The organism is Streptomyces sp. NPDC087440 (genome assembly GCF_044744005.1).
Classification (GTDB): Bacteria; Actinomycetota; Actinomycetes; order Streptomycetales; family Streptomycetaceae; genus Streptomyces.
In genome coordinates, this window is the sequence record NZ_JBIUXN010000013.1 from 172567 (window position 1) to 216605 (window position 44039).

Consider the following 44039-nt stretch of genomic DNA (forward strand, 5'->3'; position numbering starts at 1 on the left):
ACGACTTGTCGCTCAGCCCCGTCCCGAACAGCCGCTCGGTGAGGGTGCGGGGGGCGTCGAGCAGCGCGTCCCACACCGTGGCACGGCCGGTGAGACTGGTGAGGTACTCCTGCGACTGCCCCCGCAGGAACCACGCCTGCAACGCGGAGGCGAACGCCACCGCCGCCACCGTTCCGCACAGCACCGCCCAGGTGAAGAACCGGCGGGCCGCCGCACTGGTCAGCAGCAGCGAACCGATCGCCAGCACCAGGGCGACCAGCATGCCGACCGTGGCCGTCCGGGTGTGGCTCAGCAGCAGCAGCGCCAGCGACGGCACGACCACCACCATCGCACCGCCCCAACTGGTCCGCCGCCCCAGCGCGAGCAGCACCGCCAGCCCGCTGATCACCGCCGCGTACTGGCCGATCTGCGGCGGCGTCAGCGGCCACAGCGCACCGACCAGCCGCCCCCCGTACAGCTCGGGCATCGCCGCGCCCGGCGAGATCGCCAGGCCCGCCACCACCGACATCAGCACCGCGAAGTACATCCGGATGTGGGTGCGCACGAAGGTGAGCCCGTCGCTCCACCACCGGCTCAGCAGCCACAACGTGCCCACGAACAACGACAGTCGGGCACACCGGAACAGCGCCCCGAACCCGGCCTCCAGACTCACGCTGGAGATCACGCTCGGCACCAGCAGCAGCGTCAGCAGGAACAGGAAGGAGCTGGTGCGGATGCGCAGCCGCAGATTGACCGCGAGCGCCAGCGTGAACGCGGCGACCAGCGCCCCCATGGTCACCATCTGGATCAGCGAGCGGGGGATCGGGAAGATGGTCTGCGCCCCCGCCGAACCCAGCACGTTCAGCCCCAGCAGCACCCAGGCCGCCCGCGCGGCCTTCGGCGACCCCGTCGGGCGGGGTGCGGCGGCCCGGCTCTCCACCATCAGGTCCGCAGCCATCTCACCCACCCGCCTGCTGCTCGAAGACGCTGCCGACGTCCTGCCGGTACGGGGCTTCCTGCCACTGCGCGGCGTCGATGCGCACGGCCGGGTCGTCGGCGACGAAGTTCCACGGCCCGAGGTAGTCGTTGTCGCGCCAGCGGTTGTCCTGTTTGTGGATCAGCGCGTCGGACACCTTCTTGGCCTTGTACGGCGACCAGGCGGGCCAGGTGCCGTAGTTGGACAGCACCGCACTGCGCGCACACTCCTCGGTGCAGCCGAGGGCCGCGCTGTCCACCACGAACCGGTTGTCGTGGACGAAGACCCGCTGCGTCTTCCACCGGCAGTCGTCGTAGAGCGGCTTCTTGGCGATCGCGGGCTGCGCACAGCTCTTGGTGTCCTTCACCAGCAGGGTGCAGTACCCGGTCGAGGTGTTCGCGGGGCTGTTGCAGAACCGGTTGGAGTTCTCCCAGAGGGTGATTCCGTTCCAGTTGTTCTCCAGCAGGTTCCGGTAGATCTCGATCCTGCTGGTACGGGCCTTGATGCGCGGCTCGCCGCCCGCCTCCGAGACGTAGATCGTCGCGTACGGGAAGGTGTCGCCCCGGTCGGCCAGCCTGCGGCCCTCGACGACGTTGTTCCGCCGGAAGGTGTTGTTGCGGATGATCGTGTTGTAGCTGGTCTCGTACATCAGGCCCGCGCCGTCGTTGGCCTCGATGACGTTGTTCTCGAAGAGGAAGTCGTTGTTGTTGTTGTCCGCCCACAGGCCCGCGCCCCGGTTGTCGTGCACCCAATTGCCGCGCACGTCGGCCCCGTTGACCGCCCAGAACTTGATTCCGGCGGTGCAGCCGCAGCCCGGGCGCTTGCGCTCCCAGTCGTCGGTGTTGTTGCCGGTGACCTCGTTGCCCTCGACGACCAGACCCCGGATGGAGTCGCCGTCCTTGTAGGAGTTCACCCCGTACTGCCCGTTGTCGCGCAGGCAGTTGGCGCGGATCTGCTGCCGGGCGCCGACCATCATCCCGCCGCCCGCGTTCTTCTGGATGGTGTTGTGCTCGATCACCCAGCCGTCGGCGGAACTGTTGTTGACCACGCCCTCGTCCTGCGGCGGGATGAACCCCTGCACGGTGAGGTTGCGGATCGTGACGTCGGGGGCGGGCCCGCCGAACGCGTACTGGTTCACCCTGCGCCCGTCCAGCACCGCACCCGGCGCGCCCAGATAGGTGTTCCCCTTCTTGGGCAGCACCTGCGCGTACTGCTTGGGCACCAGCCGGTGCGTGCCGGGGCGCAGCCAGAACGTGGTGTGCGCGGGGCTGCTCTCCGTCTTGGCGGCCAGGTCGCCCACCACCGCAGGATCGACCGTCACCGCCCCCGGCGGCGCCTGCGCGGGCCCCGGCTCGGGCTTGGCGCAGACCCGGGCCACGACGGTGGCGGGCGCACCGGTCGCGGTGGGCGAGGCGCTCGGCCTCGGCCCGTCGTCCGGTGTACCCGTACAGCCCGCCACCGCGAGCACCAGCAGTGCCCCCGGCAACACCCGGAGCCGCCCCGTCCTTCGCACGTGTCCCCCTACTCGCCGAACCCGAGCACGGTGACGAAACCCGGCCCGTCGTCCGTGAACCCGGTACCGACCAGCGTGGTGGCGGGCTCCTTGCGCCCGAAGCCCGGGGAGTACCAGCCGAGCGGCGGAGCGCTCTCGCCCCGGTGCGCCCGCCACTCCAGGGACTGGGGCAGGTCGAGCACCGCCGAGCGGTCCTCGCCGTCCCGCGTCCAGCGCAGCCGGGCCTGCCCGCCCGTCAGGTCCGCGGTGACCTCCGGGCCGAGGTGGAACGCCAGCCGCACCGCCCGGCGCGGCCCGCCCACCTCGTCCACGATCCGCACCTCCCGTGCCGCGTCGTCCAGTTCGACACTCCTGCGGTGCACCGGCTCCCCGTACCCGTCGTGCTCGGCACTCCAGCGCGACGCCCCCGCCTCCCGCACCCGGGTGCGCGCGTGCCGAATCCACAGGAACGGCCCGCCCGACACCGACTGGTCGACGCCGTCCAGCTCCAGGGTGTTGTGGCCGAGCGTCGAGCGGAAGTACGACCGCCACTGCGGCTGCCCGTGGTAGCAGTACGTTCCCGGGTCGGCCAGCACGTCGACCCCGTCCTGCCGCACCTCCACGGACAGCGCGTCCGCGTGTGCGTGCGCGGCGATGGACAGGAACCCGTGCGGCCCCCCGTCGCACCGCACCCAGACCCCGCCCGGCCCGCGCAGCAGGGTCATTCCGGCGTCGGCGAAGTGATCGGGGCGCGTGGCCGGCCGGGTCACGCCGTCCTTCCCATGCGGTCGCACCAGCGCGGCCAGCAGCGGGGTGCGCACGTCCGCGACCGCGACCGGCGGCCACCAGTCCAGACGGCCGAACACGGCGTCCCCGGTGCTCAGCAGCGAGCCCCACCGGTCGGTGCCCGGACCGTCCACGACCAGGCCGTGCCCGTCGTCCGCGTCGCCCTGGCGCGGCGGCCGCAGCCGGTCGTCCACGATCGCGGCCAGGGCGTCGGTCATCCGCAGCAGCACGAGGCGCACCGTCGCCGGAACCGGCACGTCGGCGGCGTCCGCCTCCGCGAGCGCGGCCAGCCCGAGTTCCAGCACCAGGCCGTGGTACTCGGTGGCCAGCTCCCGGTTGAGCCCCGACAGGAAGGTGTTGGCGCGCAACTGCCGGTCCAGCGTGTGCAGCGACTCCTGCCGCCACTGCCCGGAGGCGGGGAACCAGTCGAACGCGCAGGCCGCCGCGAACTGCCCGGCCGCCTCGGCGATCACATGGTTGTTCGCGGAGGAACCCCGGCTGGGGAAGGCGGCCAGCCAGCGCTGGTGGTGCCAGATCTGGTTGCGCGCCACCGGATTGCCCTCGAACAGGGCGGCCGCGCCCGGCCAGCCGTCGAGCAGCCGCCGCACCCACACCCAGGAGACGAGCCGGACGCCCAGCTCGATGCCGCTGATCCAGTGCACCCCGCGCAGCGGCGCGTTCGCCGCCCACCACGACCGCAGGTGCGCCGCCACCCGCTCGGCGTACCGGTCGTCGCCGGTCACCGCGTAGGCGGCGGCCAGCACGGTCAGGTACTGGTGCCGGGACAGCTCCCAGATCTGCTTGATGTCCCCCGACAGCTCCTCGTCCCGGTAGGGCAGCCCGAAGGCGTACCCCCACGGGGCGTGCCGCCCGGTCCTGGGGTCGTACCACCAGTCCGGTTCGACCAGGTCGTCGCGCTCCACCCCGAAGTACGTGACGTGCCCGGCCATCAGCCGGTCCGCCTCCGCCACCAGCCGCGCCACGGCCTGCGGCGGCACCGCCTTGAGCGCGCCCGGGGGCAGCACGGAGGTGAAGCGGGCACCGGACACGGGCGGGCAGTGCGGCGGCCCCGACCGCCACCGCCGTCTGCGCACCGCGTCCAGGGTGCGCCCGCCGACCTCCTGCGGCCCCATCCGGGACAGCCGCCGCAGGTACCAGGCGGGGCTCAGGGGGCTCATCGGGTCCTCGCCAGCGTCACCGGCGCACCACTGGCCAGCGAGGTCCGTACCGCGAGGGTGGCCGCCGTGGTGGCGGCCAGCGACTCCAGCGGCACCGGCATCGGCCCGCCGGACCGCACCGCCCGTACGAACGCGGCCAGTTCGGCGTTCTGCCCCTTGTCGCGGGCCTTGGGCAGCCGGGAGCTGACCCACCGCTTCTGCCCGTACACCGACGCCCGTACGAAGTCGTCCAGCCGCAGCACCTTGCCGTCCGCGACCAGGTCCAGGGTCTCCTTGGGGAAGCTGGACGCGCCGGTGGTGACATAGCTGAGGGTGGCCGTGGAGGCGTCCGGGTAGCGCAGCACGACCTGGAGGTCCTCGCCGCCGGGCGAGGCGACGGCGTACACCGAGACGGGGTCGGCATCGAGCAGCCAGCTCGCCGTGTCGATGAAGTGCCCGCCCTCACCGGCGAACCGGGAGCCCTCGGTGTCCTGCCGCAGATACCAACTGCCCTGCTGGAGCGAGCCCGCGTTGACCAGGTAGCGCAGGCTCGCCGGGCCCGTGCGCTGACCGAACCGCTGCTTGGCCTCCTGGAGCAGGGGTGCGAACCGGCGGTTGAAGCCCACCTGGAGCCGGTCGTTGCCGGACTCCTCCACCGTCGCCAGGACGTCCGCGAGTTCGCCCTCGGTGAGCGCGAGGGGCTTCTCCACGAACACCGCCTTGCCCGCCAGGAGCGCCCTGCGGGTCAGGTCGGCGTGCGAACTGTGCCGGGTGACCACGAACACCGCGTCGATCGCGTCGTCGCCGAGCACCGCGTCCAGGTCGGTGGTGGCGGAGGCGAAGCCGAACTTCCGCTCGGCGTTGGCGGCGGACAGCGCCGTCGTGGTGACCACCGTCGACAGCTCGACGCCGTCGCGGCCCGTCAGGTGCGGCAGCAGCATCGACGTCGCGTAGTTCCCCGCGCCGACGAACGCCAGCCGCACGGAGGCCTTTGGGGGCCGGGACCCGGCGGGGGAGGCGCGCCGCACGTCCGGCACCTCCACCGAAGGCACCTCCACCGAAGGCGCCTCCACCACCCCGGTGCCCTGCGGATACCGGAACAGCACCGCCACGGCCTTCAACGCGCCGTCCGTCAGGCTCCGATACGTCTCCACCGCGTCCGCGAAGTCCGCGACGTGCGAGACCAGCGGCTCCACGTCCACCCGGCCGCGCGCCGTCAGGTCCAGGAAACACGCCAGGTTGCGGCGCTCCGTCCAGCGCACATAGCCGATCGGGTAGTCGCGGCCCTCCAGCTCGTACGACGGGTCGTAGCGCCCGGGACCGTACGACCGCGAGAAGCGGACGTCGAGCTCCTTCTCGTAGTACGCGTTCCACGGCAGGTCCAGGCGGCACTTGCCGATGTCGACCACCCGGCCCCGGTCCCGGCTCAGGCGCGCCGCCAGCTCCACCGGCTGGTTGGAGCCGCCTCCCGCCGCCAGGTACACCTGGTCCACACCGTGCCCGCCGGTGAGTTCGGCCACCGCGCTCTCCACGGCCGCGGACGTTGGATCGCCGCAGGCCACCGCGCCCAGGCGTTCGGCGAGTTCGCAGCGCCCCCGGTCGGGGTCGACGCCCACGACCCGTACCCCCGCAGCGGTCAGCAACTGCGCCACCAACTGCCCGATCAGCCCCAGCCCGATGACGAGGGCCACCTCGCCGAGCTGCGGCTCGCCCTGGCGCACCCCCTGCAACGCGATCGACCCGACCGTGCCGAACGCCGCGTGCTGCGGGGCGAGACCGTCCGGCACCGGGGTGTAGAGGTTCTTGGGCACCCAGTTCAGCTCGGCGTGCAGCGCGTGCTCGTTGCCCGCGCACGCCACCAGGTCCCCGGCCTTCACGTCGTCGACCCCGGCGCCGACCTGCTCGACCACCCCGCACAGCGAATAGCCCAGCGGTGTGTACGAGTCCAGCTTGCCCATCACCTTGCGGTACGTGGCGGGCACCCCGTTGGTGGCCACGCTCTGCATGACCTTGGCCACCTGGTCCGGGCGGGAGCGGGCCTTGCCGACCATCGACATGCCCGCCTCGGACACTTTCATGAGCTCCGTACCGGTGGATATCAGCGAGTAGACGGTGCGCACCAGCACCCCGCCCGGCTTGCATCCCGGCTCCGGCACGTCGAGCACCGCCAGCTCGCCGCTCTTGTAGTTCTGTACGACCTGCTTCACCACGAACTCCTCAGATTTCCTCGGCCGTTGTCCGAGCGCCCCGGCCCGAGGTCGCGTCCCGATACCAGTACTCCAGGGTCAGTACGTGCCACAGGTGCTTGGAGAAGTCCCGCTGCCCCGCGGCGTCCTCGGCGACCATCCGCGCCAGCGCGTCGCGCCGCAGGAAACCGGACCGCACCAGCACCCCGTCGTTGACCACCTCGCGCACCAACGGCGCCAGGTCCCGGCTCATCCAGGCCCGCAGCGGGGCACTGAACAGACCCTTGGGCCGGTACACGATCTCCTGGGGCAGGATCGAGGCGGCCGCCTCCTTGAGGACCGCCTTGCCCTGCCGGCCGGCGATCTTCCGGCTGCCGGGGAAGGCGAACGCGGCCTTCACCACCTCGACGTCCACGTACGGCACCCGCACCTCTGTCGATGCGGCCATGCTGGAGCGGTCCGTGTACGCGAGGTTGAGGCCCGGCAGGAACATCCGGGCGTCGCCCAGGCACATCCGGTTCACGAAGTCGTCGAGGTCGTTGTCCTCGTACACGTCCCGGTGCTCGCCCAGCACGTCGTCGACCGTCCCCGCCAGATCCGGGTTGATCAGCGCGAGCAGCTCCTGCTGGTCGTACATCGTGTAACTGCGCCGGAACGCGGTCTCCTCCGGCAGGTCGGCGAACGACAGGAACCGCTTCGCGAACCGTACCGACCGGTACCCGCGCCGGGCCGTGGCCACCGGCAGCCGGTCCACCACGCTGCCGACTCCCCGCCGCAGCGGGCGCGGAACGCGCTGGTAGCGCACGGCGATCAGGTTGGCCAGGTGCTTGCGGTACCCGGCGAACAGCTCGTCCGCGCCCATCCCCGACAGCATCACCTTCACCCCGGCCTCCCGGGCCGCCCGGCAGATCAGGTACGTGTTGATCGCCGCCGGGTCGCCGATCGGCTCGTCCAGGCTGTACGTCATCTGCGGCAGCAGGTCCAGGACGTTCGGGGCGATCTCGATCTCGTGCAGGTCCACGCCGAACTGCCGCGCCACCTGCCGGGCGTAGCGCAGGTCGTCGGGCATCGCCTCGAACTTGGCGTCCTCGGCCCGGAAGCCGATCGTGTACGCCGATATCCCGGGCCGGTCCCGGGCGGCCAGCGCGGTCAGATAACTGGAGTCCAGGCCGCCGGACAGGAACGTCGCCACGGGTACGTCGGAGAGGAGATGGCGCCGGGTCGACTCGGCCACCACGGCGGCCAGGTCCGGCAGGTCACCGGCGCGCGCCCGGGCCTGGCCCTCGGCGGCGACGTCCTTCAGATTCCAGTACCGGCCGCGCCGCACCTGCCCGTCGGCCCGCACCCGCAGCCAGCTCCCCGGCGGCAGCTTCTCCGCACCGCGCAGCGCGCACCGGGAGTCCGGCACCCAGTAGTAGAGGAGCGAGGCCACCAGCGCCGCATGGTCCACCTCCATGGACCCGCCCGTCGCGGCGGCCAGCGCCTTCAGCTCGGAGGCGAACACCAGGCCCTCGCCGCGCCGCATCAGGAACAGCGGCTTGATGCCCAACTGGTCGCGGACCAGCACCAGTTCACCCGTACGCTCGTCGAAGATGCCGAACGCGAACATGCCCCGCAGCCTCGGCAGGCAGTCCGTGCCCCAGCGCCGCCACGCCTCAAGCAGCACCTCGGAGTCCGACGTGCCCCGAAAGCGCACCCCGGCGGCCTCCAGCTCGGCGCGCAGCTCCGGCGCGTTGTACAGCTCCCCGTTGTAGGTGAGGGCCAGACCGTCGGAGACCATCGGCTGGGCGCCGGTCTCCGACAGGTCGATGATGGCGAGCCTGCGGTGCCCCAGGTGCACCGTCCCGTCACCCGCCGGATGGTCGTAGCGGCCCGCCCCGTCCGGGCCGCGATGGGCCAGGACGTCGGTCAGCCGGTCGGTGACCGCCTTCCCGTCCGGCCACCGGTACGCCCCTGCGATGCCACACATGATCTACCGCACCTCCGTCTCGTCGTCCGGAACCCGTGCCGCCCACAGCGGCAGCCGCTCCGTACGCGGTTGCCGCGACCCGTTCTGGTGGGCCTGCGGTTCGTTCCGGTCGGCCAGGCCGCGCAGCGCGGTGTGCACCACGTCCCACAGCGTCCCGTCCGTACGGTCGCGCGGATCGGCGTCGACGAGGACCACGCCGATCACCGGAATGTGCTGGTCGGCGAGTTGCCGCGCCACCGTGTGCAGCCAGGCGGTGCTGCCGTGCCCGGCCCGCACCACGAGCACGGTGCGGGTGCCGAGGTACTGGAGGTCGGTCCACGCGGTGCCCGGCGCCACCGAGCCCACCCCGATCAGCCGCTCCTCCGCGGGCACCGACCCGGCCCGCTCGCCGCCGACCACGTCCGGGTCGCCGGGCCGGGGGCGGCGCTTGACCAGCCGCTCGCCCGGCAGGCCGTCCACGACCACCACCGGGCCGTCCTGCGCCAGCGCCCGGGCAAGGTCCAGGGCGACCGTGCCCGCCGTGCGGGCGCAGCCCAGCTCCAGCAGCGACAGCGGCTCCGCCGAACCCCGCACCGTACGGGCGAGGGACGTGGTGAGCCTCGCCCGGGCGGCCCGGGTCCTGCGACGACGCCACACCCGGCCCGGCCGCCCCGGCAGCTCCGCGACCACGGAGGCGCCCAGGTGCTCCGCGATGTCCCGGCGCAGCACGGGCCGGTCGCCCACCACCGAACCGACGGCGGCCAGCGCGACGCCCAGGACCAGGCCCAGGGCGAACCCGATGCCGCCCTTGGTGACCAGCCCCTTGAGCAGGGAGTGCCGCAGCGCGCGCGGGGCGTCCACGATCTGCGTGCCGGAGACCAGCCGGGGTGTCCCGGTGCCCGCCTCGGCGGCCCGCTGGTCGAAGTCGGCGATCCGCGAGTTGAGTTCCGCCCGGCGGGCGTACAGCGTCTCGGTGCCGGCCGCGCCCTTCGGGTCGGTCGTCGGGGGCTGCTTGCCGATCGACTCGTTGACCTGGGCCAGCTCGACGCGCATCCGGTCGCGCTGGTCCAGCAGGGCCTTGGCCTCCGCCTTCGCGGTCTCCCGCATCCGGCGCACGTGGTCGGCGACGAACGCGTTCGCCAGCGCCCCGGCGCGGGCCACCGCCTGGGCGTCGCTGTCGGCCTTCACCTCGATCTGGAGCAGGTTGTTGGTCAGTCCGAGCCCCGTGTAGTCCTTCAGGAAGTCCTCCGCCTTCTCGGGGGAGTCCAGGGAGCGCAGGGCCGCGTCGGCGATCCGGGTGGTGCCCAGGAGCGCCACGTCGGTACGGATCAGGGTCCCGGTGTCGTTGGGCTGGTCCTCCCGGTGCGCCACCAGGACCTTGGTCACCGCGGTCGGCGGGGGCGGCAGCAGGACCGCCAGCGCCGCACCGGCCACCAGGCCGAGCAGCGCCAGCGCGGACCACAGGCGGCGGCGTCTGCGCACCGCGGCCACCAGGGCGTGCAGGTCGATGAGTGCGGCGGTGGCGTCCGGCTCCGCAGCCGGGTGCGCCGTCGTGTGCGGCGTGGGGTGCGTGGTCACTTCGCGGCTCCCGTCGTGCTGCCGCTCACCTTGGCGGGCTGCGGCGTGCTGCCGCTGTCGTCGCCGCCCACCGGGAGCGGGGCGGGGCCGCCGCCGTCCGGGGGAGCGGCGGCGGAGGTCCGTGCCGGGCGGCTGCGGACCGTACCGGCGACGACGACGCCGACCAGGTCGTGGCCGCTGTCCGCGCAGGCCTCGGCGATCTGGGCGAGGTCCTCGGCGGTCCAGTTGCCCGCGCTCAGGACGACCAGCGCGCCGGACTCGGCGTCGCGGTCGGGCACCGTCGGGCGGCCCACCGCGATCTCCACCACCCGCAGCACGGGCGCCGGGTCGCCCGCCGCCTCCGCGACGAGCTGCCCGGCGGCCCGGCCCGCGACCGGGTCGTCGCCCGGGACGACCACCAACAGCCGTCCGGGCGAGGGGAGTTGATCGCGCAGACGGGCGCACACCCGCCGGTAGCGGATGCTCCGGTCGGCGTCGTCGCCGGAGCGCTGCGGCGGCGGTACGTCCCACCGGGTGTCCACCCCGAGCAGCCTGCGCAGCCACCCCAGCGGACCCCGCCCCTGCGACCGCCGCGCCCCCGGCTCCTCCGGTACGTCGACGGTGCCCAGCAGCGCCGAACCCAGCGCGGCGGCGATCTCGGACCCGGTGCGCAGCCGCCGGTTCGCCCGGGCGGCGGCCAGGTGCCCGACCACGGCGAGCAGGAAGAACAGCACCGCGCCCGCCGCGATGAAGTGGAGCCGGGTCGGCGGCGTCTGGCCGGCGGGGCGGGCCGCCGGACCCATGACGACCAGGTTCGCCTTGTTGTTCGCCGGATCGGCCTGGTCCAGCTTCTCCATCGCCTTCTCCAGCGTGGTGCGCAGCCGCTCCAGGGAGGTGCGCGCCTGCACGCTCTCCACCGAACGCCCCGGATCGGCCGCGTTCGCCAGCTCGGAGATGCGCCGGTTGGTCTGCACCACCTGGCGGCGCAGCTCCTCGGCCTCCGTGTCGGAGTCGGTGCTGCCGCCCGAGATGCGGGCCGCGAACGTCACGAACTGCCGGGCCAGGACGTCGGAGAGCCGCTGCGCGCGCTCCGGGGAGTCGGCCGTGCCCGAGATCTTGATGATGTTCCCGTCGGCGGCGGACGCGGCCACCCGCTTGCGCAGCTCCTGGCCGTCCACGCCGCTCCAGGCGAGCGCGGTGGCGGTCCGGTCGACCACCACCGAACTTGTCGCGATGTCCACCTGCGTCAGCAGCTCGCGCTGCTCCCACTGCCCCGGCAGCAGCACCGAGGCCGTCGCCGTGTACCGGGGCGGGAACACCACCGAGACGCCGTACCCGGCGAGCGCGCCCACCAGAGTGAGGACAGCCAGAAGCCGCCAGCGACGGCGGAGCATCCGTCCGACGGTGGCGAGGCGAATCGTGTCGTCGCTCAAGGGCGCAGCCTCCTTCGCACCCAGCTCCTCGCCCCTGATTGCGACCGCGACCGCGCCGTGCGGCCCCGGCACGCGGCGTCGTACGCGGCCAGCAACTGCGTCTGCGAATGCCGCCAGGACAGCTCTCCGCCGATCCGCTCCTGACCGGTCTTGCCCATCCGGGCCCGCCGGTCCGGGTCGTCCAGCAGCCGCCCGATCAGCTCCGCGAACGCGCGCTCGTCGTTGGCGGGCGCATACACGGCGGCGTCACCGGCCGAGACCCGCGCCTCCTTGAGGTCGAAGGAGACGATCGCCCGCCCCATCGCCATGTACTCCAGGACCTTGTTCATGGTCGACACGTCGTTGAGCGGGTTGCGCGGATCGGGGGACAGGCACACGTCCGCGCTGGACAGGTACCGCACCAGGTCGGCGTCCGGGACCCGCCCGGTGAACTCCACCTGCCCGTCCAGCCCGAGCTCCCGGGACAGCTCCACCATCGCGTCGAAGGCGTCCCCGGAACCGACGAACACCGCGTGCCAGTCGGTGCGCCCGAACTCGTCGCGCAGCTTCGCCAGCGCCCGCAGCGCGTAGTCGACGCCGTCCTGGGGGCCCATGACGCCCAGGTAGCACAGCAGATGGGGCTTGCCCCGCTTCAACTCCCGCTCCGGCGGCACCGGTTGGAAGCGATCGGTCTGCGGTGCGCTGCGCACCACGAACACGTCCTCGGGCCGCTTCCCGCCCCGGCGCACCGCGACGTCCCGGTAACTCTCGTTGGTGGCGAGCACGATGTCCGCAGCCCGGTACGTCATCCGCTCCAGCGCGCCCACCGCCCGGTACAGCAGGTCCTCGCCGCGGCCGAACCGGGACAGGTACAGCTCCGGCACCAGGTCGTGCTGGTCGAAGACGAACCGCGCCCCGAGCCGCTGCAACCGCCGGGCCACCAGGAACAGCAGGTCCGGCGGGTTGCACGCGTGCACCACGTGCACCGGTCCGACCCTGCGGGCCAGCCGGGCCGTGTGCCACAGCGCCGACCCGTACTCCCGCAGATATCCGGCGGGGCCGCCGGTGGCCGCCCGTAACGGATAACGGTGGATGTGCACCCCGTCGACCACCGCCTCGGGCTCGGTGTCCCGCTTCTCGCCCCGCGGGCAGACGACGTGCACCTCCCAGCCCGCGTCGCGCAACGTCGTGCACTCCTGCCACACCCGCCGGTCGAAGGGCACCGACAGGTTCTCCACCAGGATCAGCGCACGTCGCATCGTCCCACCCCCGTTGTCGTCACTACCGAACACGGCACTACCAAGCAAGACCCAGATACCCCGGTTCGGTGCGGCGCGCCTCGGCGTCGGGAAGGCGCACGAGGTCGACGATCACCGGCCCCTCGCCGTGCGGCAGCGCCGCCAGCACGGCCGGGTCCCGGGTGCCGACCAGGTACACGTCGGCGTAGTCGAGGACCTCCTGAACGGAGTCCGCGAGGAGTTGCGCCAGGTGCGGCAGCCGGTTCTCGATGTACTCGCGGTTCGCGCCCAGCAGCCGCGACAGGCTCACGTTCGCGTCGTAGATCTTCAGGTCGTAGCCCTTGCCGAAGAGCCGCTCGGCCAGCTCCACCAGCGGGCTCTCGCGCAGGTCGTCGGTGCCGGGCTTGAACGACAGCCCGAACAGGCCCACCCGGCGCTTCCCGGTGCGCTCCACCAGGTCCACCGCGCGCTGCAGGTGGTCGGAGTTGGAGGGCAGCACGTGGGAGAGGATCGGCACCGACACGTCCGCGCGCTGCGCCGCGTACACCAGGCTGCGCAGGTCCTTGGGCAGGCAGGAGCCGCCGAAGGCGAAACCGGGGCGCAGATAGGCGGGGCTGATGTTCAGCTTGCGGTCGGCCAGGAAGACGTCCATCACCTGGTGCGAGTCCACGCCGAGCGCCTGGCAGACCGCGCCCAGCTCGTTCGCGAAACCGATCTTCAGGCCGTGGAAGGCGTTGTCCGCGTACTTGATCGCCTCGGCCGTGGGCACCGGCACCCGGAACACCTCGCCGGGCAGGCTCTCGTACAGCGCCGCCACCGTGTCCCCGCTGACCTCGTCGAGCTGGCCGACGACCGTCTTGGGCGGGTCGAAGAAGTCCCGCACGCTGGTGCCCTCACGCAGGAACTCCGGGTTGACCGCCACCCCGAAGTCCACGCCCGCGGTGCCGCCGACGGCCTTCTCCAGGATCGGCACCAGCAGGTTCAGGCAGGTGCCGGGGAGCATGGTGGAGCGGAAGACGACGGTGTGCCGGGGGGCGTCGGGGCCCCGCTCGGCCAGTACGGCCCCGATCTGCTCGGCGACCCGCTCCAGGTAGGTGGTGCACAGGCTGCCGTTGGGCTCCGACGGCGTGCCCACGCAGATGAGCGACACCTCGCTGCCGAGCACCGCCTCGCGGACGTCGTCGGTGGCCCGTAACGCACCCGTCCGTACAACGTCGGCTATCAGCTCGCCGATCCGCTCCTCGACCACCGGGGCCTTCCCGGCGTTGACCAGGTCCACCTTGACCCGGTTGACGTCCACCCCGATGACCTCGTGCCCCATGCCGGCCAAGCACGCCGCCGACACGCAGCCCACGTAGCCGAGCCCGAAAACGCTGATCCTCATGCCCCGTTCCTCCCCCCAGGCAGACCACGGCGGCCTGCGTCACGTCCTTGGCGGACCATTCAGTACGCCCCCTGCCCGTGCAGCACGGCACGCAGCGTCTTCCACAAGATCACCGCGTCCAGGGCGAGCGACCAGTCCTCCACGTACCGCAGGTCCAGGCGCACCGCCTCCTCCCACGGCAGGTCGCTGCGCCCGCTGATCTGCCACAGACCGGTCAGTCCGGGCTTGACCAGCAGCCGCCGCCGGATGTCCGGCCCGTACGCGGCCGACTCCTCCGGCAGCGGGGGGCGCGGACCGACCAGCGACATCGACCCGGTCAACACGTTGAACAGCTGCGGCAGTTCGTCGATGGAGTACCGGCGCAGCACCGCCCCCACCCGGGTCACCCGGGGGTCCCGGCGCACCTTGAAGAGCAGCCCGGCGCCCTCGTCCAGGGCGGCCAGCTCGGCGCGCGCCCCGTGCGCACCGGTGACCATGGTGCGGAACTTGACGATGGTGAACTCGCGGCCGTCCTTGCCGACCCGGCGCTGGCGGTAGACCACCCCGCCCCGGCTGTCCACGAGGACGAGCAGCGAGACGAACACCATCAGCGGTGCGAAGAACAACAACAGGAACGCCGCTCCCAGCCGGTCGACGACCGCCTTGACCACCCGGTGGCCGCCGGTGAAGACCGGCATGCTGACCCGCAGCAGCGGAATGCCCAGCACCGCGTCGATGTGCAGCCTGGGTCCCGCGACCTCCATCAGCACCGGCGCCACGACCATCTCCGCGTCGCTGCCCTCCAGGTTCCAGGCCAGCCGCTGCAGTCGCTCCGGCGACCAGTGCGGGTCCGGGGTGACCGCGACGACCCGGTAGCCGTCCCGGCGCACATGCTCGGCGACGTCCGCCAGCCGGCCCACCACCGGCACCCCGTCCACGTCCAGCTGCTCGTCGTTCAGCCCCAGACCGTCCGTGGTGCACAGCCCGTCCACCCGCCAGCCGAGGTGCGGGAACTTGCGGGTCCGGGTGATCAGATCGCGTACGGTGTCCGGGCTTCCGGCGGCGAGGACCGGCCGCAGACAGCGGCCCTCCTTGCGCTGCTTGTGCAGCCACAGACGCAGCAGATAACGCGCGATCATGGTGACGACCACGATCATCGGCATCGCGACGAAGATCCAGAGTTTGATGTTGCGCGAGGTCAGGGCGATGCCGCCCAGTGCCAGCACGACGGTCGCCATGAACAGCGAGCGGCTGAGCCGGCGGAATTCCTCAGCGCCCTGACCCAGTACGGCCGGAGCCCAGGACCGGCTGGCCGCGAGCGAGCCCAGGACGAGGAGTTCGGTGCCGACGGCGAGAATGTTCCACTTCTCGTGCCAGTTGGCGGCATCCCGCACTCCGAAGAAGTTGCCGATCGCGAAGACCACGACGGCGGTGGCCACGGTGTCGCTGACGATCACGGTACGTCGGTACCGCTGCTCCCAGTCGACGGAAGGCCTGCTGATTGCCCCGTTTCTCGGGCGCGTGTGCGCCGATGGAAACGGGCGGACTAAATCCCCTCGCTGCACGGGACCCCCCAGGTCGCCAGTGGTTCGACGCGTTCGCCCAACACCGCTTCCTCCCCCCCCCAGGAGACCCCCCGGTCCCCGCACTGATCCCCTGTGCGGGACGCCCCCCGGCCTCCCGCGACGTCCCGACGCCCGCTACCCGCGGCGGAGACGTATGTGCCGGTCGTTCGCAGCACCGGACCTAATGATCATTAACGGTGCTTCGCGGTCGAACAGCCGAAGCACGGTCAATCTAGACCATCGTGGCCGTGATGGAGAGGGGATGTGTGAAATTCGTGACCAACCTTTGCGGGCGGCTCCCGAGGGGCGGAAACGCAGGGGAACTCACCCCTCCGTCGCACCGTCCTTCCGGAAGACGAGGACCTCCGTGGAAGCGACGCCCAGCGGCGCCAGGAACTCGGCCTCCAGACGGCAGCCGAGGCTCGCGAACAGGTCCACACAGGCCCGCCGGGGCATCGCCGCCGGATACGAGTCGTGGCCGGGGCCGCCCTTTGTCGCCCAGGTGCGCACCGCCTCCGGGCCGAGGCAGTTCTCCGTCATGACGTCGAACACGATCCGGCCTTCGGGCCGGGTGACCCGCGCCATCTCGAAGAAGTAGCGCGCGGCGATCAGGAAGGTGACGGTGTTGAAGACCTTGTGCGCCTGTACGAGGTCCACGCTCGCGTCGGGCGTCGCGGCGAGCCGCGCCCCCTCCGTCGGCTGCGCGACCACGCCGAAGGTCTCCACCAGGTACGCCGCCCAGGGAGCGGCCGTCTCGTAGATCTCGTACCGCTCGGGAGAGCACTCCTTCAGCGTCTTCTCCAGATACCTCCCCGACCCGGGACCGATCTCCAGTACCGTGCGCGGACCGGCGGCGAAGACACCCAGACCGCCCAGCTTGTCGATCGTGGACTGGGTGGCGCCCGGCGTCCCGTTCATCACCTCGTCGAGGTATTCCCCCACGGAGAGACCCGCGGCCCGTGCGGCCCGCATCGTCGCCTCGAACGGCAGGAAGTCGTCCACTCCCTGACGGTTGTTGGTGCTGCGCACGATGTCGAACCCCGTACGCCCCAGGAGCCTCTTCACCCCCGCCTTCACCGCTAACGCTCCCTTGTCCACTGCCCTCATCGAACTCGCCCCCCATGGTCGCTTCACCGTTCGCGCCAGCTTAGGTTCACGGGCGAACGGGCGCAGTGGGACGCCGAATTCAGTACGGGGCGCGCGGGGGCGTCCGCCCCGCACACCGTGCGCCCGGGGAACGGAGGGCGGCCGGTCAGCCGCGCTCCTCCAGGGCGAACGCGACGACGTCCCCGGGAGCCACCCGGGTGCCCTCGAACAGGGCGGTCTCGAAGGCCTCGTGCCCCAGCTCCCGCCGCGCCCGCCGCTCCGCCTCGTCGTGCGGGGCACGCCAGTACGCCGAGCCGAACCAGGGCACCCCCACGGTGTTCCACTCCTCCTCCGCGGCCCCCAGCAGCACCGCCGCCCGATGGCACCTGCCCTCGGCCGCGGCGATGCACCCCAGCAGGTCGACGGCCATCGCCGTGCCCAGCCGGTCGCGGAAGTCCCGCTTCATGCGCAGGCACTCCCGCGCGTGCCGGGCCGCCACCACCCGCTCCCCGCAGGCCCACTCGGCGAAGGCCTGGACGTACAGGGCATAGGACAGGGACCACTTCTCGTCGTGCGCCCGGCACACGCTGCGCGCCTTGCGGCACAGCTCGACCGCCTGCCCCGGCACGCCCAGGAACACGCTCGCCATGGCGAGGTGCGCCTGCGCCAGGATCACCATGCTGTTCAGCTCGCCGTGCGCGGCGTACTCCGCCAGCGCCAGCGCCAGCAGGAGCTGCGCGTGCACGGGCTCGTCGCGGAGCAGGGTGGCGGTGCCCGCCATGTGCGTGCCGTGGGCCAGCGCCGTGCCGTCGCCGAGCAGCCGGGCCAGCTCCCGGCACTCCTCGGCCCGCGCGAGGCTCTCGGCGACGTCCCCGCGCAGATACGCGATCCGGCTCATCACCCACAGCGCCTTGGCACGCTCCGGCGACGGTTCGCCGGCCAGGCACAGCGCCTGCTCCAGCCAGCGCCGCGCCTCCTCCACGTACCCGCACGCCACCCAGAACGAATACAGCGCGGCGGCCAGCCGGACACCGGCCAGGCCCTCGTCGGGCGCGGTGAAGGAGAACCCCAGCGCCTCGCGGAAGTTGGCGTGCTCCAGCCGCAGCCGGTCCGCCCAGCGCGCCTGGCCGGGGCCGAACCACTGCGCCTCGCCCCGCTCGGCCAGCGCCAGGTAGTGGTCGCGGTGGCGGCGGCGCAGCGCGGTCCGCAGGTCCGGGTCGCGGACCTGGTCGCGCCCGTACTCGCGGAGCGTCTCCAGGAGCCGGAAGCGGATACCGGCCGGGGTCCGCTCGCGGATCAGGACCGACTTGTCCACGAGGCCGTCGACGAGGGCGTAGATCTCCCCGGCCGGAAGATCCTCACCGGCACAGACGGCCTCGGCGGCCTCCAGGTCGAAGGCGTCGGTGAAGGTCGACAGACGCACCCACAGCAACCGCTCGTCGCCGGTGCACAGATGGAAGCTCCAGCACACCGTCGCCCGCAGCGTCTGGTGCCGGGGCAGCGCGGTGGGCCGGGCCGTCGTCAGCACCCGGAACCGGTCGTCCAGCCGGGCCAGGAGCTGGTCGGGGTCCAAGGTCCGCAGCCGCCCGGCCGCCAGCTCGATCGCCAGCGGGATGCCGTCGAGCCGCTGACAGATCCGGGTCACCGTCGCCCGGGTCTGCGCCGACATCGGGAACCCGCACGGAACCGCCGCGCGGGCCCGGTGCGCGAACAGCGTCACGGCGGGCGTCTCCTCGTCCGCCCCGGCCCCCTCCGCACCCTCGTGCCGGACGTCCGGCAGCACCCGCAACGGCGGTACGGGAACGATGCGTTCCCCGTCGACCGCCAGCGGCTGCCTGCTCGTGGCGACGACCCGCAGATGCGGAGCGGCCCGCAGCAGCGTGTCGACCAGGACGGCACAGGCGTGCAGCAGGTGCTCGCAGTCGTCGAGGACCAACAGCACCTCCCGTTCCCGCAGATGCCGGACCAGGGAGGCCAGCGGAGCGCGACCCGTCTGGTCGTGCAGGTCCAGCGCCGCGGCCACCGCGTGCGCGACGAGCCCGGGATCCGAGAGCCCGGCCAGCTCGACCAGCCACACCCCGTCCCGGAAGGACGGCTGGAGATTCAGTGCCGCGCGCAGCCCGAGACGCGTCTTGCCGACGCCGCCGACGCCGGTGAGCGTCACCAGCCGGTGACCGGCCAACAGCTCGCGCACGCGCGCCAGTTCCTGGTCGCGGCCGACGAAACTGGTCAGCTCGGTGGGCAGATTGCCGGGGGCGGCGGGTGCCGTGCGGCCGCCCCGCCGCGGTGGGTCCGCGGACACCGGACGCGGTGGGTCCGCGGACACCGGACGGGCCGTGCCCCCGGACCGCGGTGCGACGGCGGCGGACCGCCGGGACGCGTGACCCGGACCCGCATGCGCCGTGCCCGCAGGAGCCGCGCGGGACGCGCCGACGGTTGCCGGGTGGGAGGCGACCGGCGGATCCAGTGCGGCGTCGGCCGCCAGGATCTGCTGGTGCACGCGCCGCAGTTCTGCCCCCGGCTCGATGCCCAGCTCGTCCGCCAGCAGCCGCCGGGCCCCCTGGTAGGCCCGCAAGGCCTCGCCCTGTCGACCGGCGCGGTGCAGGGTCCGCATCAGCAGACTGTGCAGTCTCTCCCGCAGCGGGTGGGCCGCGATCAGGCGGCGCAGCTCGCCGACGAGATCCGCGTCCGTGCCCAACGCCAGATCGACCTCGATGCGCTCCTCCAGCACACCCAGCCGCTGCTCCTCCCACCGGTCCCGCTCGGCGTCGAGCAGGGGACTGGCCAGTCCCTCGCACAGCCGCCCCTGCCACAGGTCCAGTGCGGCGTGCAGCGCCTCGGCCGCCGCGGGCAGGTCCCCCGCGGCGCGGGCCGCCCGGCCCCGTTCCCGCTGCTCGGTGAGCAGGGCGCAGTCCAGAGCGCCGGCCGGCACGGTCAACAGGTACCCGGCGGCCGTCCAGTTCAGCAGCCGCGACGGGGCGCGCGCCGGACGGTCCGGCTCCAGCACCCGGCGCAGTCCCGCCGCGTGCCGCTGCACCAGGTTCACCGCCCGTCCCGGGGGTGCCGTGCCCCACACCGCCTCCACGAGCGTCTCCCGGGACACGGGCCGGTTGACATGCAGCAGGAGCACGGCGAGCAGCACCCGCTGCTGCACGGGCCCGGCGTCCAGTTCCTCGTCGCCGCGCCACACCCGCATCGGGCCGAGCAGATCGAACCGAAGCGTTCCGGACATCGATTGATCCTCCAACGACGCCGCCCCCGTGGGGCGGTCGCCCTCAAGCCAACCGGCACGACGCCCTCCGGACAACCCCCGTGAGGCCCCTTCGTGCCGGCAGGGACGGGTGCCCAGACCCGCCCCGCATCATTGACCCGCACGAGGACCTGCCGCCCCACCCGGACGCCCCGCGCCGTACCCGGCGGCGGCCGTCCGGCCGGGAAGGCCCGCGTGCGGGAGACCTTCCGCGTCACTCCCCGGGAAGGACGCACGCACGGCGCCCGACGGTGCGCGGGAAGGTTAAAGCCGGAGTCACGTCTTCCTGCCGTGCGGACGCGTCTTCCTGTCGTGCGGACGCGGCATCCCACCACCACGACCAACGGTGACCCACCACGACGACGAGGCGGCCGGGCCCATGGGTCCCGGCCGCCTCCGTCCTCCCGCGGCGCGTCTCCCTCCGTCACCCACCGCGCCGCCCGGCCCGCTCTACGCCCGCGCACCGTCGAGCCAACGGCCGAAGAACCGCCGTCCCTGCTCCTCCATCAGCGCCGCATACCGGTGGGTGTCCGTCCGGATCTGCTGTACGGACACACCGGGCGCCTGCGAGATCTCGTACGCATGGCCGATGAGCCAGGACTCGACGGCCGAACCCCGCACCTCCGCGTGGAACTGCAGCCCCAGCACGGTGCGCCCAAGAGCGAAAGCCTGGTTGCGGCACACCGGGGTGGAGGCGAGGTGCGTCGCCCCCGGAGGCAGGTCGAAGGTGTCGCCGTGCCAGTGCAGTACGGGTGCCGTCAGCCCGGCGAGCGGGGACACCGCCCCCTCCCCGGACAGGTCCACGCGCCCCCAGCCGATCTCCTTGGCCCCGGCGGGCACCACCTTGGCACCGAGGGCCGCGGCGATCAGCTGCGCGCCCAGACAGATGCCGAGGAGGGGTTTCGCGCGCGAGAGGTGCGCCCGTATCAGCGCCGTCTCCTCCTCCAGGAAGGGGTACGCCTCCGTCTCGCCCGCCCCCATCGGCCCGCCGAGCACGACCAGCACGTCCGGCCGGAGCCGTTCGACACGCTCCCGCACACGGCCCTGGGCGGCGTCCACGTACGTGACGTCGAAGTCCCTGTCCCGCAGCACCTGTTCGAAGGAACCGAGGTCCTCGAAGGCGATGTGCCGGATCGCCACTGCTTCTGCCATCTCGCTCATCTCCGCATTCCGGGAGTGGTGGTCCTGATCGTCCTGTGCCGGGGCGCGCGCTGTTCACAGGTCCAGCACGAGCCGGGAGCCGAGGGAGCGGGAGACGCAGATCATCATGGTCTCCCCGGCCGCCTTCTGTTGGTCGGTGAGGATCGCGTCCCGGTGCTCGGGGACCCCGGCGAGAACACGCGTCTCGCACGTCCCGCAGATCCCCTCACGACAGGCCGCGAACGTCCGTACGCCCGCCCGGTCGGCCACGTCGAGGATCGACTCGTGCGGTGCGACGTCCAGCGTCAGCCCGGAGCGCCGGCACACCACCTCGAAACCCGTGGAACGTTCCTCCTCCTGCCATGGCACCGGCCGGGCGCTGAACCGCTCGGTGCGCAGACTGTTCTGCGGCCAGCCGGTGCAGCGGCTCTCCACGGCGGCGACCAGCGGCTCGGGCCCGCAGCAGTACACCAGGCAGTCCCGGCGCGGCGTGTCCAGTACCTGGCCCAGGGGGAGCAGCCCGGCCTCGTCCTGCGGATGGACCCGCACCCGCCCTCCGTAGGCGGCCAGTTCGTCGAGGAAGGCCATGGAGGACCGGGAGCGCCCGCCGTACAGGAGCTCCCAGTCCCGCCCCGCCGCCTCGGCCGCGGCCACCATCGGCAGGAGGGGCGTGATGCCGATGCCGCCCGCGACGAACAGGCAGCGGGGCGAGGGGTCCAGCGGGAAGTGGTTGCGGGGCCCGCGCACCAGCACGGTCGCACCCCTGCCCAGCGCCTCGTGCACATGGCGGGAGCCGCCGCGGCCGCCGGGTTCGAGCAGCACGGCGATGCGCCAGGCGTACCGGTCGGCGGGGTCGCCGCACAGCGAGTACTGCCGTACGCAGCCGATCTCCGAAAGCACCAGGTCGATGTGGGCCCCCGGGGTCCAGCGGGGGAGCTCTCGCCCGGCCGGGTCGACGAGGGTGAGGGTGACGACGCCGTCCGCGGCGTTCTCCCGTGCGCCGACGCGAAGGACGGTGGTGCATTCCTGACGTGGTCCGGGCGCCGGCGGCGCCAGTAATTCGATGGTGTCGACTGACATGTCGTACGTACTCCTGCGCTCGGTGCGAGTGGATCGGGACGGATGAGGGGGAGGGAGGGCGGAACGCGGTGACACGGCCCCCGGGCCGGCGCAGTTCCGGTCCGCGGGCCGTGCCACGGCTGCATCCGCACGGCGCGCCGCCGCCCGGAGCCGCGTGCGGTACGGATGCGGACGGGACGGACCCGGTGCGTCTCCCTCGTCGCGCGCACCGGGCCTTCCCGGTCAGGCGATCAGTCCCTGCCGCGCAAAGCTGTCGCGCGCGGCGGCGGAGTCCAGGAGTCCGATCTCCTGCGCCATGGAGACGATCGCCGAATAGTCCAGCGCCGTCAGGTCGGCGGCACCGGAATTCCTGCATTCCCCGATCATTTCGTCGGCCCGCGGGAACCCGAGCTGCCGCAGCAGGGAAAGCCATACGTCCAGTTCCCGGTCGGCGAACCAGACGACGGGTTCGGCCAGCACATCGGCGAAGGCGGCCCGCTGCGCTTCGGTCAGCCCGTGCGAGAACAACTGCGCCAGGGACATGAACAGCGGACTGTGCACCATTTCGTCGTGCCGGTGCGCCGCCACCGTCATGCGGTTGAACGACTGGATCTCCTGGCTTTCGCTGAGCAGGTGCAGATAGTCGCTGATGAAGATCTCCGACACCACCGCCGTGGCGAACTGGATCATGCGCCGCTGCCCGGGATCAGCGGAACGCTGCTGCCGCTCCTTCATGTGGCCGACCAGGTTGAACTGGGGAATCACCAGATCCTCCAGCCCGCGGCGGCTGCGCGTCAGCCGGCTCGCCTGTTCCACGAGGTGCACGTGGTACACCTCGTCGACCATCGTTTCGCAGACCGCTGTCTGCACGGCTTCCAGGGGCAGTCCGGGCATGGTCCCCCGGAGGATGTCGAGACAGGCCGGATTCACGATCTCCGTCTCGATCTGCACGGTCTTGGCGTTGTACATCAGCCAACCGGCACTCAGGATCCGCGACCTGAGCTCGGGCGGACCGGACAGGTACTGCGGCATGTGCCGGAACGGCAGGAGGCTCTCCAGGAAGTCCTCCTTGCCGGCCTCGAAGAACGGTTCCCTTTCCGGCTTCTTCACCTGGGCCCGGCGGGGCCAACTGGCGGCCAGCCGCTCCAGCATGATTTTGGTGTGGGAAAGGTCGTCGGTCCCGGCCTTCAGGTCCGGGCCTTGGTTCGTCAACACGAATTCGTCTCCAGAATGAGTGGTGTCCGGTTTCCGTCGCGCCGCGTCATCGGTTCCGTCCGGCGGCGAATTCGCCGTGGAACATCATCAGTCCGTCGTCGCAGTCGTAGATCTTGGCCACCTTGTCCGTGTTGGTGTCGATCCGGATCAGGTGGTCGCTGACGAAGCTGGAGACGAATACGGAGTCCTCGTCGAACATGGCCGTGGCGGTGTGCGCGTTGCGGAAGTCGGCGGGCAGTTCACGGCCGGGACGCAGCCGCTTGAGGAAGACGGGGTGCGCGGGGTCCGCGATGTCCCAGATCGAGATGTAGCCGTCCCGCCCGTAGTTGAAGGGGCTGTCGAACTGCGGCCCCCACGAGTCCTCCTCCGCGACGTACAGCTTCCCCTTCGCGATCGCCAGGTCCGACGGCGACCGGTACATGCCCGCACCCGTCGCCGTGCGGGTGGGCCCGATGACGCGCTCGGCGGTGTCCAGCTCGGTGTCGACCAGCCACACGCCAGGACCGAGCACCGTCGCCCCCTGGGGCGTCCTGGACGTGGACCCGACCTGCATGGTCCCGACGTAGGCGTAGCGGTTGTCGATCCAGCTCGCGTAGTGCGCGAACGCCCCGTACTCGGTCTCGGTCCCCAGTGTGATCGCGTGCGTCGCCACGACGTCGCCGGTGTGCCGGTCCGGGCGGTAGACCCGTACCTCACCGATGTCGTAGTCGTACCCGACACCCAGTCCGACGGTGCCCTCCGGGTTGAAATTGACCCCGTGGGTCTGCCGCGTCAGCGCACGGTCGGAATACAGGACACGCTGCTCCAGCGTGCCGTCCGACCTGATCCTGAAGCCGCGCACACGGTCGTCCGTGTAGTGCGTGATGTACGTGAACCTCGAACGCGGCAGGAAGGTCGGGCCGTGCGTCTGCGTGTACAGGGGTCGCGTCCACGGCATGATCGGCTGCTTCGGCGAGGTCTGCTTGAGGTTCGGCATGTCGGACGGCGTCCCGGTGACGTCCAGCGGAACGATCTGCCGGATCTCCACGTCGGCCATGCCGGAGTCCCAGTCGATGCCGTTCAGGTGCAGCACGACGACGGACCCGCGGAACGGCGGGATCGCGTCCGTGGCGATGTACACGGTCACCTCGTCGGAGGCGATCCACGAGTGCTGGAGGCTGGCGGGCTGCCAGCCGTGGAGGCTTTCGAGGGGCACCGTGACGAGCTTGTCCTCCTCCGCGTGCACGAGGACGAGCTCCTTGGACATCATGTTCACTCCGGTGAGGATGTGCATTCCCGTCCGCTCCTTGTTCGTTCGAGGGCCGTTCGCGAGGAAGTCCTCATCGTGCGGGCGGGGGTTGCAGCACCTCTTGCAGAACTCGTTGCAGCGGCTTCGCGAGCGGTCCGGTCGGCCTGCGCCCGGCCACGCCGGGGCGAGCCGGGAGGGCCTTCCCACGCGGTGTCCGCCGCCTGCTTACGAGGCATCAGGTGACGGCCAATCAGGTGGAATCCTCGCGGAACGGCGCAACGTCGGGCGCCAGCCTTCGCGGGACCTCGGGTCCGTGGCTATGCAGGGTGTACCGATGAGCGGTTCTTCTGCTGAAACGGAGAACAGTGCGTCGGTGCACCCTCCAGCTCCGAAGGACTCAAGGAGACGCTTTGACCACCCCTCCCCACGGTGCGCATCGGCGCAGACCCGTGCGCGCCGTCCACAGCCGCGCGCTCTCCCTCGGCCTGACACTTCCCCTCCTCACCACCGGCAGCCTCCTCGGTGCCGCGCCCGCCCAGGCGGATGCGGGCGACGGCACCGTGAAGGTGCGGGTCGTCCGCGAGGTCAACGCCAACGGCACCTGGGACCGGGTGCTGGAACCCGCCCTGAACCAGGTCGAGGTCCGCCTCACCGACGACGCGGGCACCACCGTCACCGCCAGGACCGGCGCCGACGGCGTCGCCGCATTCACCCCCGCCAACACGGCTCTCAAGGGCGGCAAGTACCGCGCCCAGGTCGTCAACCCGAAGCCGGGCGTCCTGTTCTCGGCCTTCGCCGACCACGAGGGCGGCCTCCTCAAGGGCGACGTCAATGCGCTGACCAGCACCGAGGAGTTCGTCGACGTCACCGGCGGGCAGAACGTCGAGTTCACCACCGCGTTCTGGAACCCGGGCGACTACTGCCAGAAGAACGCCGATCTGGTGACCGCCTGCATCGGCAAGGACACCTCCGACGGCCCCGAGGCCGACACCCGCCGCACACTGGTGTCCTTTCCGTACAACGCGCGGGGCAACAACAACCAGACCACGGACATGGCGACCAAGGGCGACACGGGTGCCCTGTACGGCATCGGCTGGTCCAAGCAGAAGAAGTGGGTCTTCTCCGGCGCCTTCGCCCGCCGCGCCTCGAAGTACGGCCCCGAGGGCCCCGGCGCGATCTACCTTTCCGACCGGACGAACGGCAACGCCCTGTCGCTGTTCACCAAGGTCCCGAACGTCGGCACCACTGAGCACCAGATGTCCACCGACATGGACCTCTCCTTCAGCCCGAAGGTGACCAAGGAGTCCCTCGGCGACGTGGAGGTCTCGGAGGACGGCAAGGACCTGTACGTCGTCAACCTGAACGACCGCAAGCTCTACCGGTACGACGCCACGCAGAAGACCGCGGCCGCGCCCAAGGCCTCGTACGACATCCCGGACCCGGGCTGTTCCTCGGGCGACGACTGGCGTCCGTTCGGCCTCGGGGTGCAGGACGGCACCGTCTACGTCGGCGGCGTCTGCTCCGCCGAGTCGACACAGAACAAGGCGGACATGCGCGCCGTCGTCCAGACCTTCGACGCCGCGGCCGGGAACTTCACCGGCGTCGTCATGAACCAGAAGCTCGACTACCCCCGCGGCATCGCGGACAACCTGCCGGCCAACTGCAAGGGCGCCGCCTGGTACCCCTGGGCGGACGGCTACCGCGACCAGCAGGACGGCAAGACCTGCACCACCCGGTACGCCTACCCGCAGCCGATCCTGGGCGACGTCGTCGTGGACACCGACGGCGACCTCATCCTCGGCTTCCGCGACCGGCACGCCGACCAGACGGGCCAGGGCCTGCGCACCAAGATCGGCGGCGGTCTGGCCGACCCGTCCTCCGGCGGCGACCTGAACCGCGCCTGCAAGGGCCCCGACGGCACGTTCGTCCTGGACGGCAACGGCGGCTGCACCAACAACGGCACCCCGCAGAACAACGGCGGTCAGCCGGCGGACGTCCTGGAGTACTACCCCGGCGAGTGGCGGACCGTCTGGCACCTGGAATCCGCGTTCTCCGGCATCGCGCTGTCCAAGGTCGAGGACACCGTCGCCACCTCCGGCATCGACGTCATCGACACCACCTACAACAGCGGCACCATGCACGTGAACCGCGACGGCACCAAGCCCTCGCCCAACGCGCAGGGCGGCAACATCCTGAACACGTCCTTCGGCAAGGGCGGCGCCATGGCCGACCTGGAGGTCCTCTGCGACGAGGCACCGATCCAGATCGGCAACCGCGTCTGGTACGACGTCGACAAGGACGGCATCCAGGACCCGGGCGAGAAGCCGGTCCCGGGCGCCACGGTCAACCTGTACGACGCGAGCGGCAACAAGGTCGCCACCACGAAGACGACCAGCCGGGGCGAGTACTACTTCGACAACTCGAACGTGCCGGGCGGCCTGACGTTCCGCACCCAGTACACGATCAAGATCGACAACCCGGCCGACTACGAGGACGGCGGCCCGCTCTTCCGGTGGGCGGTCACCAAGAACGACGCCGGCGGCAACGACTTCATCGACAGCGACGGCAAGGTCCCGGCGGGCGGCACGTACCCCGAGCACACGATCACCACCGGTGACGCGGGCCAGGACAACCACACCTACGACTTCGGCTACAACCAGCCGGACGGCAAGGTGCGGATCGTCAAGACCGACGCCGCCACGGGCAAGCCCCTGGCCGGGGCGAAGTTCCAGCTGTGGCGGGAGTCGAACTCCCAGGACGGTCTCCAGATGGACGGCGACACCCCGGACGCCAAGGTCGGTTCCGTCTGCACGACCGACGAACGCGGCCTGTGCACCTCGGACGACGTTCCGCTCGGCGCCTACTACTGGCAGGAGACGGAGGCTCCGGAGGGCTACCGGCCGCCCGTGAACCCCGTCTTCGGCCCGCTCGTCCTGGACTTCGACAACTACGCGCGGGGCGCGGAGGCGAAGGCCACCAACCAGCCGGACGGCGAGGTGCGGGTCCTCAAGACCAGCTCCGCCACGGGCAGGCCGCTCGCCGGGGCGAAGTTCCAGCTGTGGCGGGAGTCGAACTCCCAGGACGGTCTGCAGATGGACGGCGACACCCCGGACACGAAGGTCGGTTCCGTCTGCACGACCGACGGACGCGGTGCGTGCACCTCGGGCAAGGTGCCGCTGGGCACCTACTACTGGCAGGAGACGGAGGCTCCGGAGGGCTACCAGCCGCCCGTGAACCCCGTCCTCGGCCCGCTCGTCCTGGACCTCGGCAACGTCACCCGGGGCGCCGAGGTGCAGGCCGCCAACGAGCCGAACCAGAACGAACCCGTCAAGGGCGAGATCACGATCGTCAAGAAGGACGCCAAGACGGGCCGGCTCGTGCCCGGCGCGGTCTTCCAGCTCTGGAAGGAGACCAACGGCACCCCCGGCCTCCAGCGCACCGGCGCCCGGGCCGACTCCCTCACCGACCCCGGCTGCGCCACGGACGCACAGGGCAGGTGCCGCTACGAGAAGCTCGACGAGGGCGCGTACTACCTGTACGAGACGGCGGTACCCGACGGCTATCAGCTGCCCGCGAACCGCACCTCGGGCCCGCACCGCATCAGCGAGAACAGCCTCAGTGCCACGGTGACGCTGAAGAACGAGCCCAAGGAAGAGGAAAAGAAGAAGAAGTGACCCGTCCGCTCCCGCACGGAGCCGGCCGGCCGTCATGACCGCCAGGTGGCCCCCGCCCTTCTCGGCGGGGGCCATCTGCCGTGGCGCTCCGCGTTCCGCACACCGCGCTCCTCGAAGCTGTCCGTGTACGGGACGGCCGGCCCTTCGACGTCGTCCGTGTACGGACGGCCCGCCCGGAATCCGTCCCCCACCCCCCAGCGCCATCCCGCAGGCCGAGCACATCCGGCGCCCACGCGCCGGGGAGGAAGAGGAACCCATGGCCCGTCCACGCCGCCCCCTGCTCTGGGGCGCCTGCGCCCTGCTCGTCGCCACCGCCGCCGTGGCGGGCGTCGCCGTCCGGGAACCGGATGGAGACCTCGACCCCCGCCCGGTCACCGTCGCCGAGGCCCAACGGTTGGCGATGGCACGCTTCCACGCGTACGAGAGCAGCCCCCTCGCCGTGGCCGTCCACGTGCCCGACGGGGCGGATACCACCGAGGTGCACGGCGTGCTGGACTACCGCGCCCACCGGGCGGTCGGCGTGTACCGGACCGGAACGGCCACTGCCCGCATCGCCGGTGCGCTGGCCTGGGACCAGAGCGGCCTGGCCGTGTCGACCGGCACGCCCGGGCGCACCGACACCACCGCCCCCGGAATCGCGGCGACGGCGAAGGCCGTTCCGGCCCGGGCGTGGTCGCCGCGTGCCTACAGCACCGACCCGTTGGACGCGGCACTGCGCCTGACCATGTCCCTGGCCGGGAACCGCCCCGACAACGCCCAGCTCCTCGCCCAGTCCGGCCCCAGGCGACTGCGCGAGGAGACCGTCGACGGACGCGTGCACACCGTCTTCTCGGGACCGCGCCCCAAGAACGCCGCCGCCGGTTCGGTCTCCCCGCTGACGTACTGGGTGGACGCGCAGGGGCGGCTCGGCCGGGTGGAGATGGTGCTCCCGGGACTGGACCGGCCCGTCCGGCTGGACCTGCGACCGGTCGCCCCGAAGGTCCGGGTCCCGGACGCGCCGTGGCGGCGGACGCCCTGACAGGTCCCGCCCCACCCACCGTGCCGTCAGCCGCTCGAAGGCAGCCGGTAGGTGTTCAGGTCCACCGCGCCCGGCAGACCGTGCGCCGGGCGGACGGCCGCGCGAGCACCACCGGGAAGCTGCGGCTGCGGCCCGGGCGCGGCGACCTCGCGGAAGGAGATGCCCGGCGGGACCCCGGCCGAGGGAAGCCGGGGGCGTCCGCCCGTCAGCGCGGCGTCGCGCCCCGGACACCGGGTGACCTCGGGCGGCAGGGCGGCCGGGAGGCTGCGCGTGCCTCCGTTGCCCTGATAGCAGTTGCCGCCCGTACGAGCGGCCTCCAGCACCAGCCCGGCAGCGGTCGCCCCGCCCACCGCGTTGTCCTTCACGGTGTTGCCGCGCACCGGATAGCCCTGCACGTCCTGGAGACGGAACGCGGCGACGCGGTGGTCCCGCAGGAGGTTGCGGGCGACGAGGTTGCGGGTGCCGCCCCCGATGCCGATGCCCACGCCGAAGCCCCCGTCGGCCTGTTCGGGGCTGGCGGCGTCGTTGTTCCCGGTGACCGTGTTGCCGACGACGGCCGCGTCGTGCTGCGGGCCCAGGGCTTCGAGGTTGTTCGAGTTGACGGTGATGCCGACCCGGTTGGCCCGCACCGTGTTCGCGACGAAGGCGAGGTTCGTCGAGGCGTTGGTGACCTCGATGCCGATCGCGTTGTGCTCGACGGTGTTGTCGCGCACGACGGTGTTGCAGGGGTCGCACTGGCCGACGTAGATCCCCGAGTCCGAGTGCCCCGAGCCGTAACTGTGCTCGATGACGCCGTCGCGCGCGTCGAACGCGTAGATGCCGTACAGCGCGTTGTTGTGCGCGGTGACGTACGAGGCGCGGAAGCCCTTGAGCGCGGGGAACTTCGCCGTGTCGAGCGGGTCGTAGCCCGAGCCCCCGGCCCCGGCGCGCTGGAGTTCCCGGTCGGTGACGCCGGTGAACAGCACACCGTTGGCGAGGTGGTTGCGTACGGTCAGGTTCTCGACGACCGAGCCCGCGCCCGTCACGGTGATGCCGTTGAAGCGGGTGAACTGACCGTCGACGACCACCTTGTCGCGGCTCTCGCCGCGCAGGACCACACCGGGACGGCGCACGTGCACCTCCTCCCTGTACACACCCGGTGCCACCAGGACAAGATCACCCGAACGTGCGACGTCCACGGCTTCCTGGATGGTCGGATAGGCGGCGGGAACGCGGAGTTCGGCGGGCCCGCCCGTCGGGCCGGGCCGGGCAGTTCCGTGGGAGCCCGCACAACCCGTGAGCGCCGCTGATCCCAGGGCCAAAGCAGTGATCAGCGAACAAAGGCCGCGGAAGAGGCTTCTGCCTACAAATGGCTTCATGGGGACAGGTGTAACTTATGGGCGGCTTCCTCCGGTGCCGCGATCCGTCGCTTCCGGACGTACCGCCGGCTCGGCCGTATTCCACGGAAAGGCTTCCGACACCCATGCGTGGTGATCTCCCCGCCCACCGTCCGGGCTCCCTGGGACGTCGCGCGGCCCTCGGCGCGCTTCCCGCCGTCACCCTCCTCGCTGCCGGATGCGCCTCCTCGGCCCCGGCCGTCCGCGCCACCGCACCCGGACAGCAGGGCGGCACGGAGGCCGGTGTCGACGCGCAGCCGTCCAGCCAGGAAGGCGTGACGGGCCCCCCTGCTCCGTATGTGCTCCTGGCCTCGTACGACCTGCGCCACGCCGACCAGGTCGCCGTCACGGCCTCCCTGCTGGCCTGGTCGCGCGGCCGCGGCACGGGTGCCACCGCCACCGCCGTCGCCCTGCCCGGCCTGTACCGCACGCTGGGTCTGCGCACTCCGGCACTGCTCCGCGAGCCGCCACGCTTCCCCGGCGACCGGCTCGACCCGGCCCGCTCCGGCGGAGACCTGCTCGTCCTGTGGGCGGGCCCGACGGCCGCCGCATGCCGGGAGGCGGCCGGCCGCTTCACGGCCTCCACGCACGCCGCCCTCGCGCCCCGCTGGCGACAGGAGGGCTTCCTGCCGCCCACCACGCCCGGGGCGACACCCCGCAACCTCTTCGGCTTCAAGGACGGCACGGAGAACCCGCCGTCGTCGGAGTACCGCCGCTGGCTCTGGCACCCCGACGGCACCACGTACCTCGTCTACCGGCGCATCCACATGGACGTCCGCGGCTTCGCCGCGCTTCCCCCCACAGCACAAGAACGCGTCGTCGGCCGCCACCGGGACAGTGGTGCACCGCTCGGCGCCACATCCGAACGCGATCCGGTGGACCTGTACGCGAAGACACCCGAGGGCCAGTACGTGATCCCGGTCGACGCCCACGTCCGGCTGGCCCACTCACGGCTCGACCAGGGAGCCCGTATGCTCCGCCGCGGCTATTCCTACGACGACGGGCCCGCCGGACGCGGACTGCTGTTCCTCGCCTTCATGCGGGACCCGGCCCTCTTCACCCGGGTCCAGCAGCGGCTGTCGGAGTCGGACGCGATGAGCCGCTTCACCGAACACCGCGCCTCGGCCGTCGGCTACGTGCTGCCGCGGTTCGGCGAGGGGCGGACCGTCAGCTGGAACTGACCGACTCTCCGGCAGACCGGGAGAGACCCGCGTCAGCGCCGCGGACCGTCCGCATCCCGGTCGACCGGGATGCGGTTCCCCCCGAAGGCGTCCGCCACGATCGCGTCCGCCTTTGCCGCCTCCGGATTCTCGACGGCCCGGCCGGGCTTGCGGCCGAACACGTACAGCCGATCCCCGATGCCGAGCAGTTGGTACAGCCGTTCGGCGTCCTTGACGTACATGTTCACGCAGCCGCCCGAACCCGACTCGAACAGGTCCTTGTACGTCCCGTGCAGCGCCTGCCCCCCGTTGAAGAACTGCGAGTACGGCATGGGGGCGCCGTCGTAGAGGGTGGAGAAGAAGGTGCGGTTCTTCCGGTAGATCCTCTGCCAGCCGGTACGGGTCTCCAGACCGGCCCGGCCGGACCGGACGGGCACCGGCCGGAAGACGACCTTCGTGCCCTTCTGCACCCACAGGATCTGCCGTGTCAGATCCACACAGGTGACGCGGTACGGCCGCACGGGGCACCGCTTCTCGGCATTCGGGTTCTTGCTCGCGTCGTAGACGAGCGTGTAGCGGTACGTCTTGAGGTCGGGGAAGCCGTTCGCCGGCGTCAGCTTCAGGTCCCGCTGGACCTTGCGGATCGCCACGCAGTCGGCCTGCGACATGCGACCGTCCACCGGCAGCCCCAGCCGCTTCTCCAACTGCCGCTGGTAGGGGCCCGCGTCGGCCGTGCAGCCTTCCGTACGCGCGGAGGCGACCGCGGTCGTCGGACCGACTGCCGACAGCCCCGTCGCCAGCACCAGCGCCCCCGCTGCCGTCCACCGTCGTCGTCCCACACCTGCTCCCAACGTACGAGTGTCGTCTGCACACCTGCGTCAGGAACAAGGAAGCGGGCCGCCAGGACGGTACGCCACCGGTGTGGGCCGAGCGGGGGAGCGCCGACGGCCGGTGCGACGGCACATCCCCCGCGGCACTGACCGAGCCGCGTCACGCCACCGGAGGCCGGGCATGGCCCTGGACGGCCTGCGCGCGATCGTGACGATGCCGAGCCACAACGGACAGGGGACGGGTTCAGCAGGGGCGGTAGGACGAGATCTTGTCGTTGATCCAGCCGGGTATGGTGGCCCACCATTCGCCGGGGCCGATCCGGAATTCGAGGCCGCCGTAGTTCTTGTGTTCGTAGAAGCACATGGAGAGGTTCGTGCTGTTGCCGATGGAGGAGGTGGAGTCCTTGCCCGATCCGGTGAGCTCTCCGACCTGGACGGGTGCGCCGCTGGGGTACACCGGGATCGAGTAGTTGGGGTTGGCGTAGATGAAGACGCCGGCGAAGTTGGCTCCCGTGGCGGCTGCGCCGGCCGGGGCCGCCGTTGCCAGAGCGCCCGCGGTTGCTGCCAGGGTGCCGACGGCCGCGGCAAGGGCAAGGTGCTGCTTGGTCTTTGCAAGGAGCGACATGATCTCTTCCTTCTCTTCGGAGGAGGAGTCCGGCCGTGGAGCGTCGTGAGGGGGCCGGATCTCCGAGCCATGGTGCGACGCCGTGCAAGAAGTTTCTGCAAGTGCGTGAAAAGGATTGCATGGCGAATGCTGCTGCGGCAACTGCCGTGCACTGGTCTGTAGTTGGGGCTTCGGGGCGGCGCGAACGGCCGAGTCCGGACCCGCGATGCGGGTCCGGACTCGGCCGAGCTGGTTGCGCTGGTGCGGTGTCGTGTCACCGGCGCGGGGTGATGAAGGTGTCGTTCACGACGTAACCGTCCAGTCCGTGGAGTTCGCCGTATGCCAGCAGGTCGCTGGTGCGGTTGATGAAGCCGCGCCCGGAGTAGTTCAGTGAGGTGTTGCACAGGACGCTGAAGCCGGTCAGCTCGCCGAAGGAGGACAGCAGGTCGGCCATCCCCGGGTTGGCCGTCGGGTCGACGGTCTGGACACGGGCCGTTCCGTCGACATGGGTGACCGCCCGCAGTTCGCTGGACTCGACCTGGCTGAAGTACAGCATGTAGGGGTCGGGGACCCCGCCGCGGAACCAGCGGTCGGCGTCCTGTTCCAGGCAGATCGGGGCGATGGGTCGGTAGCTCTCGCGCTGCTTGATCTTGTTGAGCCTGCCCGTGGTCTCCTCGGTGAAGGGAGCGGCGAGGATCGACCGGTTCCCGAGAGCACGGGGGCCGATCTCCCAGCGGCCCCGCGCCCAGCCGATGATGTTCCCGTCGCGGAGGTAGCGGGCGACCTCGCCGTGGTGCAGCGGCCGGACGTCGTACCGCTGGGGGTCGAAGGGCAGGTCCTCGACGAACTCGCCGCCCGCGTAGACGTCCCAGTCCAGGCCGGCCTCCCCGGTGTAGAAGTGCTGCGCGTCGATGGCGGTCCCGATCGCGGAACCACTGTCGTTGGGGCACGGCGGGACGAAGACCGCGGGGAAGAGCCCGCACTCGCGCCAGCGGCGGTTCCACTCGCAGTTGAGTCCGCAGCCGCCGGAGATGAGCAGCGGGAGTCCCTCCGTCATGTGCTCCCGGGCGTAGGCGTGGAACCGGTCGAAGAGGGCGTCCGACAGGCGGGCGGCGAGGTTCTTGTACGCGTCCGTCTCCACACCGATGTTGTGGAAGGGGGATTCGGTCATTCGGTTCTTCAGGCTGCCGGTGATGACCTCCCGCCGGCCGAGGATGAAGTCGATGACTTCCTGCTCCGCACGGTCCGTCGGCCGGTCGTCGGCGAATCCGGCCAGGGCCATCTGCTTGCCCGCGTCCTGGAAGCGGACGAATTCCTCGTGGGGACTGTACTGGGGATCGGCGAGCGCGAATCCGTAGGAATACTTGTTTCCCGGGTAGTTGAGCACCTCCTTCAGGTGGGTCACCTGCCCGTGCTCGTCGATGCGGTAGAACGAGCCGATGTTCCCCTCCCACACCAGGCTGTAGAAGGGCTGGTCCCTACGGAATGCTGACATTCCGTAGGACGTCATGATGTGGGAGCGCTCGTGGGTGGAGGAGAAGACGCGTACGTTCTTCCCGAAGAACCGGCCGGCCTTGTCCGTGATCGCGGAATCGCCCACCCCGAAGTACCCGGCGCGTGACGGTTGGTCGGTGGCCTGGGTGCCCTTGATCCAGCCGCTCACGGCGAGGACGTCGGGCTGTTTGTCCAGCCGGTCGGCCGCTACGGCGAACGCCTCGGCGGTCAGGGTGCTGTAACGGACGAACGAGTCCTTCTCCGCCTCCAGGGAGAAGAGCAGCCTTCCGTCCTCGACGGCCGCGATGGCACCGTCATGGCCTTCCTTGAGGGAAAGAATCAGCATGATGGTCCGTTTCTCTGCGTATCAGACGGAGCCGGGACCGGCCGCCGTCGACAGGACTTTGACGGCGAGCGGGTGCAACTGCGGGTTGGCGGAAAGGACACCTGTGCCGCCGTGGGGCGAGTGGCCCAGGAGATCGGTGCAGAGACCGCCGGCTTCGGACACGAGAACCTGTACGGCGGCGATGTCCCAGGGATTCACGACAGGTTCGGCCGCGATGTCGAGGGTGCCCTCGGCGACCATGCAGTGCTGGAGGAAGTCCCCGAAGGCACGGTCCTCCCAGCACTCCTCGGCCAGGCGCAGATACGCCGCACGAGAGTGGAAGACGTCCCAGGTGCGCGTGCTGGTGGTGGACAGGTAGGCGTCGGCGAGGCGGGTGTTGCCGGAGACCCGCAGCGGCAGCGGAGCGCTGCCTGCCGGTCCGCGCCGCAGCCACGCGCCGTGTCCGGCCGCCGCCCACCAGCGGCTGTACAGGGCGGGGGCGCTGATCACACCGACAGTGGGCCGTCCGTCCTCCAGCAGGGCGATCAGGGTTGCCCACACCGGCACCCCGCGCAGGAAGTTCTTGGTGCCGTCGATGGGGTCGATCAGCCAGGTGCGCCCGGCGGTGACGGAGCCGCCGGTCTCCTCCCCGGCGAAGGCGTCGGCGGGGCGGGCGGATGTCAGCGCCTTGCGTACGGCCGTTTCGACATCGGTGTCCGCGTCCGTCACGGGCGTGCGGTCCGGCTTCTCCCGGATGGTCAGGTCGAGGGCCCGGAAGCGGTGCCGGGTGATGTCGTCGGCGATGTCGCCGAGCCTCAGGGCCAGTTCGAGGTCGTCCTGTCGTGGCACGCGGTCACTTCCCGTGCAGTTCGAGCAGGTGGTACTCCATGACGCGGACCTCCTCGATCCGGCGCACGCGGCGCAGCAGTTCGACCCGCATGCCGGATTCCTCCGCGAGGGCGTCGAGGCGTTCGCGGTCCCCGAGGTCGGCCGTGCCCAGCAGCAGCCTGCCGCCGTCCGCCAGATGCTCGTGCGCTCCCGCGAGGTAGCGGGCCTGGCCCCGGTAGCCCGGGTCGAAGACGGCGGAGTGCAGGTCGGTGGAGAGCGCGAAGTCGTCCTCCACGTACGTCCAGGGCACGTTCCAGAAGATGGTGTCGAAGCGGTCCGTGGGAACGAGGGCCGTGTACATGTCGCTGTGCAGGACGCGTACCCGGTCGCTGACACCGTGCCGTTGGGCGTTGGCGATCGTGTTGGCCACGGCCTTGTCGTTGATGTCCAGCGCGGTGACGGCGGCGCAGCCGTGGAGTGCGGCGGTCACGGAGATGACGCCCGTGCCGCAGCCGACCTCCAGGAACGAGCCGCCTTCGGGATAGGGCACCATCGAGGCCAGCACCTCGGTGGCGGCACTCAGGGTGCTGGGGAAGACGCCCCGGTGCAGGCTCCATTCCCGCCCCAGCAGAGTGAAGGAGTCCGGCAGGTCGTCGCCCACGAGGGCGTGCTGAAGGGCCTCGACCACGGTCTCGGGGGTCTCCTGGAACGTCATCGTCCGTGCCTCTCCGGCCGTACGGGTCATCGGTCCTGCCCTGCCGTGTACCGCACGAGCGCCTCGCGGTGACGGCCGACCTTGCGGAACGCCTCGGCGTACTGGTCGATGAGCGCCTTGTCCTGGGGCCAGTTGGTGAAGGTGGGCAGGGACAGTGCGTGCTGCTCGACGTGTTCCGCATGGGAGCCGCCTGTCGGTCCGCTGCCCTTCTTCGGCGTACCGGGGAAGAGGGGGTTCTCCGGGCGGGCGTAGAGCGGCAGGGTCGAAAGCCGGGGACCGGAGGGCGCACCCACCTCCATGCCTTCGGCGCGCAGCGCCTCGACGAGGACGGAGCGGGGGACGCCACCCAGTGCCTCGGGCCGGTAGAGCGGTTTGTAGCCGTACCAGGCGCCCATGTCGACGTGGGCGGCGACGTGCACCGGCTCCAGATAGGCCACGTCCGCAAGCTGCCCGCCGAGGTGGCGCAGACAGCGGTGCCGGGCCTCCTTGCGGGCCGGGAACGCTGCGAGCGCGTGCCGGGCGACGATGGCGTTGAACGGTGACATGCGCAGCTTGAGCCCGAAGCCGGTGACCCAGTGCGACCGCAGTTCCTCGTCCAGGACGGCGTCCCGGGACCGGTCCCGGTAGTGCCCGAGGAGCGTGGCGCGGTCGTGCACCCGGGGATCGCTCGTGACGAGGATGCCGCCCTCGCCCGCGTAGACGGCCTTGTTGGCCTGGAGGGAGAAGACCGCGGCGTCGCCGAAGGTGCCGACGGGCCGCCCCTTGTAGCGGCTGCCGTGGGCGTGGGAGCAGTCCTCCAGGACGCGCAGCCCGTGCCGCTCGGCGATGTGCAGGATCGCGTCCATGTCGCAGGGGTGGCCCCACTGGTGGACGACCGTGATGACCTTAGTGTGTTCGGTGAGCGCGGCCTCCAGCGTCGCCGGGTCCAGTCCGCGGGTGGCGGGATCGATGTCGGCCAGGACCACGTCACCGCGGAGCGCGAAGACGGGGCTCAGCGCCGCGTGATAGGTGAGTGCCGGTCCCACGACGTCCACGCCCTCGCGTACGCCGAGCGCGAAGTAGGCGGCATAGAGGGCGCTGGTACCGGAGTTGAAGGTGACCGCGAAGCGGGCCCGGTCGTCCAGGAAGGCGAGGAAGTCGGCTTCCAGCCTGCCGATGGGGCCGCTGTTGCCCTTGATGGAGATGTCGGTGTTCCGCTGTGCGGCCAGCTCCGCCAGTTCGGCGTCGTCGGCGGGGGGAGGCCAGACTTCGTGCGGCAATGGCTGATCGATGGCGGGCGTGCCTCCGAGGAGGGCGAGTTGCTCGGCGGTGGTCATGTGTCCTTCCCGTTGTCGAGCCGGGTTTTCGGCGCAGGCTTTTCAGCGTTCGACCGTTCGTGGGCGGGCCCGGGTGACGCGTCGGGTCCGGTCGGTGGGTGTACGCCGGTGGGGTCAGGCGCACCGGTCGGCGAGCGTGTTCGGCTCGTCCAGCCGGTCCCGGTAGATCCCGTCGATCGTGCGTACGATGGCGAGCTGACGCTGGAAGTGGTCCTGGCGGTAGCAGAGGTCGTCCAGGTGCCCCAGATGGTGGGCGATCATGGAGCGCACGGCGTCGGTCTTGGGGCCTTCCCAGGCGTAGCTCTCCAGTTGCAGCCCGCCGACGGAGTGCAGGGTGGCGAGCGCGGGAGCGACGTTCAGCGCGCCCTCTGTGCCGAGCACGCAGAGGCGCTCGATCTTCTCGTGGTAGTGGCGCGAGATACGCAGTGAGCCGGCCAGTCCCGTTGAGGGATAGCCGCACATGAGGCTGACGAGATCCTCCAGCCGGCGGTCCCGCATCTCCGGGTACTGGTGCACGAAGGCGGAGTGCACCCGAGAGGGCTCGGGGAACAGCCCGCTGAGCACATCGATGAGGTGATAGCCCATGTCGAGGAGCACACCGCCCAACGCCTGCTCCCTGGAGGCGCGCCAACCCGTGGTCGGGTGGGCCAGGTTCAGGTGGTAGTCGTAGGAGAACCAGTAGGGCCGACCGATCCGGGCGAGGTTTTGCTGGGCGAAGAGGAAAACGGGGTTGAAGTTCCGTTGCAGGAGGGTGAAGACACTGCGGTTGGCCCGTTGCGCCAGGTGGATCAGCTGCCGGGCCTCCCGCTCGGTGACGGCGAACGGCTTCTCCTTGATGACGTGCCTGCCGTGCGCCAGCAGTTGCGCACAGACCGGGAAGTGCTCGCTGTGCGGCACGGTCACCACAGCGGCGTCGAATTCGACCCTGTCAAGGGCGTCCCCGAGAACACTGTGATGCGAAAACCCCCATTCATCGGCGAGTGACGAGGCCGCCGGAGCGGGATCGACGCCGCCGACGACATCCGCAATCTGCCGCACGATCGGCAGATATTCTTTTCCCTGATGACCGGCGAATCCGACCACCAGTACGCGTGGTCGCGGACGCGCGTCGTTCAACCTGTCACCGGACATGCGGAATATCCCCCTTGCGAAATTTCTGAGGACGTGCGGGCAGCCAGGCAGGGGATCGTGGAGATCCCGACCGAGGATGTGGTCGCAGAGGATTCTTCGTAGGGGTTTTTCTGCGGAATATTCGGCGAGGGGATTTCAGGAAATTCTTCGGCTCTTACCGGAAGCGTCGGCGAGCCAGACATGCCCTGCGGTCACCACGTCCTGGATGAAGGTGCTTCCGCTCCGCAGCGTGTTCTCGTCGAGCAGCGAGATGTCCTCGGCTGCGATCCAGGTGAACTCGGTGTGCTTGTCGTGTTCGAGTTCGGGCGAGGAGAGGTCGCCGTCCACCTCGACGACGTAGTCCGACTCGATGTGCCGCTGCCCGCCGGCCGTCCACTCCTCGTGCGCCACCCGGGCCAGAATCCGGCGCAGCCGCCACCCGGTTTCCTCCGCGATCTCCCTGCGCAGCGCGTCCACGAGGGATTCCCCGTGCTCCACCGCTCCGCCGACGACATCCCAGCACCCGGGGAAGAGACGCCGGTCGGCAGAGCGCCGCTGGACGAAGATCCGGTCGTACGGGTCGCGGATCAGCGCGCCCACCACCCGTCGGGGTTCGTTCACCTCGTTCACGCCTGCCTTTCGCTGGGCTCGGGAGATCGTGCGCCATGCGTCGGGTAAAATAGAAAACGAGTCGAACGGCTGGTGGAATCACGCTTGTTGGCGGCCTGATTTTCCGCCCTGAACAATACCTGGAACCCTGTGCCGTGCAGAGATTGCCGTCGGTCTTCGGACGCCTCAACTTCTTCTTGACACGGCATCACGTCATTTGCTGGATGTGGGCACGGCAACAGGTGCCGCGCTCCGGACCGGCAGGTCGATCCGTCATTCCGTATGGAAGTTCGATCTGGTGTCGTCTGTTTTCTGCCACGGTCGGCCGATGTCGAGTGGAATATGTTGGCCAGATGTGCCGCACGCCAAGGCCGGGTGACGTTGCCCGCGGCCCGGGCGAGCGGGTTCTTTGGCCGTACGTCACCGGCGGCGGGCGACCAGGAAGACGTAGCCGACCTGGGGGAGCGCACCGAATCGGGGGAGGGAGCGCGTGGAGGTGAAGAACTCGTAGTGGGGGTCCTCGGCGGAGGGGGCGACATCGGCGAAGGCGTCGGCGAACGCCTGATAGGTGCGCCGGACACGCTCGCCAATGTCGTGGAACTCCACTTCCTCCAGACCGGCTCGGTCGAGTGCCGTGCGGAGCTCCGCCGGTCCGGGAAATCCGGGGGAGCCAAACGCCCGGCACGTCTGGCGGACCGTCTCGGCGGCCTGCCCGGTCACTGGGGAGCGGAGCAGCACATCGGTGATGACCAGCGGGCTGCCGGGGCGCAGGGTCCGGGCGATCTCGGTGAGGGCGGCGGTCCGGTCGCTGATGTGCATCAGGCACTCGATCGCCCAGGCGCCGTCGAAGGACGCGGCTTCGAAGGGCAGCGCGCAGGCGTCCGCGTGGCGGAAGTCCACCCGGTCGGTGAGGGCGGCGGTGTCCGCCCGGGCTCGGGCGAGGTCGATGTCCTCGTGGCTGACCGAGATTCCCGACACGCGGGCACCGGTGGCGCGGGCGATGCGCAGAGCGGGCCGTCCGGTGCCGCAGCCGACGTCCAGCAGGCGTCGGCCGGGTTCGGAGCCGAGCCGGGCCGCCACGAGGTCGGTGAGCCGGTCGGTGGCCTGGTTGAGGGAGCGGCTGTCCGTGGGGCTGTCCCAGTAGCCGACATGGATGTTGCCGTCGATGGCAGTGCCGTCCACGGTCTCGGTCTGCTCGTCGGGGAGTCGGCCGGCGTCTGGTGAGGACGCGGCGGAGTCGTGCGGAACCGGTTCTTTGGTCATGGATGTCTCCCGGACATCAGAGTGTGTCGGTGGGCATCGCTCCACGGCTCGACGGCCGCTTCGTCATCGCCTGCCTGGCGGCGGCCCGTGCCCGGCCGAGGGTGGGCCACGACGAACACCTTGGGGGACTGTGGCCCTCGATGTCGGATTCGTCGTCATTCCGCACAAGCTACTCGCGGCGGTGTCACCCTGAAAGACGGCCTCACAGCCATTGCGGGGGCGCTCCGGTCCCCTCCGTATCTGCTAGGTGCTCGACAATGTGCTCACCCATGCGGCGATCCGTACACCCCGCACCCCTGGCCGACGCGGCACTCATCGACGCGGCCACGGCTCTCGCCCGGACCGCGGTCGACCTGTGCACAGACCCCGAACAACGCGCACGCGTCCGCGACGCGCACCGGCGCCGAAGGCGGTGGTGACAGTACGCGCCGTGCACCCTGTCAGGGGAGGCGTCCGTCCCGCCTGCGCCGTCGTGGCAGCGTGCCACGCCAGGTGCCGACCGCCGCTGTCCGTGCCGGGCGGCCTTCTGTGGAGCCCGATCAGCCGATTGCCGAGCAGGTCGACGAGGCGGACCTTCAAAGTGCGCATCGCGGGAACCCCTTGACGGGCTGCCGAGGTGCGGATGTCCGAGGCAGGACGCGGCACGCACGTCATGGCCAGGGAAGCGGAACCCAGGGTGGCCTGCTGTGGACTTTGGCCGGATGCTTGTTCCGCTGCCTTGCTCCGCCGTTGTTCCTGGGTGCACCACACCTGGGGACAACACGGCCTGGCTACTGCCCTCGCACGCGACGAACCTGTGGTCAGGCAGTCGCAGTGGCTGTCGCCCGTCCGCCTTCGACCTGCTCTGGCCGCCGCTCTTCGCGCAGTCGGCCGCCGAGGGGCGAAGCCGCTGAAGGAACAGGCCATGAGCAGTATGGGTACCGTGCGCCGGAATCCGGCGGCACTCGACGAGATTCTCCTCGACGGCGACCCGCGTCCCGTTCCGTTCGTCCACGCACGCATCCTGACGGCTGACCCCTTGATCGGAACTCTGGACGACGCAGACCTGCTGGCCCTGGGCTCCCGGATCGTCGGGGTCGGCCCCGGCCTCGTCACCGCGGCGCAGGACGACGACGCCGTCGCGGCCGACTGCACCGGACTGACCGTCGTCCCCGCCGTCGCCGACACGATGGCGTACGCCGACGCGGCAGCCGTCCGCTCGACCCGGCCGGAGCGGGTCGGTGCCCTCCTCGCAACCCACCGGCACTCGACGCGTCGGCGACTGGATCGACCGGGCCGGGTTCCTGCGCCAGGAACTCACCGCCGACGGCCGTTACGACGTGACCCGAGTCGGGCGCCCACATGCCTGCCGGGGCCGGTAGGGGGATCGACGGCGGGCGCATCGACTCCCCGGACGACCACGGCTTTTGGGCGTGCGGCGAGTTCCGGGGTGACGAGCTCCCTCCACCACGCCGGTTACGTCATGAAGCTCGCCCGCCCCGCCCCCGTACGCGATCGCCCGCGGCCCGCACGCCCCGTCATCACCCTCCGGCCCGAAGGAAGCCTTCCCATGCATGCTCATCCCCACGACACCACCAGCCCCGCCGTGCTCGACGCGATCCGGCGTCGGCCCGCCGACCGGCGCCGCATCCTGTTCACCGGCGCGACCCTCGTCACCATGGACCCCGCCCTCGGCACCCTCGACGGCGCCGACCTCCTCGTGGAGGGCGACATGATCGCCGCAGTCGGCCACGGCCTCGACCCGGGCGACGCCGTGACCGTCGACGCTGGCGGTACGATCCTGGCGCCCGGTTTCGTCGACACCCACCGGCACGCCTGGCAGTCCCCGTTGCGCCGGATCATGCCGGACGTCGACGACCTCGGCGGCTACGTGACGACCACCCTGGCCGGGTACGCCCCGGTCTACCGGCCCCAGGACATGCACACCGGCACCCGGCTGGCCGCCCTGAGCGCACTCGACAGCGGCATCACGACCCTGCTCGACTTCTCCCACAACTCCCGCACCCCCGAGCACTCCGACGCCGCGATCGAGGGCCTCGCCTCCACCGGCATCCGGGGCGTGCACGCCTCCATGGGCCCGCACTTCGGCACCTGGAACCGGCACTGGCCCGGCGATCTGACCCGTATCAGGGACCGCTACTTCCGCAGCGACGACCAACTGCTCACGCTGCGCCTCGCGGCCCTGGCCACGGACGAGATCGCCGGTCCCGACCTCGCATACGGTCCTGAACTCGCCCGCACCGCCACGGATCTGGGCATCGGCGTGAGCGTCGACGCCGTCTTCGGCGACGCCTCGTCGAAGGCCGTCCTGCACTGGGCGGAGCACGGGCTGCTCGGCCCGGACGTCACCCTCATCCACTGCACCGGGCTCACCGCCGAGGCGTGGCGGGCGATGGGGGAGAACGGCACCACCGTGGCGCTCGCCCCCACCTCCGACGCGCAGATCGGCCTGGAGACGGCGATCCCCGCCATTGACGAGGCGCTGGCCGCCGGCATCCGCCCCGGGCTCAGCATCGACGTCGAAGTCGCCCTGGCCGGCGACATGTTCACACAGATGCGGACCCTGCATGCCGTGCAGCGGATGCGTGCGGTCAACGCCGCCCACGGCACCGGCCGTGCGCCTTCCCGCATCACCACCCGCGACGTCCTGGACCTCGCCACCCTCCAGGGCGCCCGCACCAACGCCCTGGCCGACGTCACCGGCTCGCTCACCCCCGGCAAGAAGGCGGACCTGCTGGTCATCCGTGCCGAGGACCTCAACAACATGCCGTTGAACGACCCGATCGGCACCGTGGTGCTGGGCTCCGACGCCCGCAACATCAGTGCCGTCCTCGTCAATGGCGAACCCCGGAAGTGGGACGGACACGTGCTCGACGTCGACCTGGCCTCCCTGCGCGACGAGGTGCACGCCTCGCGGGATTACGTACTCGACGCGGCAACCGTCTGACACACGGTGGTGGGGGGGGGGGGGGGGGGGGGGGGGGGGCCCCCCCCCCCCCCCCCGGGGGGGGGGGGGGGGGGCGGGGGGGGGGGGGGGGGGGGGGGTTTGTGTTGGGTTTGGGTGGGGGGGGGGGGGGGGC

General features: G+C 71.2%; 32 protein-coding genes (1 of these 32 running past the window's edge). 6 read left to right on the forward strand and 26 right to left on the reverse strand.

Features of this window, described 5'->3' with window-relative positions:
- The 16 genes from ACIO3O_RS24970 to ACIO3O_RS25045 all read right to left on the reverse strand — a co-directional run.
- On the reverse strand, positions 1-937 hold the 5' portion of the coding sequence (locus ACIO3O_RS24970) for an O-antigen ligase domain-containing protein (RefSeq protein WP_401749383.1). The gene continues 329 nt to the left of window position 1, outside the view; only the first 937 of its 1266 coding nucleotides appear in the window; it begins with the start codon at positions 935-937; its stop codon lies off the left edge, out of view.
- A gap of 1 nt (position 938) precedes the next feature.
- On the reverse strand, positions 939-2444 hold the full coding sequence (locus tag ACIO3O_RS24975; protein WP_401749385.1) for a right-handed parallel beta-helix repeat-containing protein: 1506 nt from the start codon (positions 2442-2444) through the stop codon (positions 939-941).
- A gap of 32 nt (positions 2445-2476) precedes the next feature.
- Complete coding sequence (locus tag ACIO3O_RS24980) at positions 2477-4411, reverse strand: alginate lyase family protein (protein WP_401749386.1); 1935 nt, start codon at positions 4409-4411, stop codon at positions 2477-2479.
- Entirely contained in the window at positions 4408-6597 is a 2190-nt protein-coding gene (locus ACIO3O_RS24985; RefSeq protein WP_401749388.1) for a bi-domain-containing oxidoreductase, read from the reverse strand. The genes ACIO3O_RS24980 and ACIO3O_RS24985 overlap by 4 nt, the downstream gene beginning before the upstream one ends.
- 10 nt (positions 6598-6607) lie before the next feature.
- Entirely contained in the window at positions 6608-8545 is a 1938-nt protein-coding gene (asnB, locus tag ACIO3O_RS24990; protein ID WP_401749390.1) for an asparagine synthase (glutamine-hydrolyzing), read from the reverse strand.
- 3 nt (positions 8546-8548) lie between these two features.
- On the reverse strand, positions 8549-10102 hold the full coding sequence (locus ACIO3O_RS24995; protein WP_401749392.1) for a Wzz/FepE/Etk N-terminal domain-containing protein: 1554 nt from the start codon (positions 10100-10102) through the stop codon (positions 8549-8551).
- Complete coding sequence (locus ACIO3O_RS25000; protein WP_401749394.1) at positions 10099-11514, reverse strand: Wzz/FepE/Etk N-terminal domain-containing protein; 1416 nt, start codon at positions 11512-11514, stop codon at positions 10099-10101. The genes ACIO3O_RS24995 and ACIO3O_RS25000 overlap by 4 nt, the downstream gene beginning before the upstream one ends.
- A complete protein-coding gene (locus ACIO3O_RS25005; RefSeq protein ID WP_401749396.1) occupies positions 11511-12752 on the reverse strand; it encodes a glycosyltransferase family 4 protein in 1242 nt (413 codons plus the stop codon). The genes ACIO3O_RS25000 and ACIO3O_RS25005 overlap by 4 nt, the downstream gene beginning before the upstream one ends.
- Before the next feature lie 37 nt (positions 12753-12789).
- The gene (locus tag ACIO3O_RS25010) at positions 12790-14115 is read right to left on the reverse strand and encodes a nucleotide sugar dehydrogenase (protein ID WP_401749398.1); all 1326 of its coding nucleotides are present in this window, start codon (positions 14113-14115) and stop codon (positions 12790-12792) included.
- 59 nt (positions 14116-14174) lie between these two features.
- On the reverse strand, positions 14175-15659 hold the full coding sequence (locus ACIO3O_RS25015) for a sugar transferase (RefSeq protein ID WP_401749400.1): 1485 nt from the start codon (positions 15657-15659) through the stop codon (positions 14175-14177).
- Positions 15660-15983: 324 nt separating this feature from the next.
- The gene (locus tag ACIO3O_RS25020; RefSeq protein WP_401749402.1) at positions 15984-16766 is read right to left on the reverse strand and encodes a methyltransferase domain-containing protein; all 783 of its coding nucleotides are present in this window, start codon (positions 16764-16766) and stop codon (positions 15984-15986) included.
- Positions 16767-16911: 145 nt separating this feature from the next.
- Positions 16912-19977 carry an AfsR/SARP family transcriptional regulator gene (locus ACIO3O_RS25025; RefSeq protein ID WP_401749403.1) on the reverse strand — a complete coding sequence of 1022 codons (3066 nt, stop codon included), beginning with the start codon at positions 19975-19977 and terminating at the stop codon, positions 16912-16914.
- Between the two features lie 468 nt (positions 19978-20445).
- Entirely contained in the window at positions 20446-21147 is a 702-nt protein-coding gene (locus tag ACIO3O_RS25030; RefSeq protein ID WP_401749405.1) for a glutamine amidotransferase, read from the reverse strand.
- A gap of 63 nt (positions 21148-21210) precedes the next feature.
- Entirely contained in the window at positions 21211-22215 is a 1005-nt protein-coding gene (locus ACIO3O_RS25035) for a PDR/VanB family oxidoreductase (protein ID WP_401749407.1), read from the reverse strand.
- A gap of 222 nt (positions 22216-22437) precedes the next feature.
- Complete coding sequence (locus tag ACIO3O_RS25040) at positions 22438-23346, reverse strand: diiron oxygenase (protein ID WP_401749408.1); 909 nt, start codon at positions 23344-23346, stop codon at positions 22438-22440.
- Positions 23347-23455: 109 nt separating this feature from the next.
- A complete protein-coding gene (locus ACIO3O_RS25045; protein WP_401749410.1) occupies positions 23456-24682 on the reverse strand; it encodes a hypothetical protein in 1227 nt (408 codons plus the stop codon).
- Between the two features lie 365 nt (positions 24683-25047).
- Between ACIO3O_RS25045 and ACIO3O_RS25050 the strand changes: the two genes are divergently transcribed.
- Positions 25048-28311, forward strand: coding sequence for a collagen binding domain-containing protein (locus tag ACIO3O_RS25050; RefSeq protein WP_401749411.1), 3264 nt, complete (start codon positions 25048-25050; stop codon positions 28309-28311).
- Positions 28312-28567: 256 nt separating this feature from the next.
- The gene (locus ACIO3O_RS25055; RefSeq protein ID WP_401749413.1) at positions 28568-29329 is read left to right on the forward strand and encodes a hypothetical protein; all 762 of its coding nucleotides are present in this window, start codon (positions 28568-28570) and stop codon (positions 29327-29329) included.
- Positions 29330-29355: 26 nt separating this feature from the next.
- Here ACIO3O_RS25055 and ACIO3O_RS25060 read toward each other — a convergent pair whose 3' ends face one another.
- Positions 29356-30441, reverse strand: a complete 1086-nt coding sequence (locus ACIO3O_RS25060; RefSeq protein ID WP_401749415.1) for a right-handed parallel beta-helix repeat-containing protein — start codon at positions 30439-30441, stop codon at positions 29356-29358.
- A gap of 350 nt (positions 30442-30791) precedes the next feature.
- Between ACIO3O_RS25060 and ACIO3O_RS25065 the strand changes: the two genes are divergently transcribed.
- Positions 30792-31886 (forward strand): Dyp-type peroxidase, encoded by a 1095-nt coding sequence (locus ACIO3O_RS25065; protein ID WP_401749417.1) that lies wholly within the window; start codon positions 30792-30794, stop codon positions 31884-31886.
- A gap of 32 nt (positions 31887-31918) precedes the next feature.
- Here ACIO3O_RS25065 and ACIO3O_RS25070 read toward each other — a convergent pair whose 3' ends face one another.
- The 9 genes from ACIO3O_RS25070 to ACIO3O_RS25110 form a co-directional block, all read right to left on the reverse strand.
- Positions 31919-32704: a L,D-transpeptidase gene (locus ACIO3O_RS25070; RefSeq protein ID WP_401749419.1), complete on the reverse strand. Its 786-nt coding sequence runs from the start codon at positions 32702-32704 to the stop codon at positions 31919-31921.
- Positions 32705-32939: 235 nt separating this feature from the next.
- Positions 32940-33320, reverse strand: a complete 381-nt coding sequence (locus ACIO3O_RS25075) for a hypothetical protein (RefSeq protein ID WP_401749421.1) — start codon at positions 33318-33320, stop codon at positions 32940-32942.
- Between the two features lie 253 nt (positions 33321-33573).
- Complete coding sequence (locus tag ACIO3O_RS25080; RefSeq protein WP_401749423.1) at positions 33574-35139, reverse strand: carbamoyltransferase C-terminal domain-containing protein; 1566 nt, start codon at positions 35137-35139, stop codon at positions 33574-33576.
- 21 nt (positions 35140-35160) lie between these two features.
- On the reverse strand, positions 35161-35967 hold the full coding sequence (hisN, locus tag ACIO3O_RS25085; protein ID WP_401749424.1) for a histidinol-phosphatase: 807 nt from the start codon (positions 35965-35967) through the stop codon (positions 35161-35163).
- Positions 35968-35971: 4 nt separating this feature from the next.
- Positions 35972-36661, reverse strand: coding sequence for a methyltransferase (locus tag ACIO3O_RS25090; protein ID WP_401749426.1), 690 nt, complete (start codon positions 36659-36661; stop codon positions 35972-35974).
- Positions 36662-36687: 26 nt separating this feature from the next.
- Positions 36688-37977 carry a DegT/DnrJ/EryC1/StrS family aminotransferase gene (locus ACIO3O_RS25095; RefSeq protein WP_401749428.1) on the reverse strand — a complete coding sequence of 430 codons (1290 nt, stop codon included), beginning with the start codon at positions 37975-37977 and terminating at the stop codon, positions 36688-36690.
- A gap of 114 nt (positions 37978-38091) precedes the next feature.
- Positions 38092-39108, reverse strand: coding sequence for a Gfo/Idh/MocA family protein (locus tag ACIO3O_RS25100; RefSeq protein ID WP_401749430.1), 1017 nt, complete (start codon positions 39106-39108; stop codon positions 38092-38094).
- Positions 39109-39243: 135 nt separating this feature from the next.
- On the reverse strand, positions 39244-39708 hold the full coding sequence (locus ACIO3O_RS25105) for an NUDIX hydrolase (protein ID WP_401749432.1): 465 nt from the start codon (positions 39706-39708) through the stop codon (positions 39244-39246).
- Between the two features lie 408 nt (positions 39709-40116).
- Positions 40117-40959 carry an SAM-dependent methyltransferase gene (locus ACIO3O_RS25110; protein WP_401749434.1) on the reverse strand — a complete coding sequence of 281 codons (843 nt, stop codon included), beginning with the start codon at positions 40957-40959 and terminating at the stop codon, positions 40117-40119.
- A 269-nt stretch (positions 40960-41228) separates the two neighbouring features.
- Here ACIO3O_RS25110 and ACIO3O_RS25115 point away from each other — a divergent pair, with 269 nt between their 5' ends.
- The 3 genes from ACIO3O_RS25115 (at position 41229) to ACIO3O_RS25125 (ending at position 43906) form a co-directional block, all read left to right on the forward strand.
- Positions 41229-41378, forward strand: coding sequence for a hypothetical protein (locus ACIO3O_RS25115; protein WP_401749436.1), 150 nt, complete (start codon positions 41229-41231; stop codon positions 41376-41378).
- An 801-nt stretch (positions 41379-42179) separates the two neighbouring features.
- Positions 42180-42320 (forward strand): Atu4866 domain-containing protein, encoded by a 141-nt coding sequence (locus tag ACIO3O_RS25120; protein WP_401749438.1) that lies wholly within the window; start codon positions 42180-42182, stop codon positions 42318-42320.
- 188 nt (positions 42321-42508) lie between these two features.
- The gene (locus tag ACIO3O_RS25125; protein WP_401749440.1) at positions 42509-43906 is read left to right on the forward strand and encodes an amidohydrolase family protein; all 1398 of its coding nucleotides are present in this window, start codon (positions 42509-42511) and stop codon (positions 43904-43906) included.
- Positions 43907-44039 lie beyond the last annotated feature (133 nt).

Bases quoted from the DNA above. Each gene is read 5' to 3' on its own strand.
- ACIO3O_RS25045 (WP_401749410.1), bottom strand. From the start codon at position 24,682: ATGCACATCCTCACCGGAGTGAACATGATGTCCAAGGAGCTCGTCCTC.
- ACIO3O_RS25090 (WP_401749426.1), bottom strand. From the start codon at position 36,661: ATGACGTTCCAGGAGACCCCCGAGACCGTGGTCGAGGCCCTTCAGCAC.
- ACIO3O_RS25040 (WP_401749408.1), bottom strand. From the start codon at position 23,346: ATGCTGGAGCGGCTGGCCGCCAGTTGGCCCCGCCGGGCCCAGGTGAAG.
- ACIO3O_RS25025 (WP_401749403.1), bottom strand. From the start codon at position 19,977: ATGTCCGGAACGCTTCGGTTCGATCTGCTCGGCCCGATGCGGGTGTGG.
- ACIO3O_RS25125 (WP_401749440.1), top strand. From the start codon at position 42,509: ATGCATGCTCATCCCCACGACACCACCAGCCCCGCCGTGCTCGACGCG.
- ACIO3O_RS25035 (WP_401749407.1), bottom strand. From the start codon at position 22,215: ATGTCAGTCGACACCATCGAATTACTGGCGCCGCCGGCGCCCGGACCA.
- ACIO3O_RS25115 (WP_401749436.1), top strand. From the start codon at position 41,229: ATGCGGCGATCCGTACACCCCGCACCCCTGGCCGACGCGGCACTCATC.
- ACIO3O_RS25080 (WP_401749423.1), bottom strand. From the start codon at position 35,139: ATGCTGATTCTTTCCCTCAAGGAAGGCCATGACGGTGCCATCGCGGCC.
- ACIO3O_RS25020 (WP_401749402.1), bottom strand. From the start codon at position 16,766: ATGAGGGCAGTGGACAAGGGAGCGTTAGCGGTGAAGGCGGGGGTGAAG.
- ACIO3O_RS25005 (WP_401749396.1), bottom strand. From the start codon at position 12,752: ATGCGACGTGCGCTGATCCTGGTGGAGAACCTGTCGGTGCCCTTCGAC.
- ACIO3O_RS25055 (WP_401749413.1), top strand. From the start codon at position 28,568: ATGGCCCGTCCACGCCGCCCCCTGCTCTGGGGCGCCTGCGCCCTGCTC.
- ACIO3O_RS25095 (WP_401749428.1), bottom strand. From the start codon at position 37,977: ATGACCACCGCCGAGCAACTCGCCCTCCTCGGAGGCACGCCCGCCATC.
- ACIO3O_RS25110 (WP_401749434.1), bottom strand. From the start codon at position 40,959: ATGACCAAAGAACCGGTTCCGCACGACTCCGCCGCGTCCTCACCAGAC.
- ACIO3O_RS25030 (WP_401749405.1), bottom strand. From the start codon at position 21,147: ATGGCAGAAGCAGTGGCGATCCGGCACATCGCCTTCGAGGACCTCGGT.
- ACIO3O_RS24980 (WP_401749386.1), bottom strand. From the start codon at position 4,411: ATGAGCCCCCTGAGCCCCGCCTGGTACCTGCGGCGGCTGTCCCGGATG.
- ACIO3O_RS25065 (WP_401749417.1), top strand. From the start codon at position 30,792: ATGCGTGGTGATCTCCCCGCCCACCGTCCGGGCTCCCTGGGACGTCGC.
- ACIO3O_RS25100 (WP_401749430.1), bottom strand. From the start codon at position 39,108: ATGTCCGGTGACAGGTTGAACGACGCGCGTCCGCGACCACGCGTACTG.
- asnB (WP_401749390.1), bottom strand. From the start codon at position 8,545: ATGTGTGGCATCGCAGGGGCGTACCGGTGGCCGGACGGGAAGGCGGTC.
- ACIO3O_RS25010 (WP_401749398.1), bottom strand. From the start codon at position 14,115: ATGAGGATCAGCGTTTTCGGGCTCGGCTACGTGGGCTGCGTGTCGGCG.
- ACIO3O_RS25075 (WP_401749421.1), bottom strand. From the start codon at position 33,320: ATGTCGCTCCTTGCAAAGACCAAGCAGCACCTTGCCCTTGCCGCGGCC.